This is a genomic window from Janthinobacterium sp. GW456P (genome assembly GCF_002127655.1).
Lineage (GTDB): Bacteria > Pseudomonadota > Gammaproteobacteria > Burkholderiales > Burkholderiaceae_D > Janthinobacterium.
Map to the genome: position 1 here is coordinate 1 of NZ_NEHB01000026.1, position 57513 is coordinate 57513.

General features: G+C 61.1%; 51 protein-coding genes, 1 tRNA gene and 1 pseudogene (1 of these 53 only partly in view). 32 read left to right on the forward strand and 21 right to left on the reverse strand.

The features are described 5' to 3' along the window. From CBW66_RS28675 to CBW66_RS21085, 3 genes and pseudogenes are all read right to left on the reverse strand, one after another. Positions 1–161 (reverse strand): annotated as a pseudogene (locus CBW66_RS28675) (helix-turn-helix domain-containing protein); the annotation flags it as partial. Positions 162–269: 108 nt separating this feature from the next. Then, positions 270–346 (reverse strand) — tRNA-Pro (locus CBW66_RS21080). 54 nt (positions 347–400) lie between these two features. Further along, the gene (locus tag CBW66_RS21085) at positions 401–2494 is read right to left on the reverse strand and encodes an AsmA family protein (RefSeq protein WP_086137513.1); all 2094 of its coding nucleotides are present in this window, start codon (positions 2492–2494) and stop codon (positions 401–403) included. Between the two features lie 132 nt (positions 2495–2626). On the opposite strand from CBW66_RS21085, the gene CBW66_RS21090 reads away from it, so the two are divergent. Then, entirely contained in the window at positions 2627–2995 is a 369-nt protein-coding gene (locus CBW66_RS21090) for a helix-turn-helix transcriptional regulator (protein ID WP_230492032.1), read from the forward strand. Further along, on the forward strand, positions 2992–3414 hold the full coding sequence (gene arsC / locus CBW66_RS21095; protein ID WP_086137514.1) for an arsenate reductase (glutaredoxin): 423 nt from the start codon (positions 2992–2994) through the stop codon (positions 3412–3414). Before CBW66_RS21090 ends, arsC begins: the two co-directional genes overlap by 4 nt. 60 nt (positions 3415–3474) lie before the next feature. On the opposite strand, the gene ispB is transcribed toward arsC, so the two are convergent. Beyond that, positions 3475–4464, reverse strand: a complete 990-nt coding sequence (gene ispB / locus CBW66_RS21100) for an octaprenyl diphosphate synthase (RefSeq protein ID WP_077400159.1) — start codon at positions 4462–4464, stop codon at positions 3475–3477. A gap of 304 nt (positions 4465–4768) precedes the next feature. Here ispB and rplU point away from each other — a divergent pair, with 304 nt between their 5' ends. From rplU to proB, 5 genes are all read left to right on the forward strand, one after another. After that, the gene (gene rplU, locus CBW66_RS21105; RefSeq protein ID WP_034754730.1) at positions 4769–5080 is read left to right on the forward strand and encodes a 50S ribosomal protein L21; all 312 of its coding nucleotides are present in this window, start codon (positions 4769–4771) and stop codon (positions 5078–5080) included. A 53-nt stretch (positions 5081–5133) separates the two neighbouring features. Then, positions 5134–5406 (forward strand): 50S ribosomal protein L27, encoded by a 273-nt coding sequence (rpmA, locus tag CBW66_RS21110; RefSeq protein ID WP_086137515.1) that lies wholly within the window; start codon positions 5134–5136, stop codon positions 5404–5406. Between the two features lie 114 nt (positions 5407–5520). Next, a complete protein-coding gene (obgE, locus tag CBW66_RS21115; protein WP_086137516.1) occupies positions 5521–6630 on the forward strand; it encodes a GTPase ObgE in 1110 nt (369 codons plus the stop codon). Between the two features lie 13 nt (positions 6631–6643). Beyond that, a complete protein-coding gene (locus tag CBW66_RS21120) occupies positions 6644–7054 on the forward strand; it encodes a hypothetical protein (RefSeq protein ID WP_086137517.1) in 411 nt (136 codons plus the stop codon). Between the two features lie 27 nt (positions 7055–7081). After that, a complete protein-coding gene (gene proB, locus CBW66_RS21125; RefSeq protein ID WP_086137518.1) occupies positions 7082–8200 on the forward strand; it encodes a glutamate 5-kinase in 1119 nt (372 codons plus the stop codon). A gap of 86 nt (positions 8201–8286) precedes the next feature. Here proB and nth read toward each other — a convergent pair whose 3' ends face one another. From nth to CBW66_RS28680, 3 genes are read right to left on the reverse strand one after another with little or no spacing between them, the layout of a single operon-like run. Continuing rightward, positions 8287–8934, reverse strand: coding sequence for an endonuclease III (nth, locus tag CBW66_RS21130; protein ID WP_086137519.1), 648 nt, complete (start codon positions 8932–8934; stop codon positions 8287–8289). Then, on the reverse strand, positions 8931–9662 hold the full coding sequence (rsxB, locus tag CBW66_RS21135) for an electron transport complex subunit RsxB (protein ID WP_086137639.1): 732 nt from the start codon (positions 9660–9662) through the stop codon (positions 8931–8933). The genes nth and rsxB overlap by 4 nt, the downstream gene beginning before the upstream one ends. After that, positions 9659–9982, reverse strand: a complete 324-nt coding sequence (locus CBW66_RS28680) for a hypothetical protein (RefSeq protein ID WP_139841594.1) — start codon at positions 9980–9982, stop codon at positions 9659–9661. The genes rsxB and CBW66_RS28680 overlap by 4 nt, the downstream gene beginning before the upstream one ends. Here CBW66_RS28680 and CBW66_RS21140 point away from each other — a divergent pair. The 3 genes from CBW66_RS21140 to CBW66_RS21150 all read left to right on the forward strand — a co-directional run bounded on the left by CBW66_RS21140 (position 9981) and on the right by CBW66_RS21150 (position 14153). Next, a complete protein-coding gene (locus CBW66_RS21140) occupies positions 9981–10763 on the forward strand; it encodes an ABC transporter substrate-binding protein (protein WP_230492031.1) in 783 nt (260 codons plus the stop codon). The genes CBW66_RS28680 and CBW66_RS21140 overlap by 2 nt on opposite strands. 126 nt (positions 10764–10889) lie before the next feature. Further along, positions 10890–13421 (forward strand): TonB-dependent siderophore receptor, encoded by a 2532-nt coding sequence (locus CBW66_RS21145; RefSeq protein ID WP_086137521.1) that lies wholly within the window; start codon positions 10890–10892, stop codon positions 13419–13421. A gap of 42 nt (positions 13422–13463) precedes the next feature. Further along, positions 13464–14153, forward strand: coding sequence for a DOPA 4,5-dioxygenase family protein (locus CBW66_RS21150; RefSeq protein ID WP_086137522.1), 690 nt, complete (start codon positions 13464–13466; stop codon positions 14151–14153). Between the two features lie 67 nt (positions 14154–14220). Here CBW66_RS21150 and CBW66_RS21155 read toward each other — a convergent pair whose 3' ends face one another. The 4 genes from CBW66_RS21155 to CBW66_RS21170 form a co-directional block, all read right to left on the reverse strand. Further along, positions 14221–15441 carry a polyhydroxyalkanoate depolymerase gene (locus tag CBW66_RS21155; protein WP_086137523.1) on the reverse strand — a complete coding sequence of 407 codons (1221 nt, stop codon included), beginning with the start codon at positions 15439–15441 and terminating at the stop codon, positions 14221–14223. Between the two features lie 279 nt (positions 15442–15720). Then, positions 15721–16044, reverse strand: coding sequence for a ferredoxin FdxA (fdxA, locus tag CBW66_RS21160; RefSeq protein WP_010395176.1), 324 nt, complete (start codon positions 16042–16044; stop codon positions 15721–15723). A gap of 332 nt (positions 16045–16376) precedes the next feature. Beyond that, complete coding sequence (locus CBW66_RS21165) at positions 16377–16664, reverse strand: protealysin inhibitor emfourin (RefSeq protein ID WP_086137524.1); 288 nt, start codon at positions 16662–16664, stop codon at positions 16377–16379. A 103-nt stretch (positions 16665–16767) separates the two neighbouring features. Continuing rightward, positions 16768–18165 (reverse strand): hypothetical protein, encoded by a 1398-nt coding sequence (locus tag CBW66_RS21170; protein WP_086137525.1) that lies wholly within the window; start codon positions 18163–18165, stop codon positions 16768–16770. A 200-nt stretch (positions 18166–18365) separates the two neighbouring features. Here CBW66_RS21170 and CBW66_RS21175 point away from each other — a divergent pair, with 200 nt between their 5' ends. The 4 genes from CBW66_RS21175 to proX all read left to right on the forward strand — a co-directional run bounded on the left by CBW66_RS21175 (position 18366) and on the right by proX (position 22638). After that, entirely contained in the window at positions 18366–18650 is a 285-nt protein-coding gene (locus tag CBW66_RS21175) for a polyhydroxyalkanoic acid system family protein (RefSeq protein ID WP_086137526.1), read from the forward strand. 584 nt (positions 18651–19234) lie between these two features. Further along, positions 19235–20467, forward strand: a complete 1233-nt coding sequence (gene proV, locus CBW66_RS21180) for a glycine betaine/L-proline ABC transporter ATP-binding protein ProV (RefSeq protein ID WP_070219346.1) — start codon at positions 19235–19237, stop codon at positions 20465–20467. Continuing rightward, positions 20464–21567, forward strand: coding sequence for a glycine betaine/L-proline ABC transporter permease ProW (gene proW / locus CBW66_RS21185; RefSeq protein WP_086137527.1), 1104 nt, complete (start codon positions 20464–20466; stop codon positions 21565–21567). The genes proV and proW overlap by 4 nt, the downstream gene beginning before the upstream one ends. A 12-nt stretch (positions 21568–21579) precedes the next feature. Further along, on the forward strand, positions 21580–22638 hold the full coding sequence (gene proX, locus CBW66_RS21190) for a glycine betaine/L-proline ABC transporter substrate-binding protein ProX (protein WP_139841595.1): 1059 nt from the start codon (positions 21580–21582) through the stop codon (positions 22636–22638). 91 nt (positions 22639–22729) lie between these two features. Here proX and CBW66_RS21195 read toward each other — a convergent pair whose 3' ends face one another. From CBW66_RS21195 to CBW66_RS21205, 3 genes are all read right to left on the reverse strand, one after another. Continuing rightward, on the reverse strand, positions 22730–23191 hold the full coding sequence (locus tag CBW66_RS21195) for a GNAT family N-acetyltransferase (protein WP_086137528.1): 462 nt from the start codon (positions 23189–23191) through the stop codon (positions 22730–22732). 47 nt (positions 23192–23238) lie between these two features. Beyond that, positions 23239–23493: an acyl-CoA-binding protein gene (locus CBW66_RS21200; RefSeq protein ID WP_086137529.1), complete on the reverse strand. Its 255-nt coding sequence runs from the start codon at positions 23491–23493 to the stop codon at positions 23239–23241. A 200-nt stretch (positions 23494–23693) separates the two neighbouring features. Continuing rightward, the gene (locus CBW66_RS21205; RefSeq protein ID WP_034760263.1) at positions 23694–24050 is read right to left on the reverse strand and encodes an FKBP-type peptidyl-prolyl cis-trans isomerase; all 357 of its coding nucleotides are present in this window, start codon (positions 24048–24050) and stop codon (positions 23694–23696) included. A 197-nt stretch (positions 24051–24247) separates the two neighbouring features. On the opposite strand from CBW66_RS21205, the gene CBW66_RS21210 reads away from it, so the two are divergent. The 7 genes from CBW66_RS21210 (at position 24248) to CBW66_RS21240 (ending at position 32740) form a co-directional block, all read left to right on the forward strand. After that, positions 24248–25219 (forward strand): cytochrome D1 domain-containing protein, encoded by a 972-nt coding sequence (locus tag CBW66_RS21210; RefSeq protein ID WP_070312776.1) that lies wholly within the window; start codon positions 24248–24250, stop codon positions 25217–25219. 10 nt (positions 25220–25229) lie between these two features. Further along, positions 25230–26090: a polysaccharide deacetylase family protein gene (locus CBW66_RS21215; protein ID WP_230492030.1), complete on the forward strand. Its 861-nt coding sequence runs from the start codon at positions 25230–25232 to the stop codon at positions 26088–26090. Then, complete coding sequence (locus tag CBW66_RS21220; RefSeq protein WP_086137530.1) at positions 26087–27127, forward strand: sterol desaturase family protein; 1041 nt, start codon at positions 26087–26089, stop codon at positions 27125–27127. Before CBW66_RS21215 ends, CBW66_RS21220 begins: the two co-directional genes overlap by 4 nt. Beyond that, positions 27127–27954 (forward strand): EI24 domain-containing protein, encoded by an 828-nt coding sequence (locus tag CBW66_RS21225; protein WP_086137531.1) that lies wholly within the window; start codon positions 27127–27129, stop codon positions 27952–27954. The genes CBW66_RS21220 and CBW66_RS21225 overlap by 1 nt, the downstream gene beginning before the upstream one ends. 31 nt (positions 27955–27985) lie before the next feature. Further along, complete coding sequence (locus tag CBW66_RS21230; protein WP_086137532.1) at positions 27986–28771, forward strand: molybdopterin-binding protein; 786 nt, start codon at positions 27986–27988, stop codon at positions 28769–28771. Between the two features lie 412 nt (positions 28772–29183). Further along, positions 29184–32300, forward strand: a complete 3117-nt coding sequence (locus tag CBW66_RS21235; protein WP_086137533.1) for a transglycosylase domain-containing protein — start codon at positions 29184–29186, stop codon at positions 32298–32300. Between the two features lie 59 nt (positions 32301–32359). After that, the gene (locus CBW66_RS21240) at positions 32360–32740 is read left to right on the forward strand and encodes a hypothetical protein (protein WP_086142933.1); all 381 of its coding nucleotides are present in this window, start codon (positions 32360–32362) and stop codon (positions 32738–32740) included. On the opposite strand, the gene CBW66_RS21245 is transcribed toward CBW66_RS21240, so the two are convergent. Continuing rightward, positions 32737–33342: a glutathione S-transferase family protein gene (locus tag CBW66_RS21245; protein ID WP_086137535.1), complete on the reverse strand. Its 606-nt coding sequence runs from the start codon at positions 33340–33342 to the stop codon at positions 32737–32739. The genes CBW66_RS21240 and CBW66_RS21245 overlap by 4 nt on opposite strands. 131 nt (positions 33343–33473) lie before the next feature. Between CBW66_RS21245 and CBW66_RS21250 the strand changes: the two genes are divergently transcribed. Then, positions 33474–34820 (forward strand): TAXI family TRAP transporter solute-binding subunit, encoded by a 1347-nt coding sequence (locus CBW66_RS21250; protein WP_086137642.1) that lies wholly within the window; start codon positions 33474–33476, stop codon positions 34818–34820. A 13-nt stretch (positions 34821–34833) separates the two neighbouring features. Here the strand turns inward: CBW66_RS21250 and CBW66_RS21255 are convergent, their stop codons facing one another. The 3 genes from CBW66_RS21255 to CBW66_RS21265 all read right to left on the reverse strand — a co-directional run bounded on the left by CBW66_RS21255 (position 34834) and on the right by CBW66_RS21265 (position 36082). Next, positions 34834–35118: an XRE family transcriptional regulator gene (locus tag CBW66_RS21255; RefSeq protein ID WP_086137536.1), complete on the reverse strand. Its 285-nt coding sequence runs from the start codon at positions 35116–35118 to the stop codon at positions 34834–34836. Next, positions 35115–35465 (reverse strand): type II toxin-antitoxin system RelE/ParE family toxin, encoded by a 351-nt coding sequence (locus tag CBW66_RS21260; RefSeq protein ID WP_086137537.1) that lies wholly within the window; start codon positions 35463–35465, stop codon positions 35115–35117. Before CBW66_RS21260 ends, CBW66_RS21255 begins: the two co-directional genes overlap by 4 nt. Before the next feature lie 155 nt (positions 35466–35620). Then, positions 35621–36082, reverse strand: coding sequence for a rhodanese-like domain-containing protein (locus CBW66_RS21265; protein WP_086137538.1), 462 nt, complete (start codon positions 36080–36082; stop codon positions 35621–35623). Positions 36083–36467: 385 nt separating this feature from the next. On the opposite strand from CBW66_RS21265, the gene glnA reads away from it, so the two are divergent. The 7 genes from glnA to CBW66_RS21300 all read left to right on the forward strand — a co-directional run bounded on the left by glnA (position 36468) and on the right by CBW66_RS21300 (position 46925). Continuing rightward, a complete protein-coding gene (gene glnA / locus CBW66_RS21270) occupies positions 36468–37883 on the forward strand; it encodes a type I glutamate--ammonia ligase (protein WP_070219258.1) in 1416 nt (471 codons plus the stop codon). 183 nt (positions 37884–38066) lie between these two features. Then, positions 38067–38543, forward strand: a complete 477-nt coding sequence (locus CBW66_RS21275; RefSeq protein WP_086137643.1) for a DUF4124 domain-containing protein — start codon at positions 38067–38069, stop codon at positions 38541–38543. Positions 38544–38548: 5 nt separating this feature from the next. Continuing rightward, positions 38549–39637 carry a nitrogen regulation protein NR(II) gene (glnL, locus tag CBW66_RS21280; protein ID WP_086137539.1) on the forward strand — a complete coding sequence of 363 codons (1089 nt, stop codon included), beginning with the start codon at positions 38549–38551 and terminating at the stop codon, positions 39635–39637. Positions 39638–39685: 48 nt separating this feature from the next. Continuing rightward, complete coding sequence (gene ntrC, locus CBW66_RS21285; protein WP_086137540.1) at positions 39686–41176, forward strand: nitrogen regulation protein NR(I); 1491 nt, start codon at positions 39686–39688, stop codon at positions 41174–41176. 144 nt (positions 41177–41320) lie between these two features. Then, on the forward strand, positions 41321–42286 hold the full coding sequence (gene corA, locus CBW66_RS21290; RefSeq protein WP_086137541.1) for a magnesium/cobalt transporter CorA: 966 nt from the start codon (positions 41321–41323) through the stop codon (positions 42284–42286). A 134-nt stretch (positions 42287–42420) separates the two neighbouring features. Next, positions 42421–43794 carry a GAF domain-containing sensor histidine kinase gene (locus CBW66_RS21295; protein ID WP_086137542.1) on the forward strand — a complete coding sequence of 458 codons (1374 nt, stop codon included), beginning with the start codon at positions 42421–42423 and terminating at the stop codon, positions 43792–43794. A 440-nt stretch (positions 43795–44234) separates the two neighbouring features. Beyond that, entirely contained in the window at positions 44235–46925 is a 2691-nt protein-coding gene (locus CBW66_RS21300; protein WP_170932925.1) for a TonB-dependent siderophore receptor, read from the forward strand. Positions 46926–46993: 68 nt separating this feature from the next. On the opposite strand, the gene CBW66_RS21305 is transcribed toward CBW66_RS21300, so the two are convergent. Together CBW66_RS21305 and CBW66_RS21310 are read right to left on the reverse strand one after the other, a co-directional pair. Next, positions 46994–48625, reverse strand: coding sequence for an NAD(P)/FAD-dependent oxidoreductase (locus CBW66_RS21305; protein ID WP_086137543.1), 1632 nt, complete (start codon positions 48623–48625; stop codon positions 46994–46996). 229 nt (positions 48626–48854) lie between these two features. Continuing rightward, positions 48855–51506 carry a TonB-dependent receptor gene (locus CBW66_RS21310; RefSeq protein ID WP_230492029.1) on the reverse strand — a complete coding sequence of 884 codons (2652 nt, stop codon included), beginning with the start codon at positions 51504–51506 and terminating at the stop codon, positions 48855–48857. A gap of 211 nt (positions 51507–51717) precedes the next feature. Between CBW66_RS21310 and CBW66_RS28685 the strand changes: the two genes are divergently transcribed. Next, positions 51718–51963 (forward strand): hypothetical protein, encoded by a 246-nt coding sequence (locus CBW66_RS28685; RefSeq protein WP_139841597.1) that lies wholly within the window; start codon positions 51718–51720, stop codon positions 51961–51963. 439 nt (positions 51964–52402) lie between these two features. Here the strand turns inward: CBW66_RS28685 and CBW66_RS21315 are convergent, their stop codons facing one another. Continuing rightward, positions 52403–53128 carry a 16S rRNA (uracil(1498)-N(3))-methyltransferase gene (locus tag CBW66_RS21315; protein ID WP_086137545.1) on the reverse strand — a complete coding sequence of 242 codons (726 nt, stop codon included), beginning with the start codon at positions 53126–53128 and terminating at the stop codon, positions 52403–52405. A gap of 531 nt (positions 53129–53659) precedes the next feature. On the opposite strand from CBW66_RS21315, the gene CBW66_RS21320 reads away from it, so the two are divergent. Then, positions 53660–56398 carry a TonB-dependent receptor gene (locus CBW66_RS21320; RefSeq protein WP_086137546.1) on the forward strand — a complete coding sequence of 913 codons (2739 nt, stop codon included), beginning with the start codon at positions 53660–53662 and terminating at the stop codon, positions 56396–56398. A gap of 243 nt (positions 56399–56641) precedes the next feature. After that, a protein-coding gene (gene tkt, locus CBW66_RS21325; protein WP_086137547.1) for a transketolase crosses the window boundary here: on the forward strand, positions 56642–57513 show its 5' end (the start). The gene runs 1126 nt beyond the window's last position; 872 of the gene's 1998 nt are visible here — the first part of the coding sequence; its start codon is at positions 56642–56644; its stop codon lies off the right edge, out of view.

Here is a 57513-nt window from a genome sequence, read left to right on the forward strand (position 1 = left end):
CCGTGTTTGCGACACCATACCAAAACTGTCGACCGGCCCTGTATTCCGTAGCGCGTTTGCGCTTGTTTGTACGTCATCTCGCCTTTTTCAACCTGCTCGACAACGCTCAATTTAAAAGCCAGGCTGTAATCTCGCTGACTGCGTCGAACCCGTTGTTCCATCGGACACTCCTTCTCTGTAACGAAAAAGTGTCAACTTATTCCAGGACGGATCATTCAAAGCAAAAAAGCCTAAACGATTGATTCGATTAGGCTTTTTATATAAAAGGTTGGTCGGGGTGAGAGGATTCGAACCTCCGGCCTCTGCGTCCCGAACGCAGCGCTCTACCAGGCTGAGCCACACCCCGCTTTCCTTCATTACAGCAGATGGCGGGGCGGGTTTCAAGTGGCTGCGTCAACGCCTATTTCTTTTCCTGCTGCGCCTTCTTGATGTCCGCCTCGCTGACCTTTTTGGCTGGCGCATTGGTGGTGGGCGAGGTGGGGGCTTTGCGGGTGGCATTGGCTTGGGCCATGACGGCGGCGCAGTCCGTGTCGGGTGCCTTGTCGACGTTGACCAGCGGCAGCAGGGCGGCCAGTGGGGTGACGACGGTGGCCAGGGCCACGGCGGCGCCCGCCTTTAGGGCCAGCGGGCCTTTTTGCGGACCCACGTCCGGGTTCTTGAACGTGCCTTTTGCGTACAGCGGCGTGCGCAGGGTGATGATGCGGGCGCCCTTGGTGCGGGGGCGCACGTCGAGGTCCAGGGTTTCGGTGGCCAGGTTGACGTTGCCCGTGACGTTCACGACGGCCGTGTCCGTGTCGAGCACGAAGCGGCGCACGTCGGCCTGGCCGTTCGTGACGGCGAAATCGCTGGCCAGGCAGTTCAGGTGGACTTGCTTGTCGCCGAAGATTTTCACGAAGACGGCGTTGGCCAGGTTCAGGCCGGCCAGTTCCAGCATGAACTGGCTGACGGAGCCTTCGCTGACGGTGGCCGCCAGCTCGCCATTCGCGCTGGCCAGCATGGCGGAAACGGAGTTGCCATGACCCGTCAGCGCCGCGTCGCCATACACTTCACCGAAACTCGCTTGCATCGATTGCAGCTTGGGAAACAGTTCGCGTATCTTGAGGTGGCGCGCCGCCACCTTGGCTTGCGCGGCGATGGTTTTCTGCCGGCCATCGAGCGTGATGTTCGAGGTGATGTCGCCGCCCGCCATGCCGAAGTTGAGCGGTGTCAAACTCAGCACCTTGTCTTGCATGCGGATGTTGGCGACGATGTCGTTGAGCGGGATGTCATGCGTGCGCACCAGTTTTTTGCCCGTGAATTGTACGTCGGCATCGAGCGCATCCCATTTGGCCGTGTTGAACTGTTCTACCGGCAAGGCTTTATTGTCGGGCTGCACGGGCGCCTTGCCGCGCGCCTGTTTGCGCGCATTGCTGTCGGCGCCGATGGTGGGGCCCAGGTCTTCCAGGCGCAGTTGCTGCGACGTCACGTCGCCGCGCAGCAGGGGGCGGGGCTGGCGTGGCAAATATTGCAGGGTACCGGCCAGGTCGCTCTGGCCCACCGTGCCCTTGAAGTTCTGGTAGGTCCAGTTCCAGATGGCGCCGTCTTTCTTGCCCAGCAGGCGGCCCTTGGTGGAGTAATCCGGCGTTTCCGGCAGCAGCAGGCCCGTCAGCGGATACAGGTCGGCCATGCTGGCGCCAGCCAGGCTCAGCTGCAGATCGATGCCCGACAGCGAGCGCGGGTCCGTCAGTGTACCGGCGATGCTGGCCTTGTTCTTGCCCAATACGGCCTGCGCCTGTACGGGATACACGGTGTGGTTGTCGGTCAATGACAGCACGGCGCCCGCCTTGCCGCCGCCCGTCACGGGCGCCTTGCGGTAGCTGCCGCCCAGGGTGAATGCGATGCCGTATTTTTGCACGGGCGCACTGTCTGGCGCATCGCCCGGCGTGGCGTCGGGCGCCGTCGAACTGACCTTGGCTTGCAGGTCGAGGTCGATGCCTTCGTCCAGGTAGCGGATGGCGCCGTTGCCGAAGGCCATGCGCTGGATTTCCACGTCCCATGCCGAAGGACCATTGTCTTTCAGGGTCCAGCTGTTGCTGCCGTCGGCGCGCCGCTGCAAGGCGATATTGGGTGCGTCGAGCGCCAGGTCCGTCAGCACCACGCGGTGCTGCAACAGGGGCAGGGGATGGATGGCCAGGTCGATGCGTTTCGCGCTGGCCAGTTGCGGGCCGGCCGTGGCCCAGTCCGGGTTGCTCATGCGCACGTCCTGCGCGCTGATGACGGGCCGCGGCACGTAGCGGCGCCAGCCCGGTTCCGTTTTGAGGCCTTGCTTCCATGTCACCTGCAGGTCGCCGCCGATGACGAAACTGCGGCCCGTGCTTTCCGACACCTTCTCGTTGACGTAGGGACGGGCGCGGTTCCAGTCGAAGGTCAGCACGAAGATGACCACGATGGCGATGAGGGTAAGCAGGGCGGCCAGACTCCAGCCGAGGATCTTGAGCGGGGTTGAGCGTGTCATGGTAAGCCAATCGCAATGTTTTTTCCTCAAGGTAGACCGATAGGCCAGGACAGTCGGTGCGCTGGGTTACGTAAGGTATTGAGCCAAGGCCTGTCGCTTGAAATGATTCAATAATTCGACTATTATTGAAATATGGAAAATGAAAACACAATAGCGGGCGCGGCGACGCCGCTGACGAGCGCTTCCGCCATCGTGGCCCTGGCGGCGCTGGCGCAGGAATCGCGGCTGGCCGTATTCCGCCTGCTGGTGCAAGCGGGGCCGGAAGGCATGGCCGCGACGAAAATTGCCGAAGCACTGGCAATCGCGCCATCGTCGCTGTCATTTCACTTGAAAGAACTGGCGCACGCCAATCTGGTGACGGCGAACAAGGCGGGCCGTTCCATCATTTACGCGGCCAATTATGCGGGCATGAACGGCTTGCTGGCCTTTTTGACCGAGAACTGCTGCGCCGGCGCACCTTGCTGCGTCAGCGAACCTAATTTAAAGGACATCACGACATGACGATCACGATCTATCACAACACGGCGTGCGGCACCTCGCGCAATACCCTGGCCCTGATCCGCAACACGGGCGTCGAGCCCGTCATCATCGATTACGTCAAGCATCCGCCTTCGCGCGAGGAACTGGTCGACCTGATTACACGCGCGGGCCTGTCCGTGCGCGCCGTCATGCGCGACAAGGGCGCCTTGTACGACGAGTTGGGCCTGGCCAATCCTGAGCTGAGCGATGCGGCCCTGCTGGACGCCATGCAAGCCCATCCTATTTTGATCAACCGCCCCATCGTCGTCACGGAACTGGGCGTGCGCCTGTGCCGGCCGTCGGAAAAGGTGCTGGAGATTTTGCCGCTGCCGCAGCAAGGGGCATTTGCCAAGGAAGACGGCCAGGCCGTGGTCGGCGCCGACGGCAAGCCGGTGCAATGAGCGGAGTATAAAAAAACGGCGCCAGTGGCGCCGTTGTTTATTGTCGATAGCGAAACGCGATCAGTGATTGCGGTCGACGGCAAACGAGCACAGTTGCAGCATCGATTGCTTGTAGACGCTGTCGGGCCAGCCGGCGATGGCATCGGCGGCGCGCTGGCCGGCAATTTCCGCCTGCTTGCGCGTGTAGTCGAGGGCGCCGCTGCTGGTGATGGCCGTCAGGACGGCGTCGAAATGCTGTTCGTCGCCTTGTTCGATGCAGCTGCGCACCAGTTCGCGCTGTTCCGGCGTACCGTTTTCCATCAGCCAGATCAGCGGCATGGTCGGCTTGCCTTCGCGCAAGTCGTCGCCCACGTTCTTGCCGATTTCGGCGGCGTCGCCTGCATAGTCGAGCACGTCGTCGATCAGCTGGAAAGCCGTGCCCAGCGAGCGGCCGTATTCGGCGGCCGCTTCGATATCGTCTTCGCTGGCGCCGGCGATCAGGGCGCCCAGTTGCGCCGACGCTTCGAACAGCTTGGCCGTCTTCGAGCGGATGACGTTCAAATAGCTCTCTTGCGTCACGTCCGGATCGTGCATGTTCAGCAACTGCAGCACTTCGCCTTCGGCGATCACGTTGGTGGCATCGGACAGGATTTGCATGACGCGCATATTATTGAGCGACACCATCAGCTGGAACGAGCGCGAGTGCAGGAAGTCGCCCACCAGCACCGAAGCGGCATTGCCGAACAGGGCATTGGCTGTCTGGCGTCCGCGGCGCATCGACGATTCGTCGACGACGTCGTCGTGCAGCAGGGTGGCGGTATGGATGAATTCAACCACGGCGGCCAGTTCATGGTGCGCCGTGCCGCGATAGGCGTGGGCATTGGCCACCAGCAAAATCAGCACGGGGCGGATGCGTTTGCCCCCTGCGCTGATGATGTATTCAGCGATCTGGTTGATCAGAATGACATCGGAGTGCAACTTTTGGCGGATCACCGTATTGACTGCATCCATATCGGCGGCAATCGTTTGCACGATGGTGTTTTGGTTAACGTGTTTGTTAGCGTCAGACAAGGCGAACCTGCATTAGATTGTGGGTGCCGCGATTATACGACAAGGCTTGCGCGCGCGTGATGTTTGCCCATGGCTGTAGGGCAATTGTTTGATCTTGTTGGCACTGCCGCGCGTTTTCCTGTCTGCCTGGCGCGAGCCTGACATGATGGTCAGGTTGTCGACATACCACGATCGCCAGGCTTTGTGAATAGTTTTTGACGCAATTTCTCAGTCCGTGTATAATCGCTGGTTCCCCCTGTTGTGTACGGCTTGCTTTGCGTGACAGTGGGACAAATTCTTTCAACATTTGATGAGGTTTCAAATCATGTACGCGGTCATAAAAACCGGTGGCAAACAATACAAAGTTGTCGCTGGCGAAAAACTTAAAGTAGAACAGATACCGGCAGACATTGGTTCCGAAATCACCATCGATCAAGTTCTCGCAGTAGGCGCGGGCGACAGCATCAAGTTTGGTGCTCCATTGGTCGAAGGTGCAACGGTACTGGTTACGGTTGTGGCGCATGGTCGCCATGATAAGGTCAAAATTTTCAAGATGCGTCGTCGTAAGCACTACCAAAAGCATCAAGGCCATCGCCAGAATTTTACCGAAATCCAAATCGTTTCGATCAACGGCTAATCGCCGCTGTTTGACGCAGTTTGTCTACATAATCAGCTATCAAGGAGTCTTAAATGGCACATAAAAAAGGCGGCGGCACAACGCGAAACGGCCGTGATTCAGAATCAAAACGTCTGGGCGTGAAAGTCTACGGCGGTCAAACGATCAATGCCGGCGGCATCATCATTCGTCAACGCGGCACCCCAGTGCGCGCCGGCGAAGGCGTAGGCATGGGCAAGGACCACACCCTGTTCGCGCTGATCGCGGGCAAAGTGAAGTTCGTTGTCAAAGGTGCCGGCTCGAAGCAATTCGTGACCGTTGTACCAAACGAAGCAGTACCAGCGTAATTCATTGGCGGAGCGCCAGTTCGCTCCGCAATGATCGCATGATGTAAGGCGCAAGCCTTCAATCGAAAGGCTCTGCCCAAGGTAGAGCCTTTTTAGTTTTATGGCGGCAAAATTATGAAGTTTATCGACGAAGCAAAAATCGAAGTCATCGCGGGCGATGGCGGCAACGGCTGCGCATCTTTCTGCCGTGAAAAATTCCGGCCTTTCGGCGGTCCCGATGGCGGCGATGGCGGCAAGGGCGGCACCATTTGGGCAGTCGCCGACCGCAATATCAACACGCTCGTCGATTTCCGCTTCTCCAAAATGCACAAGGCTCGCAATGGCGAGCCTGGCCGTGGCGCAGATTGCTATGGCAAGGGCGCCGATGACATCCACCTGCGCATGCCGGTCGGCACCTTGATCATCGACAACGCGAGCGGCGAAATCCTGGCCGATTTGACCGAACACGGCCAGATCGAACTGCTGGCCAAGGGCGGCGAGGGCGGCTGGGGCAATATCCACTTCAAGTCCTCGACCAACCGCGCACCGCGCCAGAAAGGCGAGGGCAAGGAAGGCGAACGCCGCGAATTGCGCCTGGAGCTGAAAGTGCTGGCGGACGTGGGCTTGCTGGGCATGCCGAACGCCGGCAAATCGACCTTCATTTCGGCCGTCTCGAACGCGCGTCCGAAAATTGCCGACTACCCATTTACCACCCTGCACCCGAACCTGGGCGTGGTGCGCGTGTCGCACGAGAAGAGCTTTGTGATCGCCGATATTCCCGGCTTGATCGAAGGCGCTTCCGAAGGCGCGGGCCTGGGCCATCAATTCCTGCGCCACTTGCAGCGTACGGGTCTGCTGTTGCACATCGTCGACCTGGCGCCGTTTGAAACCAACGTCGATCCTGTCAAGGAAGCCAAGGCGCTGGTCAAGGAATTGAAGAAGTACGACGAGTCGCTGGTCGACAAGCCGCGCTGGCTGGTGTTGAACAAGCTCGACATGGTGCCGGAAGACGAGCGCAAGAAGATCGTCAAGGACTTCCTCAAGCGTTTCGCCTGGAAAGGTCCCGTCTTCGAGATTTCCGCGCTGAGCCATCAGGGTTGCCCGGAACTGGTCAATGCCATCTACCAGCATCTGGAAGAGAAGAAACACAGCGAAAGCCGCGCCGAAGAAACGCAGATGACCGAAGAAGCACGCGGTATCTCGTCGATCGACCCGGATGATCCGCGTTTCAAGATCCTCGACTAAGCGCCTTGCCCTGATGTCGGTACAGACGGCCGCTGCCGCGTTCGCACGCAAGCAAGCGTGGCAGCGCCGTATATTGCATCTGATCGCGTATGCTTACGGGCTGAGCGCGATCGCCTGTTTGTTGTTCGCCGATGAAATGGCGGCCGGCATGGGCATCTTCCTCAATGGCGTCGATGGCTACAGCCAGTTCTACGCTTCCCATGTCGGTGTCTGGGGCGCTACCGCGCTGCTGGCGCTGTTCGCGGCACGGCAGGGCGAACCGCCCGTCCTCGGCGATATCACTGCAATGTTGGTCCTGGCGCAGCCCGCCGGCCGTCTGTTCGCGGCCATCAGCTTCGGCTTGCCCCAGGGTTTTGTGTTGTTCATGTGCGCAATGGAGCTGACGGCGGGGCTGGCCTTGCTGCTGCTGCGTCCTGCGCGCTGACGTCTATTAAGTGAAGAGCGCCGCCCCATGGATTCCGTGATTCAAAAAGCTACCCGCATCATCATCAAAGTCGGCTCCTCGCTGGTCACCAACGATGGCCGCGGACTCGACCATGCCGCCATCGCGCGCTGGGCCGCGCAGATTTCCGGCTTGCGCGCCCTCGGCAAGGAAGTCGTGCTGGTCAGTTCCGGCGCCATCGCCGAAGGCATGCTGCGCCTCGGCTTCGAGCAGCGTCCCACCGATATCCACGAATTGCAGGCCTGCGCCGCTGTCGGCCAGATGGGCCTGGCGCAGATCTATGAAAGCAGCTTCCGCGCCCATAGCCTCGGCACGGCGCAAGTGCTGCTCACGCACGCCGACCTGGCCGACCGCGAACGCTACCTCAATGCCCGCTCCACCCTGACGACCCTGCTGCGCCTGGGCGTGGTGCCGATCATCAATGAAAACGATACCGTCGTCACCGATGAAATCAAGTTCGGCGACAACGATACCCTGGGCGCCCTGGTGGCGAACCTGATCGAAGCCGATGCGCTGGTCATCCTGACGGACCAGCACGGCCTGTTCTCGGCCGACCCGCGCAAGGACCCGAACGCCTATCTGATCACGCAAGGCATCGCCGGCGATCCGGCCCTGGAAGCGATGGCGGGCGGCGCCGGCAGCAGCCTGGGGCGTGGCGGCATGTTGACGAAAATCCTCGCCGCCAAGCGCGCCGCCAAGTCCGGCGCCCACACCATCATCGCCTGGGGCCGCGACAGCGACGTGCTCAGCCGCCTTGCCCAGGGCGAAGCGATCGGCACGCAGTTGCTGGCGCAAACGGGGCAGTTGACGGCGCGCAAGCAGTGGATGGCCGATCATCTGCACACGGCCGGCGCCGTCGTGCTCGATGCTGGCGCCGTGCAAAAGCTGCGCCAGGAAGGCAAGTCCCTGCTGCCGATCGGCGTGACGGGCGTGAATGGCGAGTTCGGCCGCGGCGCCGTCATCACCTGCGTCGATGCGGATGGCGTGCCCGTGGCGCGCGGCCTGTCGAACTACACGAGCGGCGAAGCGCGCCGCATCATGCGCAAGCCGTCCACCGAGATCGAATCGATTCTCGGCTACATGGAAGGCCATGAGCTGATCCATCGCGATAATATGGTCTTGCTGTAGGTCGGATTAGCGCGACGCGCGTAATCCGACCTACGCGGCGACACAGCAGGATCATGGCCCTTTGGGGCCATTTTTTATGGGAAAACCTATACCACGGCCGGCATCGGCGACTTATCCTTGTAATCGCACAGGTCGGCGATCATGCAGTTCCAGCATTGCGGCTTGCGGGCCGTGCAGGTGTAGCGGCCGTGCAAGATGAGCCAGTGGTGGGCGTCGTGCAGGAATTCCTTGGGCACGAATTTCAGCAGCTTTTGCTCGACGATGTCGACATTCTTGCCTGGTGCGATGCCGGTGCGGTTCGAGACGCGGAAGATATGCGTGTCGACCGCCATCGTCGGCTCGCCAAACGCCGTGTTCATGACGACATTCGCCGTCTTGCGGCCCACGCCGGGCAGGGCTTCCAGCGAGGCGCGGTCGCGCGGCACTTCGCCCCCGTGCTGCTCCAGCAGGATCTGGCAGGTGGCGATGACATTCTTCGCCTTGGTGCGGAACAGGCCGATGGTGCGGATGTACTGCGTCAGCTCGTCGACGCCCAGGGCCAGCATCTTGGCCGGCGTATTGGCGACCGGATACAGCAAGCGGGTCGCCTTGTTGACGGACACGTCCGTTGCCTGCGCCGACAGCAGCACGGCGATCAGCAGCTCGAACGGCGTCGTGTATTCGAGTTCCGTTTTCGGGGAAGGGTTGGCGGCGCGAAAGCGCGTAAAGATTTCCAGGCGTTTGGCGGCGTTCATGCGTCTTTTTTCGGTGTCGTGGGGGCGGGCGGGGCGGTATCCGTGCTGACGGCAGCGGCCTTGGCGCGCGCGCGCTCCATGGCGGCGGCGATGATGGCGCGCTTGCGTTCCTTTTCTGCCAGTTCATCTGGCGTGACAGGCACTTCCTGCGTCACTTCCTGCATCTTGGCGACGGCCTTGGCGGCCAGGCGCGCATCGTTGGCCTCGGCTTCGCGGCGCAGCCGCTGCGTGCGGAAATCGTGGCGCGCGCGCGCGTCGTCGGCATCCATCTGGCTCCAGGCATCCCAGCCCGTCGCGTCGCCGCTGACGGGGTACATGACGATGCAGTCGACGGGGCACGGTGCCACGCACAGGTCGCAACCGGTGCACAGGTCCGTGACGACCGTATGCATCTGCTTGGCGGCGCCGACGATGGCGTCCACCGGGCAAGCCTGGATGCACAGGGTACAGCCGATACACAGCGATTCATCGATATAGGCGACCGATCGTGGACGTTCGAGGCCGTTGACGGGATTGAGGGGAATGATTTTTTTGCCCAGCAAGCCGGCCAGGCGCGCGATGCCTTGCGCGCCGCCCGGTGGGCACTGGTTGATGTCGGCGCTGCCTGCGGCTATGGCTTCCGCATACGGGCGGCAGCCGTTGTAGCCGCATTTGGTGCATTGCGTTTGCGGCAGCAAGTCTTCGATCTGATCGGCAAGTGAGGGAGGGGCAGGGTGCGGCACGGTCATCTTCCACGGTAAAACGCCATTATCGGCCATCCGGCGCGCGCACAAGTAAAAACCTGTTTTGCAAGAGGGGATAGCGTGTGCCGCGGCAGGCTGTTGCAGGCGCGCCGCAATCGTATTTTATTTCTCCTTGGAATGTCAAAGTGTAAATAAACAACTTTGCAATTTCTTTTTTTTGTGGGAGCATGATTTTTATCAAGGTAGTGATCAAAAAAAGCCGACCGCCAGTCCTGTTGCCGCGCCTGTATTGCAATGCGCGCCAGGCCATAGGAGCAAAACATGCGTTTCCTCCGGACAGTTGGTTTGCCCTTCTGTTTCTTCATGTCCTCTACACTTGCCCTTGCACAGCAGGCTGCTTCTCCCATGGCGGCGCCGGGCACCGCCAGCTCGCGCATCGTCCGCTTCGCGGCGGAAGACTGGCCGCCCTTCATTTCCCGCAGCCTGCCTGCCGACGGCATGTCGGGCGCCATGGTCAGCGCCATCTTCGAACGCATGGGCTATGTTGTCAAATATGAGTATTTTCCATGGAAGCGCGCCATGCAGTTTGGCCTGGCCAGTCCCCGCTACGCCGGTTTCCTGGCCGTCTGGCGCACGCCCGAACGGGAAAAACTCTGCCATTTTTCTGTTCCGGTCGGCAATACGCAAGGTGTGCTGGCCTACCTGAAGGAGGATGGCGTGCCCGGCGCCACCCTGGCCGATCTGGGCCAGCTGCGCATCGGCACCGTGGCCGGTTATTCGAACGGGGAGCAGTTCGATGGCATGGTGGCGCGCGGCGAACTGAAGACGGAAGAGGGCTTGAACGACGCGACGAACCTGAAGAAGCTGTTGATCAAGCGTTACCGCGTGATCGTCATCGAACGCCATGTGCTGCAGCACTTGCTGATGGGACGCAACTTCAGCAAGGCTGAACGGGAACGCATCGCCGTCATCGATACCGTCTTCAAGGAGCGCCCCGTGCACGTGTGCTTCCAGCGCGATGCCGAGGGGGCGGCGCGGCAAAAGCGTTTCAACGAGGCGGCGCGCGACCTCGACACGGCCCGTCTGGAACGCGATTACTGGAAACGGCTCGACCAGAGCCTGGCGGCGGCCCCAGCCCATCCCTGACACTGCGCGCCGCTGTTGTTCGTTGCCAAAACGAAATATCTAAATACGAAACCATTCGTTCTTGTTTGTTTGTCCATCCTTTAGTCTGCAGCCACTGTGTTGACGACTTTGAAAGGATGTTTTCGTATGCCGGAATCGATTCACAAGCAAGAGCCCATCCCCCGTTTGCGGCAATTGGCGCACGCCGTCTCGTTGGCCGTGCTCGTGCTGGGAGCGCCTGGCGTGGCCCATGCGCAAGCACCGCTGGACGCCGTCATCGTCACGGGCGCGCGTGGCACGGGCCGCACGGTGGCCAACAGCGCCGCGCCGATCGACGTGATCAGCGCGCAGCAATTGCAGGCGACCGGTAAACTGAATTTGCTCGAGGCGCTCGATACGGCCTTGCCATCGTTTAACTTGCCGGCCCGCGTGCAGCCCGATCTGGGCAGCATCGTGCGCGCCGGCCAGCTGCGCAACCTCGATCCGTCGCATACCTTGGTGCTGGTCAATGGCAAGCGCCGCCATACGACGGCCATCGTCAATGAAGATGGCTTTCCCGGTTCCGTCGCCACCGACCTGGCCCTGATCCCCACGGGGGCCATTGCCCGCGTGGAAATCCTGCGCGACGGCGCCTCGGCCATCTACGGTTCCGACGCCATTGCCGGCGTCATCAACATCATCCTGAAGGCGGACGACAAGGGCAGCTTCGTCACGCAGCTCGGTTCCACCTATGATGGCGATGGCACGAACGGTTCCGCGCGCATCGATGGCGGCACGCGCCTGGGCGAGCACGGCTTTGCCCACTTCGGCGCCGAAGTCCAGCGCCAGGGCATCGCCGTGCGCAATTTCGGGCTGAATCCCGCCTACCTGTCGTATCCTGCCGTGCGCAACAGCGATGGCCAGCTGGTCAAACTGGGACCGAACAACAGCTTGCCGGCCGGCGCCTCGCCGAACGCGGCCGAAGCGAACCGCAACAGCAATCCATGGCGCAATACGGGCGTGCCGCAAAGCACGACCGCCTCGCTCAGCGCCAATCTCGGCTATGACGTGTCGAACGCGGTGCAACTGTACGGTTTCGGTACCTACGCGCACCGCAATGCCCGCTCGGCGCAGAATTTCCGCCTGCCCAATACCATTTTCAATATCAACAAAGGCTTGCTGGCCGTGTATCCCGACGGCTTCACGCCATATGAAACGACGAGCGAAAACGACTTTTCCTTGACGGGTGGCATCAAGGGCGAGACGGCGGGCTGGCGCTGGGATATCAGCAGCACCTATGGCCGCGACGATATCGACGTGGGCGTGGAACACTCGGCCAATTATTCGCTCACTTATCCGGGTGGCAAGACGGATTTTACTATCGGCAATCAGCGCTACAGCCGCTCGACGACGAATGCGGACGCGCGCCGTCCCGTGCCGCTGGGCTTGGCCGAACCGGCCGACTTCAGCGCCGGTCTCGAGTATTCGCATGAAACGCAGCAGCGCAGCCCCGGCGAACCCGCATCCTGGCTGGGCAGCGGCGCATCGGCGCTGGCCGGCTACTTGCCCGTCGACGCATCCGGCACGGCGCGCCACAGCTATGCGGCGTACGTCGGCCTGGGGGCGAAACTGACGCCGCAATGGCTGCTCGACACGGCCTTGCGTGCCGAAAAGTATTCGGATTTCGGCAGCAAGACGACGGGCCGTTTGTCCGTCCGTTATGACGTTATGCCCGCCTTGGCCGTGCGCGGCACCGTCAGCAACGGTTTCCATGCACCGAGCCTGGTGACGCAGTCGTATTCGAACACGTCCGACCATGCGGGCGTGCCGTATACCCTGGCGCAGCCCAATTCGCCTGCTGCGCGGGCCCTGGGCGCGCAAGCGTTAAAACCGGAAAAATCGACGAATCTGTCGGCTGGGCTGACCTTCAACCCTACGCCGACCCTGCGTCTGGCCGTTGACGCGTATCAAATCAAGGTCAGCGACCGTCTGGGCGTGTCGTCGAACATCGGCATCGACCGCAGCTCGGGCGTGGCGCTCGATGGCAGCGGCCGGCCGCTGACGGCGGCGCAAGCGGGCGTCATTGAAAACCTGCTGCGCTCGGCGGGACTGACGGTGGGCAATGGCCTCGTCGCGCATTATTTTGCCAACGTGGGCGACACGCGCACGCGCGGCATCGACTTCACGGCCGAGGATGTGCTGCGCGTGGCCGATGGCAAGCTGCGCTGGACGGCGGCGGCGAATTTCAACCATACAAGTCTGGTGGGCAAGGCGGAACTTCCCGCCGTGCTGCAAGGACTGCCGAACATCGGCACCCTGAGAAAGTCGGCCGAGTACGACTTGCTGTACCGCGCCCCGCGCGACAAGGAAATCCTCACGCTGGCGTATGAAAAAGCCGGTTGGGCATTCAATGTACGTGAGACGCGCTACGGCAAGCTCAAACGCCTGAACGCCATCACGGGCGGCGATTACCAGCTGAAAGCAGCCTTCGTGACCGATGTCAGCGTCGGCTACGACGTCAGCAAGCGCATCAACGTGACAGTGGGCGCCAACAATGTCTTCGACCAGAAGCCGGGTCAGGTACCGCGCGAGGCCCGCAGCGCCGCGAATCTGGCGCAGTACACGGGCGCGTATGACAACACGGGACCGCTGGGCGTGCTGGGTGGCTATTACTATGCCCGCGCCACCGTCTCGTTCTGATTTGCCCCATCCCTCTACCGATCATCAAGAACAGGAAATTCTATGTCTGACAAAAATCAACACGCCGCCATTGACCTGGAATGGGCCAATCTCCTTTCTCCGCAACGCCGCACGGTCTTGCGCGGCGGCGGCCTGGTAGCGGCGCTGGCCGCCTCCGGCCTGGCGGGGACGGCGCTGGGGCAGGATGGCGCCATCAAACGCGCAAAAGACGTCAAACCAGCGGCAACCGGCAAAAGCCCGTGGGGCGAGCATACGGATACGGCGCCCACGCCGCGCCCCGTCAGCGTGCGGCCCGGCGAGGAAACCTTGCCGAGCAAGCCGCGCGCCTACACGGATATCGAGAGCTATCACGCGCATATCTATTTTGACGAAGACAGTTACCAGAAGGCGGCGCTGATACGCAAGTGGGCGGCCGAGCGCTTCCAGATCGAGCTGGGCGACTGGAACCTGGAGCCGCGCGGCCCGCACGTGACGCCATCGTTTTACTTTGGCTTTACGAATGACCTGTTACCGGTGATCGTGCCGTGGCTGCAGCTCAACAGCCTGGGCCTAACGATATTGATCCATCCGAATACGGAAGATCCGCGCGCCGATCACCTGTATTACGCGCTGTGGGTGAACCGTTCGCAGCTCGTGAATGGCTATGCGATGAAGAAGCCGGGGCCGGGCGAGCCAAGGGTCGAGCAAATCTTTGTCAATACGCGCCCGACGGTGCAAATCGAACGGGCATGAGCGGGGCATAAAAGAAAACGCCACGCCAGTATGCACTGGCGTGGCGTTTCGATGGCTATGCCGTGTATCAGCCGTGTTTCTGAATGAATTCGCCGATCTTCGGGCAAATGATCTCGCGCCAGCGGCGGCCCGAGAAGATACCGTAGTGGCCGCATTTCGGCGCCACGAAGTCTTGCTGCATGTCGGCAGGGATGCCCGAACACAGATCATGGGCCGCCTGCGTCTGGCCGGCACCGGAAATGTCGTCCAGCTCGCCTTCCACGGTAAACAGCGCCACGTTCGTGATGTCTTGCGGACGCACCAGCTGGCCGCCCACTTTCCACGTGCCCTTCGGCAGGCTGAATTCCTGGAATACCGTTTTAATGGTTTCCAGGTAGTACTCGGCCGGCATGTCCAGCACGGCGTTGTACTCGTTGTAGAACTGGCGGTGGCCTTCCGCCGGCTCGTCATCGCCCGTCACCAGGTGCATGTAGAACTCGCGGTGGCTTTGCGCGTGCCGGCCAGGGTTCATGGCGATGAAACCGGCGTGCTGCAGGAAGCCCGGATACACCTTGCGGCCAAAGCCAGGGTAGTTCGGCGGCACCGCGTAGATCACGGTGTTTTCAAACCATGAGAATTTCTTTTCCGTCGCCAGGTTGTTTACTTGCGTGGGCGAGCGGCGCGGGTCGATCGGACCGCCCATCATCGTCATGGTTTTCGGCATGTGCGGATCTTTTGCCGTCGCCATCAGCGAGATGGCGGCCAGCACGGGCACGGTCGGTTGACAGACGGAAATCACGTGCAAATCAGGCGCCAGCAGGCGGATGAATTCTTGCACATAATAAATGTAGTCATCGAGGTGGAACGGGCCTTCCGTCAGCGGTACCATGCGCGCGTCCGTCCAGTCGGTGATGTAGACATCGTGCTCGGCCAGCAAGCCGCGCACGGTATCGCGCAGCAAGGTCGAGTGGTGACCGGACAGGGGGGCAACCAGCAAAACTTTGGGCTGTTGCAAGCCAGTGGTTTCTTTTTTGAAGTGGATCAGGCGGCAAAACGGTTTTGTGACGACAACGTGTTCGCGGATGTCGACGCTCTCGCCCTGGACGAGAACGGATTGGATATCGAATTGCGGTTTTTCGTAGTCTTTGCCAAGGCGGTACATCAGCTCGTAGCCGGCTGCGATGCGTTGCGAAAACGGGGTGTGGGCCAGAGGGGAAACCGGGTTGGTAAATAACTTGGAGGACATGTCTGCCCATTGCATCACCGGAGTGAGGAAAGAGCGTTGCAGTTCGTGCAGTTGGTAAAGCATATAGAGTCCTTGTTTGATTCCAAGCGCCAATATCGGCTCAAATATCATAATCCAATTTTACGATATTTGTTGAGGACAAAATGTGCTTTACCGCGCATAGGTCCACTGTTTGCGCATAGTTGTGACAGCGCGCCACAGTTACGTGGATAGACCTGCAACGATGCTTTAAAAGCAAAAAAAGCAGCGTTTCCGCTGCTTTTAGTCTGGTTTTTTGCCGCCACGCCCCCGCAGGGAGGAATATCTATCCCCGCCGGAATTGCCGCCGCAGCTGCTGTGTGCTTAGCGCACCAGCATGTCGAGCTTGTCCTTGACGTCCTTGTATTGCTCCGCTTCCGGCAAGGCAGCCTTCGTCTTGGTGATCGAAGGCCAGTTGCGCGCCAGATCGACGTTGATCTTGATGAAGGCTTGCTGGTCGCCCGGCACGTCCTCTTCCGCGAAAATCGCGTTCACCGGGCACTCTGCCACGCAGACGGCGCAGTCAATACATTCGTCCGGATCGATTGCCAGGAAGTTCGGGCCTTCCCGGAAACAATCTACCGGGCAGACATCGACGCAGTCGGTATAGCGACAGGCGATGCAGGATTCGGTGACAACGTGGGTCATAACAGTCCTATCAATTTTTGGGGGAGGTGCTGTAGCGCCTGCAGGAAACTCGGCGGCGCATACTAAAGCAAAGCATTGTATTTTAAGGCAATTCGCTATTTCTCACAAATCCCGCTTATATACAATACGTATAAGCAAATTCATTTTTTGGCAGCGCCGTTGCCGCGCAGAGCGGGCAGTTCAGCGACTATCCGGGACGTTGCCATGAAGAACGCGGCAAGAACGCGACAGTCGCCCAACGCGGCAAAGAGCAGGGCGGGGCTGTGCTGGCTTGCCGTGTGGTGTTTTTGTTTTACTCAAATCAAGATCGGCACAAATAAGTGCCGGAACACTCAGGCGCTGGCGCGTATTTGCGTCAGCAATTGCTGCCATCGTGCATTTTCAGCGCTGCCATCCTCGGCAAACGTGATGGTGCGCCGCGCGGTGGGCGCATCGACGGTGATCTGCCAGCGGGGAATATCGGCGCCCACCTGCTCAACCGTGGCCTGCGGCTGCGTGAAAAAGCCGCTGCTGGCCAGTGCCGCTTCCAGCCTGGGGCCAGCGGGATGGGCTTGCGTATCGATCTCATACTGTTCGCTCAGGCCGGCAAAGCCGCCGCTGCTGCGGGCTGAAATTTTCATGCTGCTCCTTGCTGTTGTGGGTGGTGTGGGCCGCGCCATGGCCTGCCGCTGGTGCGGCTGGCCTGAAGCGGACGTGCCGGTGCGCTGCCTTGTATGGGACTGTTTACCGGGGACCGTAACTGCGGCACCAGGCGGCCAGCGCTTCGCGCTCCGCTTCGAGCAACTGGTCCGATTCGCTGTATTCCGCATGGTTCATGGTACCGCAGCAGGCGCGCCGGTCTTGCACGGCGCCGTCTTCGTCGACGACATCGGGGGCAAACGTCATTTGCCCCTCCTCCGTCATGGCATTGGCCTTGAGCACTTCGCGCACGGTAAAGCTGTTGCGGATGAAGTCCAGGTAGGCGCCATTGCCATCGGCTTGGGCGATCGTCAGCATGTGGCCGGCCACGTCGGCATAGGTGGCGGCCTGGTCGGGCGATGCCACCAGCGCGCGCAGGACCAGGCTGCGCAGGTAGTCGCCGCAGCGGTGCAGAACCGCCGCATCGTCTTCCAGCTGGGGCTGGCGTTCGTGGGCAAAGATGTCGGCCAGGATGTCGTAGATGGCGCCCGTAAACACTTGCGAGATGGCGTGCACTTCCGTGCCCGCTTCGGACAATTTGATGTCATTGTCGGCATTGCGCAATCCGTTTGGCCGGCCCAGCGCCAAGCCGAACTGCTCGGCCAGGTCGGCCAGGAAGGTCTTGTCGTGCAGGTCGGACTTGGTTTGCGCGATCACCGCTTCCACCTGGTCCAGCTGCGACAGGGCCAGGAAGATGGCCGTCAGGTCGCCGAACGATTCGTGCAAGCCGCCCGTTTGCGGCGGATTGTTGCTGAGCAGCCAATTCGGTTTGAGGCCATCGAGCACGGCGTGCCCCGTTTCATGCGAGACGATGTCGAGCGAGCGGCAGGTGTAGACGCGCTCGGTGGCGCCGCTGGGGATGAAGTCGCCGAACTTGAGTGCCTTGTCGCTGCGGCTGTAATACGCATTCATGACGTTGGGCAAGCCATGCGGGAACACGCGCAGCGGTGCCGTATTGCTGGCGCTGTTCCATTGCCAGGGCAGGGGCGGCGCCGTGTCGTTGCTGGCCAGCGCGCGCTGGTACATGGTGAGCGTCATGCGCACGATGGCAAACGTGTGCACGGCGTCGAACTGGTCGGTGTTGGGCGAGACGATGAAGTCGCCGAAGGCATTCGGGCTGACCTGCGCGATGCCCGGCTCGCCAAAGGTGATGCGCGCGTCGCGCGGGCCTTGCAGGATCAGGCCGGGCAGGAAGCTCTTGCGCGTGCCCAGTTCGCTGACGGACGGATCTTGCTTCCAGATCAGCACGCGCGAGCCGACGGGTACGGCGGCCAGGTTGCGCACCGTTGCCTCCGTCAGGCGTGGCGGGCCCGGCTGCAAGGTCAGTTGCGCATTCTTGCGGTGCTGGCGGTATGGCGCCGAGGGGGTAGGGACATAGCCGACGGGCAGGGACACGCATTTGGTCAGTACGGCTTCGACCGGCACGATGACTTTCTGGTCCATGGTGGTTCTCCAAGACACGCGCAACTGGAACTGGAATAGTCGTCCCGCTGCGGCGCGTCCGGTTTGATTCCGCGCAAACGATGCGCGGGAAGGACGGGCTTTTTTGGCCGTCCGGCGCCCGCTGCGGCCGTGCCTGCCGCATGGCGGCTGGTATGATGCTGGCCGTATTGCCCCCGTTTTTATAATAAAAGGATCGTTTGATGGCGGATATAAATATAGTTCAGCAACATAAGCTGACAGCAGCAAAGGCGCGCGAAGCGGCGCAGCAAGTGGCCGACAAGCTGGCCCAGGAATATGACCTGGCGTGTGCCTGGGATGGCGATGTGCTGCGTTTCGAGCGCAGCGGCGTCGATGGTTCGCTGACCCTGGAAAAAGAGCAGGCGCAACTGCAAATCAAGCTGGGTTTCATGCTTAGCACCTTCGCCTCCACGATTGAAGGCAAGATCGCCGAGAAAATGCGCAAGGTGTTTACCGAAGCAGTTTGATGGCGTTTCACCCGCTTGTCTGGCGCCCTGTTTGGTGCTAGGGAGCGTGTCGCGGCGATGGGCGAAAAGACGATGAAAACGCATCTCTTTTCGCCTTTTTTACGTCTGACTGTACGCTGGCGAACATTGCTAGCACATTTCTATTTGGAAAGCCATTGGACTTTGATGGCTTTTTGCGTTATACTTGAGTCATATTTACAACAGATACACCGCGTTTCACCTTCTGCTTCGCAGTACTCTCCGCTCGCTGAGTGGTGAATAATTCTTCGGGTTTTACACCCGCATCCAGTTAAAAAGTAGCTTGGTCGATTTTTTTTCGGTCAAATACATTTGGTGCCATGTATTTGCATGGCGCTAGCGTTGTTAAAAGTCCTGAACCACAGCCTCTTTTAGCACGCACACGGCACCCCGGCACCGGCTTTGGCCATCCGCTGGTCACACGCGTGTCACCCCCTGTTTCCTGTCGCTCCCGTGCGCATTGCGCGCCGTGGCGTAGCCGACGCAACAGGGTTTGCTGATTCCCGCCGCAAGCTGGCAGCTTGCTGGGTTTCAATCCATTCGTCAAATCGAGGGAGAACCACATCGTGGCAAAACAAATCATTATCGACCATGTGTTCAAAGTGTTCGGCGACAAGCCAGAAGAAGCACTTGAACTCGTCCGTCAGGGCGCCAGCAAGCAGGACATCCTGGCCAAGACCGACTGCACCATCGGCGTCTTCGACGCCACCTTTACCATTGAAGCAGGCGAGATTTTCGTCATCATGGGCCTGTCCGGTTCGGGCAAGTCGACCCTGGTGCGCATGCTGAACCGCCTGATCGAGCCGACCGCCGGCCGCATCCTGATCGACGGCAACGACATCAATACCTTGCCGGACGCCCAGCTGCGTGCCCTGCGCCGCAAGGACATCAGCATGGTGTTCCAGTCGTTCGCGCTGCTGCCGCAAATTACCGTGCTCGACAACACAGCCTTCGGCATGGAACTGGCCGGCATGCCCAAGGCCGAGCGCCATGCGCTGGCCCAGCAAGCGCTGGAGCAGGTGGGGCTGGACGGCTACGGCGCCAGCTATCCCGACGAATTGTCGGGCGGCATGCAGCAGCGCGTGGGCCTGGCCCGTGCGCTGGCGTGCGATCCGTCGATCCTGCTGATGGACGAGGCGTTTTCCGCGCTCGACCCGATTATCCGTACGGAAATGCAATCGGAACTGCTGCGTTTGCAGCAGATCAAGCGCCGCACCATCGTCTTCATTTCGCATGACCTCGACGAAGCCATGCGCATTGGCGACCGCGTTGCCATCATGAAAGACGGCCACGTTGTGCAAGTGGGCACGCCGGAGGAAATCCTGCGCAAGCCTGCCAACGACTATGTGCGCAACTTCGTGCGCGGCGTCGATGCGGCGGCCGTGTTCAAGGCCAGCGATATTGCCCGCAAGAGCCAGATCGTCGTGTCCGAGTCGCCCAGCCGCGGTTCGCGCGCCGCGCTGTCGATGCTGGAAGAGCAGGATCGCGCGTTTGCCTATGTCGTCAATCCGCAGCGCAAGTTCCTCGGCGTCGTCTCGGCCGATTCACTGCGCAGTGCGCTCGACGGCCACGTGGGTCCGCTGGGCCTGGCGCATGCCTACCTGCCCGACGTGCAGACCATCGATGCAGACGAGCCCGTCGCCGGCCTGTTCGGCCAGGTGGCGCAACTGCCTTACGCCGTCCCTGTGGTGGCCAATGACGGCAGCTTCCGCGGCGCCATCAGCAAGACGACCTTGCTGAAGTTCCTCGACCGCGACACGCCAGCCATTGCCGAACAACAACAGAAAGGACAAGCATGAACCCAAGCACTGTTACCACCGTAGAACCTGTTGTTGAACAGGCCGCCCAGATCAATCCCTGGGCGCTGACGCCGCCCACCGATGCCAGCACCGCGTGGCTGGACGCCGCGGCGCCCGCCGTGCAGCCGGAACATGCGGCCGGCTTTCACCTGACGCAGATTTTCGACGGCTCGCTGCCGCTGGAAAGCTGGATCAACCAGGGCCTGGGCTGGGTCGTCGCGCATTTCCGCCCCTTCTTCCAGGCCGTGCGCGCGCCGATCGACAGCGTGCTGTCGGGCGTGGAAGGCGTGCTGCTGGCCGCTCCGTCGCTGACGGTGATCGCCATCATCGGCTTGCTGGCGTGGCAATTCACGAGCCGCACCCTGGCCATCGGCACCGTGCTGGCGCTGCTGGTGGTGTCGATGCTGGGCATCTGGCCGGAAGCCATGACCACCCTGTCGCTGGTGCTCACATCCCTGGCCTTCTGCCTGGCCATCGGTTTACCGCTCGGTATTTTCCTTGCCAGCAGCGACCGCGCGCAGAATGTCCTGCGCCCCCTGCTCGACGCCATGCAGACGACGCCCGCGTTTGTTTACCTGGTGCCGGTGGTGATGCTGTTCGGTATCGGTAATGCGCCGGGCGTGATCGTGACGATCATCTTTGCCCTGCCGCCGCTGGTGCGTTTGACCAACCTCGGCATCCGCCAGGTGCGTCCCGACCTGATCGAAGCGGCCCGCGCGTATGGCGCCTCGCCGTGGCAGTTGCTGACCCGCGTGCAGTTTCCGCTGGCCATGCCGTCCATCATGGCCGGTATCAACCAGTCGCTGATGCTGTCGCTGTCGATGGTCGTGATCGCCTCGATGATCGCCGTCGGTGGCCTGGGCCAGATGGTCTTGCGCGGCATCGGCCGCCTGGACATGGGCCTGGCCACTGTGGGCGGCCTGGGTATCGTGCTGCTGGCCATCACCCTGGACCGCTTGACGCAAGCGATGGGCCAGCCACGCCGCGGCGTGCGCCACTGGTACCAGACGGGTCCTGTGGGCTGCGTGCTGCGCCTGGTGCGCGGCAACCCGGAGAAAAATAATGTTGCACAGCAAGCCACGCTGGCCAACGCACAATAAGAAAGGATTTACATGCATCAAATTGACAATTTTAAAGTGACGCAAAAATCGCAACGCAAGTTCCAGCTGTTTTCCGCCCTGGCGATCGCCGCCATGGCCCTGACCACCAGCCTGGCCATGGCGCAGGCGCCGGCCGCCACGGCTGACGCGCTGCCCGGCAAGGGCGTCAAGGTGCAGCCGCTGCAAAGCTCGATCGCGGAAGAAACCTTCCAGACCATGCTGGTCGACAAGGCGCTGGAAAAGCTCGGCTATGAAGTGCAGCCGATCAAGGAAGTGGAATATCCGACTGCGCATATCGCCATTGCCAACGGTGACGCCACCTTCATGGCCGTGCACTGGGATCCGATGCACAAGGATTTCTATAACAATGCGGGCGGCGACGCCAAGCTGTTGCGCACGGGCCAGTATGCGGGTCCCGCCGCGCAAGGTTATCTGATCGACAAGGCGACTGCGGAGAAGTACAACATCACGAATATCGACCAGTTGCGCGATCCCACCTTGGCCAAGCTGTTCGACCATGATGGCGATGGCAAGGCTGACTTGACGGGCTGCAATCCCGGCTGGGGCTGCGAAGCGCTGATCGAGAACCATATGGATGCGTACAAATTGCGCGAGACGGTGACGCACGTGCAGGGCAGCTATGCGGCCCTGATCGCCGATACCCTGGGCCGCTACAAGCGTGGCGAACCGATTTTGTACTACACGTGGACGCCGTACTGGGTCAGCGGCGTGCTGGTGCCGGGCAAGGACGTGGTCTGGCTGAAAGTGCCGTTCTCGGCCAATCCGGACAAGGTGAATACCCGCCTCGACGATGGCAGCGATTACGGTTTTGCCGTCAACACGGCGCGTATCGTGTCCAACAAGGAATGGGCGCGGAAGAATCCGGCCGCAGCCAAGCTGTTCGAGGTGATGCAATTGCCCGTGGCGGACATCAATGCGCAAAACGAGCGCATGCGCCGCGGCGAAAACACGCAAGCCGATATCGCGCGCCATACGGCCGGCTGGATCAAGTACCACCAGCAAACGTTTGACGGCTGGATCGCGCAAGCGCTGGCGGCGGCCAAGAAGTAAGTATTGACGCTGTTTCAGCATGAAAAAGTGGCTACCGTTTTGGTAGCCACTTTTGCGTTAACACGCTGTTTGCGTGGTTTTTGGTGAGTTTTTAGCCGTTTTCGGCCAGTTTCAGGTGCAAAATGGGGAAAGGCTTGCCGAACGGATCGAGTGCGGAACGGCTTTCCTCGATAAAGCCCAGGTGGCGGTAAAAGCCATGCGCCTGGATGTTGTGCTCGTTGACGTCGACGGCGGCCGCGTGCAGAAGGGCGATGGCGTGCTGGACCAATGCGCGGCCGGCGCCGCTGCCGCGCTGATCGGGATGCACGAACAGCATTTCGATCTTGGCATGCTCGACGCACAGGAAGGCGTAAGCGGTGCCATCGGCATCGCGCAGCACGTGCAGCAGGCCTTCGGCGGCCACCCTGTCCAGCTCATCGCGCACGTAGGGACAGAGGAAGTCGATATCGCTGTCGGTGAGAAAATCGTGGGTGGCGCGGACGGACAGGTGCCAGACGTCGAACAGACGGGGCAGGTCGGCGGCATGGGCCAGGGAAATCGGTGATGGGGTCATACGGAAATAATAACATTGCCCCGGGCTGTGCCGGGGCAGGGGGATGATCAGTCCTTCAAATCTTCGATCAGGTCGATGTATTGCTGTTGCGCCTCTTCCTTCGAGGTGCCGGCCAGGGTCGCCCAGGCATCGAACTTGGCGCGGTTGACGAAGTCGGTCATGCCAGGACGCTCGCCCGTGGCATCGCCGCTCGACGCTTGCTTGAACAAGGCGTAGATTTTCAACAAGGTCATATTGTCCGGACGCTCGGACAGGGTCTTGGAATCGAGCTGCGCTTGGTCGAATTGCTCTTGTAAACTCATGATGGCTCCTGTGTACTGATGGAATCGCTGGAAAAGTGCGGCAGGCCCGGCGGAGTGGCCACCGTGCGTGCTGCAGTGCCTGACATCATAGTGAAAAAAGCGCGCCGTGCATTAGAGGACACATTCAAAACAAAAGCGCCGCCGCTGCATCGACAGGGGCGGCGCCTGGCGCAATCGTTGGATCGCGGCCTGCTCAGTTCTTATACGCCCAGCAGTTCGACGTCGAAAATCAGGGTGGCGTTCGGTGGAATCACGCCGCCGGCGCCGCGGGCGCCATAGCCCAGTGCCGCCGGGATGATCAGCTGGCGCTTGCCGCCCACTTTCATGCCTTGCACGCCTTCGTCCCAGCCCTGGATGACGCGGCCTGCGCCCAGCGGGAATTCGAATGGATCGTTGCGGTCCTTGCTCGAGTCAAATTTCGAACCGGCGCTGCCGTCGTCGTTTTGCAGCCAGCCCGTGTAATGTACAACAACGTTGTTGCCGGCTTGCGCTTCGGCGCCTTCGCCAACGACGGTATCGATGTATTGCAGGCCGGAAGCAGTAGTGGTGGTGGTCATGATAATCCTTGTGTAGGCGATGAAAGCTTCAGATTGTAGAGCAATGAGTTGCAAAGCGCCATTCCAGGCCCGCTGCAGGGAAAATGGGGAAGTTACGGCGATGTGTGGCCGCCGCTCGCATTTAAGGGGGGATTTCACACAATAAATACGGTGTTCCACGTAAAATGCATGTTTTGTATTTAACAGTGATTTCTTCCATGTTCCGCAGTCTACGCCGCCTTGTTTTTTCCTCGCTGTGCCTGGTTTCCGCAATATCGACGGCGCAAGCCGAAGTGGTGGTGGTACTCAATTCCCGTGATGCTACGGTGCAACTGCTGGACCAGAAAACCTACGCCCCCCTGTCCACCTTTGCCGTCGGCAAGGAACCGCACCATCTGATGGAGACGCCGGACGGCAAGTCGCTGATCGTCGCCAGTTCCGTCGGCAACGAGCTGATTTTCCTCGATCCCGTGTCGGGCCAGATCCAGCGCCGCATCAGCAACATCCTCGACCCGTACCAGATCGGCTTTTCGCCGGACCAGAAGTGGTTCATCTCGAACTCGCTGCGCCTGGACCGCATCGACCTGTACCGCTACGACGGCAAGAACCTGACCCTGGCCAAGCGCATCGCGCTGCCGAAGTTGCCCAGCCACATGGCCTTCACGGCCGACAGCACCATGGCCTTCATCACGCAGCAGGGCAGCAACCAGGTCAGTGCCATCGACCTGGCCACGCAGACGGTGAAGTGGACCATGCCTGTCGGCCCGGCGCCGGCCGGCATCACGATGACGCCTGATGGCAAACATTTGCTGGTCGGCATCATGGGCAGCGATTACGTGGAAGTCATCGACTGGCGCACGCAAAAGACCGTCAAGCGCATCAAGGCGGGTGCCGGCACGCATAACTTCCGCGCGCTCGGCGACAACCGCATGACGTTTGTCTCGAACCGCGTGTCGAACACGATCAACATCATCGACCAGCAAACGCTGGAAAACGTGGGCACCATCAATGTGCCCGGTGGCCCCGATTGCATGGAAATCACGCCCGATGGCAAGACCATGTGGGTCACCCTGCGCTGGATCAAGAAAGTGGCCGTGATCGATCTGACGACGCGCAAGGTCATCAAGACGATACCGGTGGGCCGCTCGCCCCATGGCGTGTATTTCGCCACGCACTCGCCGCGCATGTGATGGTGGTGTGATGACGAAACGCTTCACTTTCGCGGGCCACATGCCCGCCATGCTGTTGTGCGCCAGCGCCATGGCATCGCCCGCGCAGGCTGCCACGCCTGCTGCCGCAGCTGTTGCCCCGGCCGCCCCGGCCGCATCGTCGGCCCCCGCCGCTCCGGCCGCCTGCAAGGGTACGATCTACATGACGTTCGACACGGGCAGCCAGTCGCAAGCGCAACTGATCGCCGACGTGCTGAACAAGCGCCGTGTGAAGGCCACCTTCTTCCTGGCGAATGAAAAAACCACGCGTGGCGACTATTCGCTCGATCCGTCCTGGGCGCCATATTGGAAAGCCCGGGTCGCCGAAGGCCATGCATTCGGCACGCATACGTTTGACCACGTGTATTGGAAGAAGGATCTGGCCAATGGCTTGATCCAGGTCAAGCCTCAGTTCGGCAAGGATGGCGGCAAGCTGGCCTCCTTCACCGATAAACAGTTTTGCGAAGAATTGCGCCGTGTCGATACGCGCTTCCAGGAACTGACTGGGCGCAAGCTCGACCCGTTCTGGCGCGCGCCGGGCGGCTACACGTCGCCGCGCACCCTGGCGGCCGGCAGCGCCTGCGGCTACCAGCACGCGGGCTGGGCGCCGGCCGGGTATTCCGGCGATGAACTGCCGAGCGACAAGTATCCAAACGCCATGCTGCTGAAAAAAGCCCTGGCGAACTTGCGCAGCGGCGATATCTTCATTGCACACATGGGCATCTGGTCGCGCAAGGAGCCGTGGGCGCCCGCCAACCTGGACGCCTTGATTTCCGGCCTGCAAGACAAGGGTTTCTGTTTTGCCACCCTGCGCGCGCATCCTGACTACGCGCAGAAGAAGGGCCAGCCATGATCGCCGCCGACATCGTCAGCTTCGTCACCCCCGTCATCGACGCCGTGGTCGACGCCTTTGGCGTGGCGCAAGGCTGGCTGTTCCAGACCATCGTCAATCCGCTCGTCTATCACCTGGGCTTTGGCGAATTCACGGAAGAAGCGTTCGAGGGCACGGAATGGCTGCTGATCGGCCTGTGCGAACTGGTGCTGCTGTTTCTCGTGCTGCGCCCGCTCGAAGCCTTGATTCCCGCGCAAAAGATCACCGACCCGCGCGCCCGCTGGAACGACTTCATCTACACGGTGCTGCACCGCGTCGGCCTGTTTTCCGTGCTGGTCTTCTTCACGCTCGATCCGCTGATGGATGCCTTGGCGGGCGCCTTGCGTTTTGACAATATTCATCCCTTGAACCTGGAATCGCTGTTGCCCGGCATCACGCCCTTGCTCAGTTTTATCATTTATTTTGTGGTACTGGACTTCGTCGACTATTGCTACCACCGGGCCTCGCACCATTTCGGCTGGTGGTGGGGCTTGCACAGCCTGCATCACAGCCAGCAAAACATGAACTTGTGGAGCGATGACCGTAATCACTTGCTCGACGACTTTTTGCGCGATGTGGTGATGGCGCTGGTGGCGCTCGGCATCGGCGTGCCGCCGGGCCAGTACGTGCTGCTGGTGTCGATTTCGCGCATTCTGCAAAGCTTGCAGCATGCGAATGTGAGGATACACTTCGGCCGCATCGGCGAGCGGCTGCTGATCTCGCCCCGTTTCCACCGCACGCATCACGCGATCGGCGTAGGGCACGAGTCGAAAGGCAAGGGCAGCATGGGTGGCTGCAACTTCGGCGTAGTGTTGCCGATTTGGGATATGCTGCTGGGCACCGCGAATTTCTCGGCCGCTTATGCGCGCACGGGCGTGCGCGACCAGCTGGCCCGCATCGACAGCCAGGGCGTGGGCCGGCCCGGACGCAACTATGGCCGCGGCTTCTGGCAGCAGCAATGGCTGGGCCTGCGCCGCATGGTGGAATTTGCAAGATTTAAACGAAAAGGACGCCGTTGATGCGCAATGTGTTGAATTCGTATGGCCGTGCTTTCCTGTCGCAATTGCACGGCAGGATATTGCTGCTCAGCATAGCGCCGTTCATCCTGTCGCTGATCCTGTGGGGCGCGCTGCTGTATGTGGGCCTGCAGCCGCTGATCGACAGCCTGCATGCGCTGTTTACGCAATATGACTTCTTCCGTACCAGCGGCCAGGTGCTGGCTACCTTCGGCCTGGGCGTGCTGAAAGCCGTCATCGTGCCCCTGATCGCCATGTTCATGCTGCTGCCGCTGATGATCTTGACGGCGCTGATCTTCATGGGCCTGTTCGCCATGCCGGCCATCGGCCGCCATATCGGCGGGCGGCACTTTCCGCAGCTGGACAAGAAGCATGGCGGCAGTCTGCTGGGCAGCGTCGCCACTTCGCTGGCCACATTCTTGCTGTTCATCATCGTATGGGTGCTCATGCTGCCCCTGTACGCGTTTCCGCCGGCCGCATTGGCGGGGCAAGCCGTGCTGTGGGGCTGGCTGACCTACCGCGTGATGGCGTATGACGCCATGGCCGACTATGCCAGCGCGGACGAGCGCCACGCCATCATGCGCACGCAGCGCTGGCCGCTGCTGGCCATCGGCATGGTCTCCGGCGCGGCCGGCGCCGTGCCGGGCATGCTGTGGATGGGCGGCGTGATGTCGGTGGTGTTCTTCCCCTTCCTGGCGGCGTTCGCCATCTGGCTGTATGTGCTGATCTTTATCTTTACGGGTCTGTGGTTCCAGTATTACTGCCTGGAAGCATTGGCGCGTTTGCGGGGCGTACGCGGCATGACCGACGTGGCGCCGGCGGACGCCTGACCATTTTTATTGCATTCTACGAGGGAGCTTCATGGCTATCGGATTGATCATCATCGGCGACGAAATCCTGTCGGGCAAGCGTACGGACCAGCATTTCCCGAAAGTGGTGCAAATGCTCAAGCAGCGCGGCTTGCAGCTGAGCTGGGCGGAATATGTGGGCGACGAGCCGGCCCGCCTGGTCGCCTTGCTCAAGCGCAGCTTTGCCAGCGGCGACATCGTCTTCAGCTTTGGCGGCATCGGCGCCACGCCCGACGACCATACGCGCCAGGCGGCGGCCGATGCGCTGGGCTTGCCGCTGGTGCTGCATCCGCAGGGCAAGCTCAATATCGAGCAACGGATCACGGAAATGGGCGAGGAGGCGGGCGTGCCTGCCGATTTGAACTCGCCGGAAAACCTGCACCGCCTGAAAATGGCGGAATTTGTCGAAGGCGCCGAGCTGATACCGAATCCGTACAACAAGATCGCCGGCTTTGCCGTGCGCGAGCATTATTTCGTGCCCGGCTTTCCCGTCATGTCCTGGCCCATGATCGAGTGGGTGCTTGACACGCATTACGCCCATCTGTTCAACCAGGTGCCGCATGCGGAACATGCCTTGCTCGTGTACGAAACGGCCGAATCGCTGCTGACGCCGCTGATGGTGCGCCTGGAAGCGGAGTTTCCGTTAATCAAGGTGTTCAGTCTGCCCAGCGTGGGCGATGCGCAGACGCGCCGGCATATCGAACTGGGCGTCAAGGGCGAGCCCGCGCAGGCGGCAACCGCCTTTGCCGAGATGTGCGCCGCCCTCGATACCTTGCAGGCGGAATACACCACCATCTGACATGCCGCCAGCCCGGCGCCAGCGGCATTTTCGCTGGCGTCCAGCCCGCCGTGCATCTTGGAGCCTATCCCAGCAGGGGATATATTCATCTACTGGGATAGGCTCTTAGTACGCAAGCGTACATTCCAAGACGTTGTTTTTTTGCGAAAATCTTCAATGAAGCAAGATTTTTGTGTGCGCTCGTCAGTCGTTCTCATGCCGATGTGGTGGAATGGTGAACAGGGGCCTTGCGTGTCGCGCGCGGGGTCGCCTGCCTGTGCAGTAGCGTGTTTTTTTGATTCACCGGTATGGACATCATGTTAAGCAAGCTTTGTTGTGACCGGCTCTTGCCGGCCCTCGTCTTATCCTGCGCGGAGCGGCATCGCTGCCGCCTTTTCCGCGCCGTCCAAAACCAACCTTACCCCAGCATCCCATGAAAGACACAGGCGTCAATCTGGCCGCGCAAGAGCGGCCCCCCTCTGATCCAGCGCCCGAGGCGCCGCCGCCGGCGAGTCCGCCGAAGAAGCGCCGCTCGCGCATCTGGCCGATCTTTGCCATCATCGTGCTGGCGCTGATCGCCGGCGTGGCCTGGTTCGTCATGCGCGAAGTGCGCACCTCGGCCCTGCAGGCCGAATTCTTCACGCGCCTGGACCGCCAGCTGACGTACAAGGTCGAGCCTGGCCCGGCGCCTGCGGGCGCCATCCGCTATCCGCAGCACGGCCCGTATGACGAGCGGCTCGGCTATGCCAGCCTGCCCGATTTTATTGGCAAGCTGAATGCGCGCGACTATGCCGTCACGGCGCAGGCGCGCATGTCGCCGAAAATGGTGCAACTGGTCGATCGCGGCATCTTTGCCACGTATCACGAGAAAAATCGCGCTGGCCTGTCCATTCTTGATTGCCGTGCCGCACCGTTGTTCGCGGCCAGCTATCCCGAGCGCATGTTCGACGGTTTTGCCGAAGCGCCGCCCGCGCTCGTGCAAAGCCTGCTGTTCATCGAAAACCGCGAATTGCTCGACCCGGGCACGCCCCAGCGTAACCCGGCCGTGGAATGGGACCGCCTGAGCAAGGCGATCCTCGACAAGGCGCTGAACCTGTTCGGCGGCCACCGCGGTGGCGGCGGCAGCACGCTGGCCACGCAGATCGAAAAATACCGGCATTCGGAAGACGGGCGCACCAGTTCCATGCAAGATAAATTGCTGCAGATGATTTCGGCCAGCCTGCGCTCCTACCAGGATGGCGAAAACACCATGGAAGCGCGGCGCAAGATCGTCGTCAATTACCTGAACACCGTGCCGCTGTCGGCAAAGAGCGGCTTTGGCGAAGTCAACGGCATCGGCGACGGCATGTGGGTCTGGTATGGCCGTCCGTTTGCCGAAGTGAAAACCTTGCTTAGCGGAAAAATGGACCAGCCAGGCAGCGCGCTGGCCTACAAGCAGGCGCTGAGCCTGCTGATCGCACAGCGTCGTCCTTCCCATTATCTGGTGGCCGGCGGCGCCGACCTGGAAGTGCTGACCAACAGCCATCTGCGCCTGCTGGCGCAGGCGGGCGTGATTTCGCCGCAGCTGCGCGATGCGGCCATCGCCGAGAAGCTGCGTCCGTCGACGGCGTCCGGCGTGCAATCGGAAGCATCGACCTCGTTCGTCACGCGCAAGGCGTCGAATGCCGTGCGCAACCACCTGGCCACCATGCTCGGCGATCCGCGCTTGTACAACCTCGACCGCCTGGACCTGAAAGTGGTCAGCACGCTCGATGCGCAGGCGCAAAACGCCGTCACCAAGGTCTTGCGCGAGCTGCGCGACCCGGAAGTGGCGAAAGCGGCCGGCCTGACGGGCAAGGGCATGCTGGGCAATGGCGACCCGGCCAACGTGGTCTACAGTTTTACCTTGCTGCAAAAGGGCGAGCAGGCCAACTTGCTGCGCGTGCAAACGGATAACTTCGACCAGCCGCTCGACATCAACGAGGGCGCCAAGCTGGACTTGGGTTCCACGGCCAAGCTGCGCACCCTGGTCACGTATCTGGACATCATCGACCAGCTGCACCAGCGCTACAGCGGCATGGGCGCGGCCGAGCTGGGCAAGATTGCCGTCGATCCGAAGGACATGCTGTCGCAGTGGGCGATTGCCTATCTGAAACCGCTGCCGCTGGGCGAGGCGCGCAACCTGCCGGCCATGCTGGCGGCCGCCATGGAACGCAAATATTCGGGCAACCCGGGCGAAGGCTTCTTCACGGGCGGCGGTTTGCACCATTTCGGCAACTTCTCCAAGCTCGACGACAGCCGCATCATGACGGTGCAGCAGGCGTTGCGCCAGTCGACCAACCTGGTCTTCGTGCGCCTGATGCGCGACGTGGCCCGCTACTACATGTTCTCGCGCCCCGATTCCTCGGCCTCGCTGCTGGCGGACGCGGACGATCCGCGCCGCGCGCAATACCTGAGCCGCTTTGCCGACAAGGAAGGGCGCGAATTCCTGCACCGTTTCTACCAGAAGTACCGCGGCAAGAGCGTCGACGAGCAGGAAAAGATTTTATTGGCCAGCATCCGCCCGACGCCCGTGCGTCTGGCGAATATCTTCCGCACCATCAATCCCAAGGGCACGGTGGCGGAATTCGGCGATTTCCTCAATGCCAACTTGCCGTCGCAAAACGAAGTGCCGCCCGAGCGCATCGCCAAGATGTACCAGCAGTACGCGATGGAAAACTGGTCGCTGGCCGACCGCGGCTATCTTGCCAATGTGCATCCCTTGGAATTGTGGATGGTGGCATACCTGCGTCAGCACGAAGGTTCCACCCTGACGCAGATGGTGGCGGCCAGCGAAAAGGAACGCCAGGAAGTGTATAAATGGCTGTTCAACACGCACCGCAAGCATGCGCAGGACCGCCGCATCGCCAACTTGCTGGAAGTGGAAGGCTTCCTGGAAATCCACCGCCAGTGGAAGAAAATGGGCTATCCGTTCGACTCGCTGGTGCCGTCGTATGCGACCACCCTGGGCGCGTCGGCTGACCGGCCCGCCGCGCTGGCCGAATTGATGGGCATCATCATCAACGATGGCGTGCGCAAGCCGAGCGTGCGCATCGATTCCATGCATTTCGCCGCCAACACGCCGTACGACACCCTGGTCAAGCGGGGCACGAAAGTGGAAGCCGAGCAAGTGTTGTCGCCGGACGTGGCGAAAGCGGTGGCCAAGGCCATCCGCGAAGTGGTGTCGGACGGCACGGCGAAACGGGCGAAGACGGCGTTTGTCGGCGCCGACGGCGTGCCGATCCCGATGGGCGGCAAAACCGGGACGGGCGACCAGCGTTTCGACGTGTATGGCGCCGGCGGCCGCCTGATCGAGTCGCGCTATGTGAACCGTTCGGCCACCTTCGTGTTCAATATCGGCGAGCGCTTCTATGGCAGCATGACGGCGTATGTGCGCGGGCCGGAATCGAAAAACTATGATTTCACTAGCGCCTTGCCGGTGCAACTGCTGGTGTCGCTGGCGCCGAGTTTGATGCCGCTGATCGAGCCGCCCGCACCGGCCGAGGGCGTGGCGAAACAGTGCACGAATTAAGGTGTTGTGGCACATGAAAGCCGGCCTTCACGGGCCGGTTTTTTTTTGAGGGAGTGCAATTGGAAAAGACGCAGCAGATTTTTCAGCAATATCACCGCTTTGACGATGGCGCGCTTGTGTCGATTGAGCAGCGGTATCAGCCCGGCGGCGTGCAGGCCGTGCGCATCGTTTTGTACGCAAGAAATCATGCGCTTGATGGCAATGTCTGGCGCAACGTCGCCATCACCGTGGGCGAGGTGCGGGAATTGATGATGAAGACGCCGGGCAACTTCATCAACCGCATCTGCTGCGGCGTGAAGCTGCTGCGTTTCGGCGACGTCTGGTGCGTCGATGTCGACGGCACCTACACGCACGACGATCCGGCGACCCTGGACGAGGTGCGCCGCGATGGCGATTGCTATGTCATCGGCGGCACGGTCGAGGCCATCGAACTCGATTAGCCGGCAAACGCGGCCGTCTTGTCTTCCAGGCGCGCGTGATAGGCGGCAATGGCCGGATACGCTGGACGTTGCATCGGCGCCATCAGCCAGCGCTTGACGGACAGGCCCAGCACGATATCAGCCAAGGTGAACGTTTCGCCGCAGACATAGGCGCCCGTGCGCTGCAGTTGTTGCTCCAGCACGCCCATCATCTTGTTCCATCCGGCGATGCCGGCCGCCAGTTGCGCCGCATCCTGGTGCGCGGGGCTCTGGCGCACCAGCGACATGAAGGCGTAGCGCCAGCTGTTGTTCAGGTCGCCCATTTGCCAATCCATCCATTTTTCCACTTCCGCGCGGGCGCGGGCCGTGCTTGGCAGCAAGTCGTCGCGGCCCGCCTGCGCGCACAGGTAGCGGCAGATCGTGTTCGATTCCCACAGCACCAGGTCGCCGTCAACCAGCACGGGCACCATGGCGTTCGGGTTCAGGGCCAGGAAGGCCGGGTCGTCGGTGGCTTTAAAGCCACTGCCCCAGTCTTCGCGCTCGTACGGCAGGTCGAGTTCCTCGCAGGTCCACAAGACTTTGCGGACATTGATCGAGGCGGCTTTTCCAAGAATTTTCAGCATGCGGGGCTCCAGAGGGCAGGTGGTCGATCCATCACTGTAGCGGATTTGGCCACGCCGCGCATGTGAAAGTGCCTTGCATAGTTGAGGTTTTCTTGGCATCGTAGCCACCCATGAAACCTATGCGCCACCACATGTCCAAAATCCTCGCGTTCAGCCGCTTTTCCGTGCGCGATTTCCTCGCCACCGCTGGTCCCACCTTGTTGCTGGTCGGCGCGTTTTGCGCGCTCGCCTACTGGCTGGTCGACCCGGCGCCGCCGCGCCAGGTGAGTTTGTCGACGGGACAGGACAATAGCGCGTATGAAGAGTTCGGCAAGAAATACGCGGCCACCCTGGCCAAGCACGGCATCAAAGTGACCTTGCAGCCATCGCTGGGTTCGCAGGAAAACCTGCAGCGCCTGAATAACGGCAAGACCGATATCGCCTTCGTGCAAAGCGGTTCGACGGAACACGCCGATGCCGAGCGCCATGGCTTGATTTCCCTGGGCAGCCTGTTTACGGAACCCGTGTGGCTGTTCCTGCGCGAAGACAAGGAGGTGAAGGAACTGACGCAATTGAAGGGCATGAAGATCAACCTGGGGCCGGAAGGCACGGGCGTGCCCAGCCTGTTCCGGCAATTGCTGTCCGTGAACGGCGTGGAAGCGAGCGAGCTGACCGTCAGTGCCTTGCAAAACACGCCCGCCACGGTGGAGCTGCTGGAAGGGCGCATCGATGGTCTCGTGTTCAGCTCGGCGCCGGAAGCGCCGCTGATCCAGATGCTGCTGCAAACGCCGGGCATCAAGCTGTTTGATTTTTCGCAAGCGGAGGCCTACACGCGACGATTACCTTTCCTCACACATGTCGTCTTGCCGCGCGGCATAGTCGACCTGGGCAAAAATATCCCGGCGCAGGATTATCATTTGATCGCGCCGACCGCCACCCTGGTCGCGCGCGAAGACCTGCATCCGGCCCTGGTCGACCTGTTCGTGCAGGCGGCGGCCCGCATCCATGGCGGCACGGGCTGGTTCCAGCAGCAGGGGCAGTTCCCGTCCGCCCGCTACACGGAAATTCCCGTGGCGCCCGAAGCGCTGAAATTCTACAAGGATGGCGCGCCCGTGCTGCAACGCTATATGAGTTTCTGGCTGGCCAATTTCTTCGACCGCATGTGGGTGCTGGTGGTGGCGCTCGGCGCCTTGATATTGCCCCTGTCGCGCGTGGTGCCGCCCCTGTACGTGTGGCGCATCCGCTCGCGCGTGTACCGCTGGTATGGCCAGCTGCGCACGGTGGAGCAGGCGCTGGAAGATGTGCCGCCAGCGCAGCGCGCGCAAGTGTATGCGGAGCAATTGAAGCGGCTCGACCAGATCGAGGAGATGGTCAACCAGATATCGATACCGCTGTCGTTTGCCGATGGCCTGTATGGCTTGCGCAGCCACATCAATTTTGTGCGCAAGCGTATATTGACCCTGATGGGCGAGCCTCCAGAGGCAGGCGAACCAGCCTGAGCGCTTAACCCGCTTAAACGAGGGTGACGGACAGCTTGCGTCCGAGCAACGCGGCGGCCCGTTCCAGCGTGGACAGCGTCACGTCGCTGCCTGGGTCGAGCAGGCGGTCGAGTTGCGAGCGGCTCGTCTGCAGCAGTGCCGCCATGCGCGTCTTCGACAGCGATTGCTCCTGCATCGCCTGCGTCAGTTGCCAGGCGATCACTTCCTTGATGGCGCGGGTTTGCGTTTGCTCGAAGATGCCTTCTTCCTTGAGGAAGTCGTCGAGACTGCTGCCGAGGTGGGGCGCGGTGGCGTTCATGTCAATTCCTTGTGGCGTTTGCGGGCCAGCGCCAGGTCGTCGTCCGGCGTGGTCCGGGTTTTCTTGATAAAGCCGTGCAGCGCCACCAGGCAATCGCCGTGATGGCAGATCAGCACGCGCGCAATGCGGTTGCCGGGCAAGCTGCTGCGAATTTTTGATAAACCTTGCCCGAGATGCCGGCACAGGGGCATGCCGACGGGCCAGCGCCATTGCGCATGCATGAGGTCTTGCCCGATCACATGGCGCTCTTCGATAGGCAAGGACTTGAGCCAGTCACGCACGGGTTCGCCGCCATTGCCATTTGCAAAGAACCGCAGGGTAATCTGCCGCAAGCCGGAAGCATCCATGACGCACCCCTATGTTGTACTATATAAGGTACCCACCTGCAAGGAGAATCTGCACCGCAGTTAAAATAACGGGAGCGCATGGATGGTTGTAGCCGATGGCGGGCCACCGCGTGGCCCGCCAGATCAAACCCTGTTCAGATAGTCAGGCGCCCAGCTCAGGCGCCCAGCCACGGCAGTCCGGCCTTGCACCAGCCGCCGATTTGTTTGCGGTGGCCGTCCGCATCCTTGTCGCCTTCAAAACCTTCGAGGATGTCGAAGCAGTTGATATAGCCGTGTTCGGTCGCCAGCTTGGCGGCATGGCGCGAGCGCACGCCGGAGCGGCACAGGAACAGCAACACCTCGTCCTTGCCGGCCTGGGCGGCCAGTTGCGCGAGGAAATCGGGATTCGGTACGCCGCCCGGATAGGTGGCCCATTGCACCGCACCATGCTGGGTATCGGCGATGTCGACCCGGCCAACCCAGTCGCGCTCGGCGTTCGTGCGCACATCGATGAGCTTGACGGCGGGATCGCGCTGCAGCAGCTCATACGCTTCCTGCGGCGTGACGGCGCCGGCATACGGTGTTCCTTCATTGGCCCGGCTGCGGGCGGTGGTCAGGATGTCGGCGGTGGTGGTCATGGCGTCCTCGATGAAAGTGGGAAGGTGTGGTCGATTATAGTGCGCCGTCCGCGCCCCGCAAACGGGAAACCACGATGTACGACGCACGCACCACAACGAGGCATTTCTCAAGAACTGGCGCAAAATGCACGATAATGGTGCGTTATTCGTTTTTTGCACTTGGATAGTGCATTCTTGATTTAGCGCAAACGCAGCAGGAAAATCGCGGGCACGAAAACTTTCACTGGCAAGGCCGGGTTTTGACCTGGGCGCCTACATCCCACCAGAAGCTGGCATGGAATCTGCTATGATCCTTATGAGTTTTGGTGGCACGCAATGTTTGCTTCGCTTCATCAGCCCAGACGCATTAAGGTCGGCTCACCCCACATTCATTTAGGAGATACGCATGGCAATGACAGCCGCAGAAGTCTTGAAGATGGTAGAAGAAAACGAAGTCAAATTCGTTGATTTCCGCTTTGCCGATACCCGTGGTAAAGAGCAGCACGTGACGGTTCCCGTGTCGCACTTCGACATGGACAAATTCGAGTCGGGCCACGCCTTTGACGGTTCTTCGATCGCTGGCTGGAAAGGCATTGAAGCGTCCGACATGATCTTGCTGCCGGATCCAAACACGGCCAACATCGACCCGTTCATGGAAGAAACGACCCTGTTCATGCAGTGCGACGTGATCGAACCGTCGGACGGCAAGGGCTACGACCGCGACCCGCGCTCGATCGCGAAACGCGCCGAAGCCTACCTGAAATCGTCGGGCATGGGCGACACCGCTTACTTCGGCCCTGAGCCAGAATTCTTCATCTTCGACAGCGTACGCTGGAAGATCGACATGTCGGGCTGCTTCGTCAAGATCGGTTCGGACGAAGGTTCGTGGTCGACCGGCAAGGATATCGAAGGCGGCAACAGCGGCCACCGCCCTACCGTCAAGGGCGGCTACTTCCCCGTGCCACCAGTGGACAGCTTCCAGGACATGCGTTCGGAAATGTGCCTGATCCTGGAATCGCTGGGCATCCCGGTTGAGGTACATCATCACGAAGTGGCCGGCGCCGGCCAGAATGAAATCGGCACCAAGTTCTCGACCCTGGTCGAGCGCGCCGACTGGACGCAAAACCTGAAATACGTGGTGTGGAACGTGGCGCACAGCTATGGCAAGACCGCCACCTTCATGCCGAAACCTATCGTTGGCGACAACGGTTCGGGCATGCACGTGCATCAATCCGTATGGAAAGATGGCAAAAACCTGTTCGCTGGCGACGGCTATGCCGGCCTGTCCGATTTCGCCCTGTACTACATCGGCGGCATCATCAAGCACGCCAAGGCACTGAACGCGATCACCAACCCGGGCACCAACTCGTACAAGCGTCTGGTACCAGGCTACGAAGCGCCGGTGAAACTGGCGTACTCGGCGAAAAACCGTTCCGCCTCGATCCGTATCCCGCACGTGGCCAATCCAAAAGGCCGCCGCGTCGAAGCGCGCTTCCCGGATCCACTGGCGAACCCGTACCTGTGCTTCGCCGCACTGCTGATGGCCGGCCTGGACGGCGTTGCCAACAAGATCCATCCGGGCGAAGCCGCCTCGAAAGATCTGTACCATCTGCCGCCGGAAGAAGACGCACTGATCCCTACCGTGTGCGCTTCGCTGGAAGAAGCACTGGAAGCCCTGGACAAGGACCGCGAGTTCCTGACCCGTGGCGGCGTGTTCAGCGATTCGATGATCGACGCGTACCTGGAACTGAAAATGCAGGACGTGCAGCGCATGCGCATGACCACGCATCCTGCCGAGTTCGACATGTACTACTCGCTGTAATGGCGCCACGCCGGCAATGTGCCGGTAGTGAATAAAAAAACGCGGGTGAGGCGATGGTCTTGCCCGCGTTTTTTTTTGCCGTACCCAATGCGGCGCCAGGGCGGTGTTGTATAGTCGGCCCAGGAACGATGCGGCATGTGCCGACAGGAGTGGAGATTGACCAAGCATTACAGAATGGCGCTGATGGCAGGATTGCTGGGCGCGGCGGCACAGGCGCACGGGCAGTTGTATGTGTGCGCCGATGCGCAAGGACACAAGACCTACACGGACAGGCGGGCTGGCGCGCATTGCCAGCTGCTCGATTTGCCGGGCGCCATGACGGAGCCGCCCCGCAAGACGGCACCGCTGGCAGGCGCGCGGCCCGCCATGCAGGCTGCCGGGACACCGGCGCCTGCCGCCGGCGCGTTTCCCAAGGTCGATGGCGCCGAGCAGCGCGCGCGCGACCTGGACCGGCGCCAGATCCTGCAGGACGAATTGCGCAGCGAAGAGCAGAAACTGGCGGCGCAGCGCCTCGAATTCAACGGCGGGCAGCCCGAGCGCCAGGGCAATGAGCGCAATTACGCGAAATACCAGGAACGGGTGGCGCAGTTGAAGGACAACATTAGCCGGACACAGCAGAACGTCGAGGCCCTGAAACGCGAGATCGCGAATATTCGGTAAAGCACATGACACTAGACAACCATCCCAGCCGCCCGGCCCATCTGGCCGGCCTTGATTTGCTCGCTTCAGCCGTGATCCTGCTCGACGGCGACGGCCGCATCAGCTATGCCAACGCGGCGGCGGAAAACCTGCTGGAAAGTTCGCTGAAAGCCCTGTCGCGGCAAAAGCTGACGGCGCTGTTCCTCAATCCCGACGAGCTGGCCGGCATCTGCGCGCAGGCGCTCGAACACAAATTCTCCGACTTGCGCCAGGACCTGAGCCTGGAACGGCTGGGGCGCGAGCCGCTGCGCGTGCACAGCATCGTCAGCGCGCTCGACGCGCCAAGCGACGGGGTGCTGATCGAGCTGCGCGAGAACGTGCAGCAATTAAAGCTCGACCGCGAGGAGCGCATCCTCGACCAAAGCCAGGTCAACAAGGAGCTGATCCGCAACCTGGCGCATGAAATCAAGAACCCGCTGGGCGGCATCCGCGGCGCGGCCCAGCTGCTGGAGCTGGAATTGCCGGCCTTGCACCTGAGCGAATTGCGCGAATACACACAGGTCATCATCAAGGAAGCGGACCGGCTGCAGACGCTGGTCGACCGCCTGCTGGCGCCGCACCGCCGCCCGCATATCGTCGGCGACGTGAATATCCACGAAGTGTGCGAACGGGTGCGCAGCCTGATCCTGGCCGAATTTCCCAGCGGGCTGACCATTTCGCGCGATTATGATGCCTCGATTCCCGAGTTTCGTGGCGACAAGGAGCAATTGATACAGACCGTCCTCAATATCGCACATAACGCGGCGCAAGCGCTGGCCGAGCGCATCGAGGCGGGCGACGCGGAGCTGATTTTCAAGACGCGCGTGGCGCGTCAGGTGACCCTGGCCAAGGTTCGCTACAACCTGGCATTAGACTTGCATATCATTGACAATGGACCGGGCATCGCACCCCAGATCCGCGACCGGATTTTCTACCCGCTGGTGTCGGGCAGGGAAGGCGGCAGCGGTCTGGGGCTGACCTTGGCGCAAACCTTCGTGCAACAGCACCTGGGCGTGATCGAGTGCGAAAGCCGGCCTGGATACACCGATTTCAGGATCGTTCTCCCCTTGCCATAAGCGAGGCAGTATCCCACTCATGAAATCCATTGCGGGACGCACACACTAATGAAGCCAATCTGGATAGTTGACGACGACGAATCAATCCGCTGGGTGCTGGAAAAAGCCCTGGCGCGGGAAAATCTCGCCACCAAGAGTTTTGCCAATGCGCGCGACGCCATCGCCGCACTGGAATTTGACACGCCGCAAGTGCTCGTGTCCGATATCCGCATGCCGGGCGCGTCCGGCCTGGAATTGCTGCAGACGGTCAAGTCGCGCTTTCCCGGCTTGCCAGTCATCATTATTACCGCCTTTTCCGACCTCGATTCGGCCGTCGCGGCCTTCCAGGGCGGCGCCTTCGAATACCTGGCCAAGCCGTTTGACATCGACAAGGCCGTCGAGCTGATCCGCCGCGCGCTGGAAGAGAGCCTGCGCGAGACCAGCGTCGAATCGGGCCCGTCGGAAACGCCGGAAATCCTCGGCCAGGCGCCGGCCATGCAGGAAGTCTTCCGCGCCATCGGCCGTTTGTCGCAATCGAATGTGACCGTGCTCATCACGGGCGAATCCGGTTCCGGCAAGGAACTCGTGGCGCGCGCGCTGCACAAGCACAGCCCGCGCGCGGCGCAGCCTTTCATCGCCCTGAACACGGCGGCGATCCCGAAGGATTTGCTCGAGTCCGAACTGTTCGGCCATGAGCGTGGGGCGTTTACGGGCGCCCAGACGACGCGCCGGGGCCGCTTCGAGCAGGCCGAGAATGGCACTTTGTTCCTCGATGAAATCGGCGACATGCCGTTCGACCTGCAGACGCGCTTGCTGCGCGTGCTGTCCGACGGCCATTTCTATCGCGTCGGCGGCCATCAGCCGATGAAGGCCAACGTGCGCGTCATTACAGCCACGCACCAGAACCTCGAGCAGCGCGTGCGCGACGGCCTGTTCCGTGAAGACTTGTATCACCGGCTGAACGTGATCCGGCTGCGCCTGCCCAGTTTGCGGGAGCGGCGCGAGGATATCCCCATCCTGGTGCGCCACTTCCTGGTGCAAAGCGCGCGCCAGCTGGGCGTGGAAGCCAAACGCATGAGCGAGCCGACGATGCAGTTCCTGAGCAGCCTCGATTTGCCCGGTAATGTGCGCCAGCTGGAAAACCTGTGCAACTGGATCACCGTCATGGCGCCGGGCCAGACGGTGGAAATCAAGGACTTGCCGCTGGAATTGACGCAGGGGCAGGGCGATGGCGCCGCCACAGCGGCGGCGGGCGAGGCTGCGCCGGCAGCCGCTGTCCATCCGCATGGCGGCCAGGTCTTCGAAGCGGCCGCGCCCGTCAACGGCGCGCCGCCGGGCTGGATCGGCTTGCTGGAATTGCAGGCGGCCGGCATGCTGGGCGCGGGGCAGCAGGAAGTCATGGCCGTGCTGGGGCGGCAATTCGAGTCGGCCCTGATCAAGACGGCGCTCAAGCATACGCACGGGCGCAAGAATGACGCCGCCGTGCGCCTGGGCATCGGCCGCAATACCATCACCCGCAAGATCTCCGAACTGGGCATCGACGGCGCCAAAGACGATTGACGCCTTGCCGGACGGAGCTTGTGCTCCGTCCGCGTCCCCTTGACGTTCCTTGCACGCCACAACAGCCACAAGAAATGCAGGCAATCAGGTAAGCTGGCGCCTGCCGGACTGTTTCGTCCGGTCTTTATTGGATTGTGGAACTGTATGCTCATAAACTGCGTGGCCTACCAGGATGGCAAAAAACTGGCCGACTTGCCGATCGACGACATCAGCGATTACGTCGAGCGGCCCGACTGCTTCGTCTGGGTGGCCCTGCTCGACGCCACGCCGGCCGAGCTGAAACAGATGCAGCACGAGTTTTGTCTGCACGAATTGGCCGTCGAGGATGCGCAGCGCGGTCACCAGCGCCCGAAGATCGAGGAATATGGCGACTCGCTGTTTGCCGTCGTGAAAACCGTGGAAATGGTCGACAACGAACTGGTGCTGGGCGAAGTGGACATTTTTGTCGGCGCCAACTATGTGCTCTCGTCGCGCAGCAACAGCTCGCAAGGTTTCCTCGGCGTGCGCGCGCGTGCCGAGCGCGAACCGCATCTGCTGCGCCAGGGCTCGGCCTTCGTGCTGTATGCGCTGATGGACGCGGTCGTCGACCGTTACTTTCCCGTGCTCGACGCGCTCGAATCGGAGCTGGAACTGATCGAGGACCGCATCTTCGACCGTGGCACCGAACGCGACAATATCGAACGGCTGTATCAATTGAAACGCAAGGTCATGGTCTTGCGCCACGTGGTGGCGCCCCTGATGGAAGCGGTGGGCAAGCTGCACGGCGGGCGCGTGCCGCCGCTGTGCCACGATACCCAGGAGTATTTCCGCGACGTGCATGACCATCTGGCGCGCATCAACGGCACGCTCGACACCATCCGCGATACGATCAGCACGGCCATCCAGGTGAATCTGTCGATGGTGGCCATCGACGAGAGCGAAGTGAACAAGCAGTTGGCGGCCTGGGCCGCTATCTTTGCCGTGTTCACGGCGTTTGCCGGCGTGTGGGGCATGAACTTCAAGTTCATGCCGGAACTGGACTGGCATTATGGCTATCCGGCCGCCGTTGCAGTGATGAGCTGTGTCTGCGGTTATATGTATTACTTGTTCAAGCGTTCCGGCTGGCTATAAAAATTTCCTGTGTATCTGTATTATTAAACAATAGCCAGGGGTACAATCGCGGCAAGTCCGTTGACTCGGGCCTTTGCTGAGGATCGCCGCGCCGGCAGCTTTGCCTGCGCTTCCCGTGCCGCGCAGGAGCATTCATGAGTATTCCGTTGTTCGATGTGAATTCGCAAGAACCCCTGTTCGATCCCGAGCAGCGGCGCACCCTGGCGGAAGCGGCCCTGCGCTCGATCACCGCCTCGACGGCGCACGCCCGTGGCGACGACTTCCTGCGCATCCTCGTCAAGGACCTGGCCGAAGCGCTCGATGTGCACTATGTGATTGCCGGGCGCCTGATCCACATGGACGATGGCAGCGAAGGCATCCGCACCCTGGCCCTGTGGGGCGGCGACGGCTACCAGCCGAACATCGAATACAGCCTGCGGCACACGCCTTGCCAGGACGTGACCTGCCAGAGCATGTGTTTTCACGGCAGCGATATCCAGCGTCGCTTTCCACTCGATACCCTGCTCGTCGACATGCATGCGGAAAGCTATGTCGGCATGCCGCTGATCGATACCGATGGCAAGACCCTGGGCATCCTGTCGGCCATCGACACGCGTCCCATCGATGAAAACAAGCGCTTGCTGGCGCTGCTGCTGCTGTCGATCTTCTCGGCCCGCGGCGCGGCCGAGCTGCAGCATCAGGAGCGTACGCAGCAGCTGGAAGAAATCGTGCGCGTGCGCACCGAGTCGCTGCTGGCGGCGCAGGCCAACCTGATCGAGCAGGAGCAGATGGCGGCCCTCGGTTCGCTGGTGGCGGGCGTGTCGCATGAAGTCAACACGCCCATCGGCGTGGCGCTGACGGCCGCGTCAAGCATGGGCAGCTATGCCGACCAGCTGGTGCAGCTGCTGGGCGGCGCCAAGGTCAGCCGCACCGAACTGATCGACATTGCCGAATCCCTGAAAGGCGCGGCGGCATTGATCGAGCGCAACCTTGCGCGCGCCGCTGACCTGATCGGCAATTTCAAGCAGCTGGCCGTGGACCAGGTCAGCGAGTACGTGGCCGACCTGGCACTGCACGACTACGTGCACGGCCTGGTATCGGCGCACAGTCCGGAACTGCGCAAGGCGGCACTGGGCGTGGAACTCGATATCGCGCCCGATTGCCAGGTGCGCCTGGCGGCCGGCAAGCTGTCGCAAATCCTGTCGAACCTGCTGATGAACAGCGCCCGCCATGGCTATCCGCAGGGTGGGCCAGGGCGCATCACCATCCGCGCGCGCATCGAGGCGGACGAGGATGACGCGGCCTTGCGCTGGCTGCTGCTGGAATTTTCCGACGACGGCATCGGCTTGGCGCCGGCCGTGCGCGAACACATGTTTGAACCGTTTTTCACCACCAAGCGGGGCCAGGGCGGCTCCGGCCTGGGCATGCATATTGTTTATACCATCGTGCAGCAACTGGGTGGCCAGGTCAGCGCCGTCAATGCCACGCCCGGCTGCCACATTCATATCCGCTTGCCGCTGACACACTGATGCTGCCTGCGTTTGCGCCATTTTTGGTGAAAATGCATACTCCCGGCTCCTCTTTTATTTTCACAATGTTGTATGCATGCCATACACGTCGTGAGTTCTGTTGACACCAAGAATATCCCTGTGATTCTATGTAGTTGTCTAGCTAACTTTCAGTTGGCCGGTACTTGTCTTTATGCCATGCAAGCATCGCTGTGGCCGTTTCTGGACTTCACACCCGGAAACCTGCGGTGCAATTCCTTGAAATGAACGTTTGCAGTCCGGATAGTTGATCCGTTGCTTAATAAAAATACCATTTAAAAGGGTTTACCATGCTTAAAGAAACCGTCATCTCTCGTGCCGTCCGCGTTGTCTGCGCCGGCGGCATGGCCGCGGCCTTGTCCGTCGCTTCGCAATCCGCAGTGGCATAAGATGCGCAGGGGGCCGATGCGCAGATACAGCGCGTGGAAGTGACCGGCTCGTCGATCAAGCGCATCGCTGCCGAAGGCGCCTTGCCTGTCACGGTGCTGACCGCCGAAGCCATCCGCACCTCGGGCGCCACCTCGGTCACCGATCTTGTCAAGAAACTGTCTTCCGCCCAGGGTGCCACGACGGAAAGTTCTTCAGTAGGTGGCAGCACCTTCGGTTTCTCCGGTATTTCCGTGCATAACGTGGGTGAGACGCGTACGCTCGTCTTGCTGAACGGCAAGCGCCTGGCCCAGTTCGGCGGCCAGACGCTGACCGGTTTCGCCGCTGGCTTCGACTTGAATTCGATCCCTATCTCGGCAATCGAACGTGTGGAATTGCTGACCGATGGCGCCTCCGCCCTGTACGGTGCCGATGCCATCGCCGGCGTGGTCAACTTCATTACCAAGCACGATACGACGATCGGTGACGTGTCCATCGGCTACTCCGCACCCAAAAACGGTGCGCGTGAGAAACGCCTCAGCGCCACCAAGGGCTTTGGCAACCTGGACGAAGATGGCTACAACGTGGTGCTGACGTTTGGCCACGACGAGCGCGACAAGCTCGCCTCCGTCGACCGCAAGTTCGCCAGCACGGGCCAGGTGCAGTTCTCGGCCAATGGCAAGCGCTATCAGAAACAGCAGTTTTCCGTCAGCCCGATTCCCGCCAATGCCGTCGATGACAATGGCCAACTGATCAGTCCATATCAAAAAACCACTGGCTCCTGTCCCGCCAAGACTTTCCGCGTGCTGGAACCGTATGAAGACCTGGACGGCACCCCGCGCTTAAATGATTACTGCGGTTATGATTTCGTCAAGGACCTGGAAATCTATCCGGAACGCAAGCGCGACAATTTTATGGCGTCGGGCACCTTCAAGATCGCCGGCCACGAGGTCTATGCCGACGTGCTCCTGTCGCGCACCAAGCAAACGTCGCGTATCGCCCCCGTGCCGGGCGAGATCGCCATCGACGCTCGGACGCCGCTGCACGACAAGTATTTGTTGCCAATCGGTATTACTGGCGACAGCCTGGCGGCTTATCGCCTGTTCGACATGGGCCAGCGCACGTCGAAGGATACGGCGGACTTCGCCAGTGTGGTGGTCGGCACGCGCGGCGTGGCTGCCGGCTGGGATTACAACGCATCCTATAACTTCTCGGAAAGCCGTGTAAAAGGCAGTATTTCTGGTTATCCTGGCGCGATTGCCGTCAGCAACCTGACCGCGAGCGGTTTGCTCGACCCCTTCGTCGGACCAGGCAAGCAGTCCACCGCGGCGCAGGACGCCATCAAGGCCGCCACCTTTACCGGTTACTGGGACGGCGGCACCTCGCGCCTGCAAACCATCAACCTGAACGGTTCGACGGAACTGCGGCGCCTGGCGGGCGGTGCAATGATGCTGGGCGTGGGCGCGAACATCAACCGCGAGGAATTTTCCTCGAAACCGAGTCCGTTTGCGCAAGGCATCCTGGCCGACCCCGTGAAGGGTACCTTGTGCGGCGGCACGACCGGCTTGGAGTGCGACCAGCGTTTCGGCGATGCGGCCAGCAGCAAGCCGTACAGTGCCAGCCGCACCTCGAAGGGCATTTTTGGCGAAGTCATCGCGCCCGTGCTGAAAGAGCTGGAACTGGGCGCGGCCCTGCGTTTCGACGAGTTCTCGGACTTTGGCGGCGCTACCACGGCCAAGGCCAATTTTAAATGGACGCCAGCGCCCACCTTGCTGATCCGCGGCTCTGTCGGCAATGGTTTCCATGCGCCGACAGTGCCACAAGTTAACGCCTTGCAGCGCGGTTATGGCGTCACCAGCGAGAAGTACACGTGCACGCCGGCACTGCAGGCGATCGCCACGCGTCTCAATGCGCAATGCCAGCCAGGCAACCACCAGTACGACCAGCTGGCAGGCGGCAATCGCAACTTGCAGCCTGAAAAGTCGAAACAGGCAACCATAGGCTTCCGCTACGAGCCGATCAGCGCCATTACCCTGGGCGCCGACCTGTGGCATGTACAGATCCGCGATTCCTTCGGCCAACTGACCGAGCAGCTGGTGTTCGCCAATCCCGCCGCCTATCCGAAAGCGTGGAGCGTCAACACGGACGTCGGCACGGGCAAGACCTATCTGGCCTTCCTTGCCGACAACCAGAACCTGGGCAAGTCGTTCGCCACCGGTGTCGATATCGACGTCAGCGCCCGTTACCGCTCCGGTATCGGCCTGTTCACCTCGCAGCTGAACGCGACGCAGATGCTGCGCGAAGATATACAGCTGGAACGCAACGGCAAGTATTATTCTGCGCTGGGTAACTTCGCCGAGCTCGGTACCGTTACCTTCCGCACGCGCGGCCAGTGGACGAATACCTTGAAAACGGGCAACTGGGCCAATTCGCTGACGGTCAACTTCCTGTCCGGCTACAAAGATCAGAAAACGACGGTCGATGTGCTTGACGCTTCGGGCGCCGTGACGGGGCAGGAAGATATCCGCATGCGTGTCGGCTTCTATTCGACGCTCGACTGGCAAACGGTGTGGACACCAAGCAAGAGCTGGGTCCTCACCGCCGGCGTGCTGAACCTGACCGACAAGAGCCCGCCATTCGTGCCATCGACGTCCGGCGCGAACCGCGGCCAGCAATTCGGCTATGACGACCGCTACTACGATCCGCGCGGCCGGACGGGTTACCTGAATGCCTCGTACAAGTTCTAAGGGATACCGATAGGCGTAAAAAAACCGGCACAGCGTGTCGGTTTTTTTGTTTATGGCGCTGGGCCTGTCTAGCCGCGCGCCGCCATCGACAGGGCCACGGCCTCGGCCACCTTGATGCCGTCGACGGCCGCCGACAGGATGCCGCCCGCATAGCCGGCGCCTTCGCCGGCCGGGAACAGGCCCCGCGTGTTCAGGCTTTGCAAGTCGTCGTCGCGGCGCTTGATGCGGATCGGCGACGAGGTGCGCGTTTCCACGCCCGTCAGCACGGCGTCGGCCTTGTAGTAACCCTTGATCTGCTTGTTGAACGCCGGGAAGGCTTCGCGCAGGGCCGTGATCGCATACTCGGGCAGCGAGGGTGCCAGGTCCGTCAGGTGCACCGCCGGTTTGTACGACGGCACCACGCTGCCGAATTCCGTCGAGGCGCGGCCGGCCACGAAGTCGCCGACCAGTTGTCCTGGGGCATCGTAGTTGCCGCCACCGAGGGCGAACGCGCGCTCTTCCAGTTCGCGCTGCAGCGCGATGCCGGCCAGCGGGTCGCCCGGGTAATCGGCCGGCGTGATGCCGACCACGATGGCGCTGTTGGCGTTGCGCTCGTTGCGCGAATACTGGCTCATGCCGTTCGTCACCAGGCGGCCCGGTTCCGAGGCGGCCGCCACCACCGTGCCGCCTGGGCACATGCAGAAGCTGTAGACGGAGCGGCCATTGCTGGCGTGGTGCACGAGCTTGTAGTCGGCCGCGCCCAGGATCGGGTGGCCGGCGCTGGGGCCGAAACGGCAGCTGTCGATCAGGGATTGCGGGTGTTCCACGCGGAAGCCGATCGAGAACGGTTTCGCTTCGATGTACACGCCGCGCTGGTGCAGCATTTCAAAGGTGTCGCGCGCGCTGTGGCCGATGGCCAGCACGACGTGGTTGCTGGCGATGGTTTCGCCATTGGCCAGCACCACGCCGCGCACTTGGCCGCCGTTGGCGCCCGGCACGATGTCGAGATCGACCACCTTGCTCTCGAAGCGGTATTCGCCGCCCAGGCGTTCGATATTCGCGCGCATCTCTTCGACCATCTTGACCAGGCGGAAGGTGCCGATGTGCGGCTTGCTCACATACATGATTTCTTCCGGCGCGCCCGCTTTGACGAATTCCGTCAGCACCTTGCGGCCGTAGTGTTTCGGGTCCTTGATCTGGCTGTACAGCTTGCCGTCCGAGAAGGTGCCGGCACCGCCTTCGCCGAACTGCACGTTCGATTCCGGGTTCAGCTCCCGCTTGCGCCAGAAGCCGAAGGTATCGACCGTGCGTTCGCGCACCTGCTTGCCCCGCTCCAGGATGAGGGGGCGCAAGCCCATCTGCGCCAGGATCAGCGCCACGAACAGGCCGCACGGGCCCGTGCCGATGACGATGGGACGCGGTTCCTTGCTGTGGCCAGCCAGCTGTTCGCCGCCGGCGACGAATTTGTAGTCGGTGTCGGGCGCGGGCATCAGGTGGATATCGTGGCCCAGGCGCGCCAGCACGGCCGCTTCATTCTTCACCTCGACGTGCAACGAGTAAATCAACACCACGGCACTGCGCTTGCGCGCGTCATAGCTGCGCTTGAAGACGGTAAAGCCGAGCAGCTCATCCGCGGCAATGCCGAGGCGCGCCAGGATGGCGGCGGGCAGGGCCGCTTCGTCGTGTTCGAGGGGGAGTTTTACTTCGTTGAGTCGCAACATGGTGTGTATTTTTTAAAAATTGCCGGGCTCCGTATCTAGCGGAGAGTATGTGGTGCCGCGTGACGGCATCCGGGCGCTATTTTACCCGCATGTCCAGTGTCGGGCCATCTGCAGGGTATCGCCAGGGGAACTCGCGGCGCAGGAAAGAGGGGTTAAAAGAAAAAATCCGGGGGCCAACTGCATGGCCACCGGATTTTTTGCTAACTAGCTGTTATTTCTTGCCTGGCTATTAGAACGTGTAGCGGCCGCCCAGCGTGAAATAACGGCCCACTGCGCCCGATTGGTGCAGCGATGGGTTGTAGTTGATGCGGCCGTAGGTCTGTACGTCCAGTGGTGCCATCTTGTCGAACAGGTTGGTGATCGACGCGGTGAGTTCCCATTGTTTCGTGACATTCCACTTGGCAAACAGATCCGTGGTCGTGAACGAAGCGATACGGCAGTTTTTGTACGGCACGTCGTTCTCATCGACGTCCAGGCAGTCGCCCTTAACATCGTTCTTGTTGCTGATGCTGCTGACGTAGTTCATGTTGGCCGTGATGTTGACCGGACCTTGATCCCAGCCCAGGGTCAGGCGGACTTTGGTCTTCGGCGTACCGCCGTTACCGGACAGGTTGACGTCACCGTGGGTGCCAGCAAACTCCAGTACCGTGCCGTCGGCATTGGTACGGGTGAATTCTTTCATGTACGTCACCGTCACGCCCGAGTTGAAGCGGCCGTATTCGCCGGCGTTGTACTTGCCGCGCAGATCCAGATCGATACCCGAGGTCTTGGTCTTGCCTGCGTTCAGGTAAGGTGCTTTGACCATCAGGATAGGACCAGCCAGGCCTGGGAAGTTGCTCGTCGGTTCGCCACGAACGATTTCCGCGTCTGGGTAGCCGGCTGGATTGGCAACCACAGCGCCAGGATCGGAGCCGTTGATTTCGCCATCACGGACGATTTTCCACCAGTCGATCGACAGGCTGATGTTCTTGATCGGCTCAAGCACCATGCCCAGGCTGTAGCTCTTCGATGTTTCCGGCTTGATGTTCTTGTTGCCGATGGTGATCGCGCCGACTTGTTGCGACGAGCAATCGATAGGCAATTTCGTCACGGCGCAACGCACTGGATCGCTGGCGATGCTGGTGAACGCCGCCACGGCGCTGTTGCCGTTTTCCGCTGCACTAGGCGCGCGGAAACCTTCCGCATAGGTACCGCGGAAAGCCACGGCCGATGCTGGCGTGAACTTGAATCCGACTTTTGGCGTGGTCGAGCGGCCATAGTCCGAGTAATCATCGCTGCGCAGCGCGAATTGCAGTTCCAGCTCTTTCATGACTGGCGCGGCGAGTTCGGCGTACAGGGCCTTGACGTTGCGCGAACCTTGCGAAGCGGAATAACCCAGACCAACGATATCGTTGATGTCGGTATATGGCGTCGACTGGCTGTTCGTTTCTTCCTTGCGGTATTCGGCACCCAAGGCCAGGCCCATCATGCCGCCTGGCAATTGGAACAGTTCGCGCGTCGCCTTGAAGTCCAGCGATGTGCTCTTCGTCGTGCCCGAGTTGCTCAGCGTAGGCGATACCAGTGCCAGTACTTCAGGGCTGTTGATCACACCCTTGCCGATGCGGAAGGTGCCGTTGTTCAGCGCCGTGCGCAGGGCGCTGGAACGGTAGTAGCCCGTCTGCGTGCGGTCGGTTTTGCTTTCTGCGTACATCAGGCCGGTATCATAATCCCAGTTGGCATACGTACCCTTGACGCCGGCCAGCACACGGGTGACGGTCGTTTCGAGGTTCGATACGCGTGGACGCGATGCGTCGACCCAGCGCGGACGGGCGGCGACGCCCAGGATGTTGTCCGGGTGGTTTGCCGGCATCAGCAACTGATCCGGGCCGGTGCTGGTGTTGTTGACGCGGGCGTTGACGAGGTCAAAGCCGGCGCCGGTCAGGCCGGATGGGGTGGTGTAGGTGTCGGCCTTCGACTTGAAGATGCCCACTTCCGTGTAGCCTTGCGCGTCGGCGCCCAGCGCCAGGGTGCCGCGCATGAACAGGTTGACGTTTTCGGTCTTTGGCTGGACGGTTGCGAACTGGACCGGATCCCACAGGCAGCCGCCGCGCGAGTTGTCGTTCGAGCTGCCACCTGTCGGGTCGAGGTTGATCGGATCGCACGAACCAGGCAAATTGGTCACGTTGCCGGCAGGAGCGCCAGCGGCGTTGACTGGACGCAGGGTGCCCAGGAAGGAGCTGCCGCCGCCGTTACCGGCAGTGGTAAAGCCGGCGCGCTGGTCACGTCCACCCCATGGACGGGCATCGGCCTGGCCGATCCACTTGTCGCGGTTGGTTTGCTTGATTTCGCCCGATTTTTTCGCATCGAGGGTGGCGAAGACGTTGAATTTGTCTGTGTCCATGTCGCCGAAGCCGATGGCGCCGGAGATGCTGGTGACGGTGCCGTCGCCGTGACCGCTCTGGCCGACGTTAGCGGAGATGGTCTTGCCGACATAATTCTGACGCAAGATGATGTTGACCACGCCGGCGATCGCGTCGGAGCCGTAAATGGCGGAAGCGCCGTCTTTCAGGATGTCGATGCGGTCCACGGCGTCGAGGGGAATCGAGTTCAAGTCGACGAAGCTGCGCTGGCCGTCATCGCCGAAGCCGTATGGTGCCGTGCGGCGGCCATTGATCAGCACGAGGGTCGAGCTGACGCTCAAACCGCGCAGCGAAACGCCCGAGGCGCTGCCGGCGAAACCGCTGGTGAAGGAGCCGCTGATACTGCCGTTGTTGTCGGCCGAGATGCTGCGCACGACGTCGGCGATCGATGCCTTGCCGGTTTGTTCGATATCTTTACGTGTCAGCGTTTGAATGACCGAAATGGTCTCGGCTTCCGCGCGCTTGATGCTCGAACCTGTCACTTCGACCTTTTGAATGTTTTGGCCGGTAGTCTGTGCGTTGGCCACGTGCATGCCAAACGCAAGGCTGCCGATAAACATCAAACGGATAGACCGCGATAATCCTGTTTCCACCATCATTGCAAAACTCCTCACTTTATGAATATGTGGCTTGACGTCGCCTTGTATTGGCAAGATCGGCCATATATGTATCTATTATTTTATCGATCGTCTCATGGACGGTGTCTTTGAAATTATTGATTATTCAAAATTTCAAGACGTTAATGAAACCATCGCAATGACTTGGCTGTCAATTTTTATAGCGGCAATGCATATAAAAAAACAACACAAGGCACAGTTCGCTGCTTCCCCTTTCTCCGCTGGTCGCACCATGGGGGCTGCCAAGGCCGCATGTTTGCTCACTTGCAGGGTGGATGCGTGCGGAGGTGGTGGCGCGAAAAGTGTTGTTTTTTTGTACTAAATCGGAGAACGATAGACGTAAGCGCCATCATGGTGCAATATTGGGTTTATGCATCAAAGAAGTGCGGCGTCGTACCATATTGGTGCTTAATCGCCGCCTGCTTAGGCGTTTTATTTATTTCTATATTTGAAAAGATAATAGCGTGTCCGCCATTCTTTGAATGCGCGGATTATCTTTGTTGTTTATCTTTGTTATTCGCGATGCTTGCGCAATAAGGAAGATGCGTGATATTCCGCTTTGTGGCGAGGCCGGCATTATCGGAGTTGAATTGCAGCGCGGCACTCCGCCGGGAAACAGCCGGAAAACTGGAATGGCGCTTGCGGCTGGCTTTGCGCCATGCCCTTGGCAGGCCTTGCTGGCGGCGCCCATGTTCCCGGGCCGGCTGTTTAGATAAGAATCCAGATGAGAATGGCGGATAGCGCCGCCATGGTGGCTATGTTTACATGCCGCCCCACAAGGCGCCCAAGGTGGCCAGCGCCGTCAGGCCCGCCGTTTCCGTGCGCAGGATGCGCGGCCCCATAGCCAGGCCGATGGCGCCGGCGGCCAGGGCCGCCTTTTCTTCCGCTTCCGAAAACCCGCCTTCCGGCCCCACCATCACGGTAATCGCCTGCGGCGGCTGGTGACGCGCCCAGTCGGCCAGCGACTGCTCCGCACGCGGCGTCAGGATGATGCGTTTATGTAAATCCTGCTGGCTGCTCCAGCTATTAAAATCCTGCAGTGGCGCCAACTGCGCCAGGCGGTTGCGCCCGCATTGTTCCGATGCGGACACGATGATCGCTTGCCAATGGGTCAGTTTTTTCTCCGCCCGCTCGGCGGACAGGCGCACGACGCAGCGTTGCGCCGCCAGCGGCACGATGCCGGCCGCGCCCAGTTCGATGGCTTTTTCGATGATCCAGTCCATTTTGGACGCTTCCGGCAGCGCTTGTGCCAGGGTCACAGCGTAGGGCAGTTCCGCTTCGCGCGCCGTGTGGGACTTCAGTTCGGCGCTGGCGCGTTTTTTCTCGACGTTGCACAAGACAGCCGTGTACTCGCCGCCCTCGCCGTTGAAGACGGTGATGGCCTCGCCCGGCACAAGGCGCACCACATGGACGTGGTGGGCGACGGCGTCGGGCAGAGCGATGGTGGCGCCTATGGCGAGTGGCTGGGGACAGAAAAAACGCGGCATGCAACATCCTGGCGGAGAGAAACAATGGAAGGTGCCGCGCCGCGCGCGGGTGGGGGCGCGCGCGGCAGCGACTCGAGAGTGCAATTTTAGTGCCGCTGCGCGCGGCCGGGTGAAATTCTTGCCGCCGGGCCTGCGCGGCGCATCCGGGACGGGAAATTGCGTGGAGATAACAAGCTGACTAAAACGAAATGTTGTTTTTTGATTTCACAAATCATTGCATTATTGACAGTGATACTTTTGGCGTGGTTTGATGACTATACAAGTTGTGTTGAAAGACATCAATTGTTTCCAGCAATGTCGTCCGTGATGTGATTCGGTATGGTATGGGGAGACGCCGCACGTTTCAATGCCTGGGCCTATGACCCTGGGCGCGTTGCGGCCGGCTTAAATTGGTTGGACAAGTATGACGCTGTAGCTGTAACGGGAGGGGGCTTGCAGTTTTTCGCAAGACCATGAGAGATTTAAGTGATTATAAAAATACAAACTAATCGCTTATCAAGTGATATCAGGGATCATGAAAAGGAATCAGTTATGATGTTTCGCGAAAAAAAGAGTGTGCAGGTGGTGAGATTGGCGTTGGCTGCGTTCGCCGGCGTCGCAACGATGAGCGTGCATGCGCAGGAAGCGATCGATGCGCCGGTGCCTAAGGTGCAGCGCGTCGAAATCACCGGTTCGAGTATCAAACGCATTGAAGCCGAAGGTATTTCCCCGATCACCGTGATGACGCGCGAATCGATTGCCCGTTCGGGCGCGACGTCGGTGCTGGATCTGATGCGCAACCTGACTTCTGCGGGCGGTAACGGCGGTGAGCTGGCGACATCGAGTTCCTTCCGAAACGGCGCCACCAGCGTCTCGCTGCGCGGTCTGCCGACCCTCATTCTGTTGAACGGCTATCGCCTGCCGGCGTCCGGTTCGGACGATTATAGCGGCCAGACTTCGGTCGATCTGAACGCCATTCCGCTGTCGGCCATCGAGCGCATCGATGTGCTCAAGGACGGCGCCTCGGCCATCTACGGCACCGATGCCGTCGGCGGCGTCATCAACTTCATCCTGCGCAAGGATTACCAGGGCTTGACCCTCGACGCTAGCACCGGTTCGACCACCCATGGCGACGGGCAAAACCATAAGGTGTCCGTGTCCGGCGGTTTCGGCGACCGTGACGCGCAGAAATTCAACGTAACTTACTCGGCCTCGTACGAAAAAACCAAGGCCATCCACGGCGTCGACCGCGATTGGGCGAACAGTACCGATTTCACCGGCCACAAGGGCGGCCTGTATCAAGGGGGCGTGTACGGCGCCAAGGGCCGCGATCCCGGCACCATATCGCTGGGCGGTTCGCAGCGCATGCCCGATCCGGAGTGCGACGCGGCTCACAGCAAGCCCTATCCGGATGCGCCGGAATGGGTGGCTGCGCCGAATCGCAGCTCCTGCATGTATTCCGCCGCTGAGTCGATAGACCTGGTGCGCCCGTCCACACGCTACGGCGGTGCGGTCACGGCGAACTGGGATTTGACGCCGGATGTGTCGCTGTTCGCCAATCTGTTTTACAACCACTTCGACACGCGCGTCCAAGGTTCGCCGGCCTGGATCCAAAATGCCGACCGCTCCAGCGTGTTGCGTGTGGCGGCGGACAACCCCTTCAATACCTACGGCGTGCCGGTCACGATCCGCCGCCTCTTCCCTGCCGCCGAGGGTGGTACGGGCACCAATGTTGACACCACCTGGCTGGTTGGCGGCGCCACCGGCCGCGCAGCCAATTGGGATTGGACCGTGTCTGTGGGCCACAGCCAAGAGAAGGGCGAAACGCGCGTGTACGGCTCCTTCATGCACGATAAATTGCAGAGTTACCTGGCGCAGGGCAAGTTCAACCCCTTCGGCGGCAACCATAATTCGGAGCAGATCATTAACGAACTGACGGCCGACCAGTACACCAAGACCAAGTCCTCGACGGACTTTGCTAAGGTGACTGCTTCCAGCGAATTTGGCCAACTGCCCGGCGGCAAGATCGGCGTGGCCGTCGGTGCCGAGTACAAGCGCGAGAAGCTCAGCTACGATCCGTCGCAGGCTTGGCGCGATGGCGCGATCGGCATCTATTCGACCCTGCGCGGCATCGACGGCTCTGAGTCGCTCGGCGCCGTGTTCGGCGAATTGGCCCTGCCGCTGCTGAAAAACCTGGAAGCGCAGGCGGCCGTCCGCTATGATCGCTACCAGTTGGCTGGCGGTACCACCAACCCGAAGCTTGGCCTGCGCTGGACCGCCTTGCCGACCTTGATGTTCCGCACCAGCTACAGCACCGGTTTCCGCGCGCCGACACTGTCGCAGCGCTTTAACGAAGGCCGCGGCGGTTTTGTCGCGACCAAGGATCCGAAGCGTTGCATCGTGGGTGACGCGTATTTTGACACCGCTTGCAGCGGTTCGGCGCTGTCTCTGCTGTCCGGCACGAAGGACTTGAAGCCCGAAAAATCGAAGCAGTTCAACCTGGGCGTGGTCGCCGAACCGATCAAGAACCTGACGCTGGGTTTAACCTACTGGAATATCAAGTGGAACGATCGGGTCGAGAATCTTGACAACGAAACCGTGTTGGCGGGCGAGGATGGCCAGTACAAGAACGCCGTCACGCGCTATGACGTAACGGCGGAAGACCAAGAGAAGTATAACGCGCTGAGCGCCGCCCAGCGCGCGACGCTGGGTCCGTTGGTAGGTCGCCTGAAGCAGCTGCAGGTTGGCCTGATCAATCGCAGCAAGGTCGTCACCGACGGTCTGGATGTCGAAGCGTCGTACACGCTGCGCACGGCCGAGATGGGGCGTTTCAAGGTATCCGGCGAGGCGAGCTACACACTGTCCTACAACCGCACGCTGCTGCCTGACGATCCGGCGATCAATTGCGCCAACAACACGGCTTGCGAGGCCGGTGAATACGGCTATCCTAAGCTGCTGGCCAAGCTGGGTCTGAACTGGGACCGCGGTGATTGGGCAGCGACGACGAGCGCCAACTTCACTTCGCATTACCACGTGGACCGGACACCGTCGGCGACGATCAATCTTTACTACGACGAGTACGCGAACGGCATGATGATCCCGAGCGCGACCCTGGTTGACGCCTCGCTGTCCTACAGCGGTTTCAAGAACCTGGTGCTGCGTGGTGGCGTCAATAACGTGTTCGACCGTGCGCCGGCATTCGACCCATCGTCGAACATCGGCTACGACACCGCCTACGGCAATCCGCGTGGCCGCTACATCTACATGTCGGCGTCGTACTCCTTCAAATGACGTGAGGGTAGACTGACGGGTGGGGCGCGCCGATTTGCGGCGCGCTCCGCAGCGGCGTACGTCGCGAAAAACCGGGCCTGGCCCGGTTTTTTTTCGCCCCTGCCGGGCGCAAGTGGCACAAGCTGCGGCGGCGGCGTTGCGCGGTTTGATTTTTCCCCTTGTTGGTCTGGTAAAATACATGGCTCTGACTGCGCCCAGCTGCGCTGCAAACGAATTTAAACTCCGCGACTGACCCACACCATCATGACAACTACGCTCCCGACTACCAAAATGGCCAATGCGATCCGCGCACTGGCAATGGACGCTGTACAAAAGGCCAATTCCGGCCATCCAGGCATGCCGATGGGCATGGCCGAGATCGCAGTTGCTCTGTGGAGTGGTCACTATCGCCACAATCCCGCGAACCCGAAATGGCAAAACCGCGACCGTTTCCTGTTGTCGAACGGCCACGGCTCGATGCTGCACTACGCGCTGCTGCACCTGACGGGCTACGACCTGTCGATGGAAGACATCAAGGCCTTCCGCCAGATGCATTCGAAAACCCCGGGCCACCCGGAAGTCGATATCACGCCAGGCGTGGAAACGACCACCGGCCCGCTGGGCCAGGGCATCGCCAACGCCGTCGGCATGGCCCTGTCGGAGCAATTGCTGGCCGCTGAATTCAACAAGCCCGGCCACGACATCGTCAATCACTATACCTACGCCTTCGTCGGCGATGGCTGTCTGATGGAAGGTATTTCGCACGAAGTGTGCGCGCTGGCCGGCACCCTGGGCCTGAATAAACTGATCGCCCTGTACGATGACAACGGCATTTCCATCGACGGCAAGGTCGAAGGCTGGTTCACGGACGACACCCCGGCCCGCTTCGAAGCGTACGGCTGGAACGTCATCCGCGCCGTCGACGGTCACGATGTTGCCGCCGTCGCTGCCGCCATCGCCGCCGCCAAGACCGCCAGCAAGCCAACCCTGATCTGCTGCAAGACCATCATCGGCAAGGGTTCGCCGAACCTGCAAGGCGGCGACAAGGTCCACGGCGCCGCGCTGGGCGACAAGGAAATCGCTGCCGTGCGCGAATACATCGGCTGGGATGCCGCCCCGTTCGAGATGCCGGCCGA

Coding starts and splice junctions, on each gene's coding strand:
- CBW66_RS21120 (WP_086137517.1), top strand. CDS start 6,644: ATGTCGGTACAGACGGCCGCTGCCGCGTTCGCACGCAAGCAAGCGTGG.
- CBW66_RS21225 (WP_086137531.1), top strand. CDS start 27,127: ATGCGCAATGTGTTGAATTCGTATGGCCGTGCTTTCCTGTCGCAATTG.
- CBW66_RS21260 (WP_086137537.1), bottom strand. CDS start 35,465: ATGGATGCTTCCGGCTTGCGGCAGATTACCCTGCGGTTCTTTGCAAAT.
- CBW66_RS21170 (WP_086137525.1), bottom strand. CDS start 18,165: ATGGACCAGAAAGTCATCGTGCCGGTCGAAGCCGTACTGACCAAATGC.
- CBW66_RS21195 (WP_086137528.1), bottom strand. CDS start 23,191: ATGACCCCATCACCGATTTCCCTGGCCCATGCCGCCGACCTGCCCCGT.
- CBW66_RS21275 (WP_086137643.1), top strand. CDS start 38,067: ATGGCAGGATTGCTGGGCGCGGCGGCACAGGCGCACGGGCAGTTGTAT.
- fdxA (WP_010395176.1), bottom strand. CDS start 16,044: ATGACCCACGTTGTCACCGAATCCTGCATCGCCTGTCGCTATACCGAC.
- corA (WP_086137541.1), top strand. CDS start 41,321: ATGCTCATAAACTGCGTGGCCTACCAGGATGGCAAAAAACTGGCCGAC.
- obgE (WP_086137516.1), top strand. CDS start 5,521: ATGAAGTTTATCGACGAAGCAAAAATCGAAGTCATCGCGGGCGATGGC.
- CBW66_RS21175 (WP_086137526.1), top strand. CDS start 18,366: ATGGCGGATATAAATATAGTTCAGCAACATAAGCTGACAGCAGCAAAG.
- CBW66_RS28680 (WP_139841594.1), bottom strand. CDS start 9,982: ATGAAGAAACAGAAGGGCAAACCAACTGTCCGGAGGAAACGCATGTTT.
- CBW66_RS21305 (WP_086137543.1), bottom strand. CDS start 48,625: ATGTTGCGACTCAACGAAGTAAAACTCCCCCTCGAACACGACGAAGCG.
- CBW66_RS28685 (WP_139841597.1), top strand. CDS start 51,718: ATGGACGGTGTCTTTGAAATTATTGATTATTCAAAATTTCAAGACGTT.
- CBW66_RS21205 (WP_034760263.1), bottom strand. CDS start 24,050: ATGACCACCACCACTACTGCTTCCGGCCTGCAATACATCGATACCGTC.
- CBW66_RS21245 (WP_086137535.1), bottom strand. CDS start 33,342: ATGCTGAAAATTCTTGGAAAAGCCGCCTCGATCAATGTCCGCAAAGTC.
- CBW66_RS21165 (WP_086137524.1), bottom strand. CDS start 16,664: ATGAAAATTTCAGCCCGCAGCAGCGGCGGCTTTGCCGGCCTGAGCGAA.
- CBW66_RS21085 (WP_086137513.1), bottom strand. CDS start 2,494: ATGACACGCTCAACCCCGCTCAAGATCCTCGGCTGGAGTCTGGCCGCC.
- CBW66_RS21090 (WP_230492032.1), top strand. CDS start 2,627: ATGGAAAATGAAAACACAATAGCGGGCGCGGCGACGCCGCTGACGAGC.
- CBW66_RS21150 (WP_086137522.1), top strand. CDS start 13,464: ATGTCTGACAAAAATCAACACGCCGCCATTGACCTGGAATGGGCCAAT.
- proW (WP_086137527.1), top strand. CDS start 20,464: ATGAACCCAAGCACTGTTACCACCGTAGAACCTGTTGTTGAACAGGCC.
- CBW66_RS21265 (WP_086137538.1), bottom strand. CDS start 36,082: ATGACCACCACCGCCGACATCCTGACCACCGCCCGCAGCCGGGCCAAT.
- CBW66_RS21145 (WP_086137521.1), top strand. CDS start 10,890: ATGCCGGAATCGATTCACAAGCAAGAGCCCATCCCCCGTTTGCGGCAA.
- CBW66_RS21210 (WP_070312776.1), top strand. CDS start 24,248: ATGTTCCGCAGTCTACGCCGCCTTGTTTTTTCCTCGCTGTGCCTGGTT.
- ntrC (WP_086137540.1), top strand. CDS start 39,686: ATGAAGCCAATCTGGATAGTTGACGACGACGAATCAATCCGCTGGGTG.
- CBW66_RS21215 (WP_230492030.1), top strand. CDS start 25,230: ATGACGAAACGCTTCACTTTCGCGGGCCACATGCCCGCCATGCTGTTG.
- CBW66_RS21140 (WP_230492031.1), top strand. CDS start 9,981: ATGTCCTCTACACTTGCCCTTGCACAGCAGGCTGCTTCTCCCATGGCG.
- CBW66_RS21320 (WP_086137546.1), top strand. CDS start 53,660: ATGATGTTTCGCGAAAAAAAGAGTGTGCAGGTGGTGAGATTGGCGTTG.
- CBW66_RS21235 (WP_086137533.1), top strand. CDS start 29,184: ATGAAAGACACAGGCGTCAATCTGGCCGCGCAAGAGCGGCCCCCCTCT.
- arsC (WP_086137514.1), top strand. CDS start 2,992: ATGACGATCACGATCTATCACAACACGGCGTGCGGCACCTCGCGCAAT.
- CBW66_RS21220 (WP_086137530.1), top strand. CDS start 26,087: ATGATCGCCGCCGACATCGTCAGCTTCGTCACCCCCGTCATCGACGCC.
- glnA (WP_070219258.1), top strand. CDS start 36,468: ATGGCAATGACAGCCGCAGAAGTCTTGAAGATGGTAGAAGAAAACGAA.
- CBW66_RS21230 (WP_086137532.1), top strand. CDS start 27,986: ATGGCTATCGGATTGATCATCATCGGCGACGAAATCCTGTCGGGCAAG.
- proX (WP_139841595.1), top strand. CDS start 21,580: ATGCATCAAATTGACAATTTTAAAGTGACGCAAAAATCGCAACGCAAG.
- proB (WP_086137518.1), top strand. CDS start 7,082: ATGGATTCCGTGATTCAAAAAGCTACCCGCATCATCATCAAAGTCGGC.
- CBW66_RS21315 (WP_086137545.1), bottom strand. CDS start 53,128: ATGCCGCGTTTTTTCTGTCCCCAGCCACTCGCCATAGGCGCCACCATC.
- glnL (WP_086137539.1), top strand. CDS start 38,549: ATGACACTAGACAACCATCCCAGCCGCCCGGCCCATCTGGCCGGCCTT.
- rplU (WP_034754730.1), top strand. CDS start 4,769: ATGTACGCGGTCATAAAAACCGGTGGCAAACAATACAAAGTTGTCGCT.
- CBW66_RS21200 (WP_086137529.1), bottom strand. CDS start 23,493: ATGAGTTTACAAGAGCAATTCGACCAAGCGCAGCTCGATTCCAAGACC.
- nth (WP_086137519.1), bottom strand. CDS start 8,934: ATGAACGCCGCCAAACGCCTGGAAATCTTTACGCGCTTTCGCGCCGCC.
- CBW66_RS21155 (WP_086137523.1), bottom strand. CDS start 15,441: ATGCTTTACCAACTGCACGAACTGCAACGCTCTTTCCTCACTCCGGTG.
- CBW66_RS21295 (WP_086137542.1), top strand. CDS start 42,421: ATGAGTATTCCGTTGTTCGATGTGAATTCGCAAGAACCCCTGTTCGAT.
- CBW66_RS21250 (WP_086137642.1), top strand. CDS start 33,474: ATGTCCAAAATCCTCGCGTTCAGCCGCTTTTCCGTGCGCGATTTCCTC.
- CBW66_RS21255 (WP_086137536.1), bottom strand. CDS start 35,118: ATGAACGCCACCGCGCCCCACCTCGGCAGCAGTCTCGACGACTTCCTC.
- rpmA (WP_086137515.1), top strand. CDS start 5,134: ATGGCACATAAAAAAGGCGGCGGCACAACGCGAAACGGCCGTGATTCA.
- rsxB (WP_086137639.1), bottom strand. CDS start 9,662: ATGACCGTGCCGCACCCTGCCCCTCCCTCACTTGCCGATCAGATCGAA.